Raw genomic sequence first — 55,429 nt, 5'->3', positions numbered from 1 at the left:
CCGTCTCAGGAGGTAAGCAGACGGACTCTGACACGCCTGGGCCGGGAAAGAACAGAAATCAGGGAGCAGAGAGGATGTGCAATATGGAGACACATGTGATAGGCCAAAGGGATGGCTATACCATCCGCCTGGCAAAGGCTGAAGATGCAGCAGATTATTACGAACAGAATTACTGTCCTCTGGACAGGGAAGTCGTCCGGCTGACCGGGTGCAGAAGCTCGTTTTCAAGGGAAGAGGTGATATCCTTTTTCCTGAAATCGCTGGGAGAAGATGACAGATACTTTTTTCTGATCATCGCGCCTGATGGAAGCATTATCGGCGAAAGCGTCGTCAATGAGATCGACTGGGCGCTGCGCCGCGCTAATTTCCGAATCGCCATCTACCGCGCAGCAGAGAGAGGGAAGGGGATTGGAACCTGGGCGACAGAAGCGGCGCGCGATTTCGCGTTTGAAACGCTGAAGCTGCACCGTTTGGAACTGGATGTCTATTCCTTTAATCCGGGCGCGGAGCGGACCTACGCGAAAGCCGGCTTCAGGCGGGAGGGCGTTTTACGGGACGCTGTAATGGACGGAGACAGCTATGCAGACGACATATTGATGTCAATTCTGGAAGAGGAGTGGCGCGCATTGAAGGCGGTGGAGCCGTCAGCCAGATAACCTGAGACGGACGGAAAACACATTCATCCTCCGCGCGGCCACGGCCGCGCAGAGGATGAATGTGTTTTACTGCATGCGCTCAGTAGGCGGCCACAATACCGCCGTCGTTGGCATAAACGGTGCTGATGCCGCCAGTCTCACAGATGATAACATCGTGGAACCGGCAGGATTTGAGGGCCTGCTCCTTAAGGTAAAAGGCCCGCTCCAGACAGTTGCAGTGGGTAATGCAGAGAGTGCGTCCAGCGTGCTTTTCGTCGGCGGCCATAAGGGAGATCATTTTTCCCAGCGCCTGCTTCATGGACAGTGCCTGGCCCCGCTTGCAGATTTCGCCTTCAGGAGTGGCGCCCATGAGCAGCTTGATCTTCAGTGTATCCGTGACAATAGACTGGAGCCTGGTAAGCCGGCCGTTCTTGCGCAGATTATCCAGGTTCTCCAGCACAAAAAGGGTCTCCATCTCGCTGATATAGCGGGAGGTTCGGCTGACTACCGTGTCAAAATCCTTACCGGAAGAAGCCAACTCCTGAATCTTCAGCGCGATAAGCACTTCGCCGGATGAGGCAGAGCAGGAGTTGAAGATATGCACGTGGGCCTCGGGGTGTTCCTCCAGGTACATGGCCCGGGCCTGAGCGGCGCTGTTGTGGGAGCCGGAAAGCAGGGCGGAGAGGGTGACCACATAGATGTCGTCCGCACCGCACTCCATGGCGTCCAGATACTGAGCAGGAGAGGGACAGGCAGATGAGGGGGCCTTTTCACTCTCTTTCATGCGCCACAGCAAGGCGGCCTGGTCAAAGGAGGCGTCGTCAGTCACCACAATGTCTCCTACGCGAATGGTAAGAGGGACGCTGATAAAGGTTCCGCTGCGGAGCATGGCGGGCGTCAGGTCGCAGCAGCTGTCCACAATAATCTTAAAACTCATATCGTCAATCTCCAGATGTAATATTGAAAATAAGATTGCTGCATGTGTTATTGTAACATGGACGCCATGGAATGTAAAGGGGAAAAAGAAAGACAGGCAGAAAATCACGTACAGCCCGCTTTGATGCGACACTAAGCGGCGTAGACGTTGATTTTTCTGCCTGCGTGCGTCTTATGATTCTGCCCGGGACTCCGCTGCGGCCTCTTCCTGGGCGATCTCCCTGAGGAGCTTCTGGTCCTCCTTGGAGGAGAGGTCCAGCTTGGCGTACATGTCGGGGCGCCGGTCCCGGGTACGGATAATGGACTGCTTTCGCCGCCACTTGGCGATGTTCTTGTGATCGCCGGAGCGGAGGATGGGGGGGACCTTCCGCCCGTGCCACTCCTCGGGACGGGAGTACTGGGGGTACTCCAGCATGCCGTTCCAGTGGCTCTCGTCCTCAAAGCACTCCGGGTCGGAGAGCACGCCGGGTACCAGCCGGGCCACCGCGTCGGCCACCACCATGGCGGCCAGCTCGCCGCCGGTGAGTACAAAATCGCCGATGGAGATCTCCTCGTCTACGCACTCCTCAATAAAGCGCTCGTCAATTCCTTCATAGTGGCCGCATACCAGAATCAGGTGGTCATAGTCATCCCGCAGGCGCTTGGCGTCCGCCTCCCGGAAGGTCTTTCCGGCTGGGGACATGTAGATGGTGTGGCCAGGGCCGTAGGTGTCCGTAATATGCTTCCAGCACTGGTAGAGGGGGTCGGCCTGCATCACCGCGCCCCGACCGCCGCCGTAGGGGTAGTCGTCCACCTGTTTCTGTTTGTTGAGGGTGTAGTCCCGGATCTGGTGGGCTTCAATGCGAATAAAATCCCGCTCCTGGGCCCGGCCCAGAATGGACTCGTTCATCACGTCGCCAACAGTTAGATCAAAGAGGGTCATGATATCAATTCTATACATCGGTCTCCATCCCCTCGATGAGATGCACCCGGATATAACCGCCCTCTACATTGGTCTCCTTCAGGAACGCGTCCACGGCGGGGATCAGATAGGAGTGGGCACCGCCCTTCACCACGTAGACCTCGTGGGCAGGGGGAGTGAGGATGTCCTTAATTTCGCCCAGCACCTCGCCGGTGTCGGCGTCCCGCACCTCCAGGCCTATCAGGTCGGCTAAGAAGTGGCGTCCGTCGGGCAGCTCCACACCGGTGCGATCGATGGACACTTTCTTGCCCTTGAGCCGCATGGCGGCATTTACGTCGGACACGCCCTCCAGAGTGGCCAGAACGTTGCCCTTGTAGACCCGGGAAGCACGGACCCGAACTGGCTGGCCGTCGATGTAAAGCGCGTCGAACTGACAGAGGAACTCCGGGCTGTCGCACCAGGGGACAATCTTTACCTCTCCCTGGACTCCGTGGGTATTGACGATCTGTCCGGCTTCGAGAAATTTATTTTTCATGTGAACCTCCGATTGCAGGCGGCAGTCCGCCTGTTTGGGGGACAAAAAACGGCGGGGCATCCCCGCCGTTTTTCAGTCTACAATTTCGACAGAGACCCTGGTCCCGTTCTTCTGGGCAACAGAGCGCATCAGCGTGCGGATCTCCTTGGCAATACGGCCCTGACGACCGATGACCTTGCCCATATCCTCGGGAGCAACCCGGAGCTCCAGGACAGTCTCGTCCGCGCCCGTGTGCTCCGTGACAGACACAGCCTCAGGGTGGTCCACCAGGTTCTGGGCGATATAAGTGAGCAATTCCTTCATGCTGCCCTCCTAGCAGACTGCCGCTCAGATGGCGTTAGCCTTCTTCAGCAGAGCCTTTACGGTCTCGGTGGGCTGAGCGCCGGTCTTGATCCAGGCCTGGGCGCGGTCAGCGTCGACCTTGATCTCGGCGGGAGTCACCAGGGGATTGTAAGTGCCGATCTCCTCAATGAAGCGGCCGTCACGGGGATAACGGGAGTCAGCCACCACGATACGATAGAAAGGAGCCTTCTTGGCGCCCATCCGACGAAGTCTGATTTTAACCATTGTATCTTCACCTCCAAAATTATTTCACATCTATATGGAAGCGCCCCGGGGGACGCTAACCAACCATGTTAAAAGGGAAAACCGCCCTTTTTGCCGAATCCGCCGAAGCGGCCCTTCTTGGCCATTTTCCGCATCCGGCCGCCGGTCATCTGCTTGGTCATCTGCTGCATCAGCTCAAACTGCTTGAGCAGCCGGTTTACATCCACTACCTGGGTGCCGCTGCCGGCGGCAATCCGCTTCTTGCGGCTGTTGTTGAGCAGGGAAGGGTTCTCCCGCTCCTCAGGTGTCATGGAGAGGATAATAGCCTCAGTGCGGCCCAGAGCCCGCTCGTCCACGCTGGCGCCTTCCAGCGCCTTGGCGTTGACGCCGGGGAGCATCCCGGCGATGTCCGCCAGGGAACCCATGTTCTTCACCTGGACCAGCTGGTCATAGAAGTCGGAGAGCGTGAGGCGGTTTTTCCGCATCTTCTGCTCCAGCTCCGCCGCCTTCTGCATGTCAAAAGACTGCTGGGCCTTTTCGATGAGAGAGAGCACATCTCCCATGCCCAGGATACGGGAGGCCATGCGGTCGGGGTGGAATACCTCAATCTGATCCAGCTTCTCGCCGGTGCCGATGAACTTGATGGGCTTACCGGTGACAGCCTTGATGGAGAGGGCCGCGCCGCCGCGGGCGTCGCCGTCCAGCTTGGTGAGCATGACGCCGGTCAGGTCCAGAGTTTGATCAAAGACCTTGGCGGCGTTGACCGCGTCCTGGCCAATCATGGCGTCCACAATGAGGAGAATCTCAGTAGGAGAGACAGCCTCTTTCATACGGGAGAGCTCAGCCATGAGCTCGTCATCCACATGGAGCCGGCCGGCAGTATCCAGAAATACAATGTCGTTGCCGTGGGTTCTGGCGTGTTCAATGCCCGCCTTGGCGATCTCCACCGGGTCGCCAAGTCCCTGCTGGAACACAGGCACACCCAGCTGGCCGCCCACAACCTCCAGCTGCTGGATGGCGGCGGGGCGGAAGGTGTCGCAGGCCACCAGAAGGGGGCGCTTGCCGTTCTGCTTCTTCATATAGCCGGCCAGCTTGGCGCCGTTGGTTGTCTTACCGGCACCGTTGAGGCCCACCAGCATCACCACCGTGGGCGGCTTGGGAGAGATGGTCAGCTTGGCGCTTTCGCCGCCCATCAGGGCGGTGAGCTCCTCATTGACAATCTTGACAATCATCTGTGCGGGGGTGAGGCTTTCCAGCACGTCGGAACCCACAGCCCGCTCGGTGACCTTGGCCACAAAGTCCTTGACGACCTTGTAGTTGACGTCGGCCTCCAGCAGGGCCATGCGGATCTCCTTCATGGCTTCCTTCACGTCAGACTCGGTGAGACGTCCCTTTCCCCGCAGCTTTTTAAATGCGTTGGAGAGCTTTTCAGTTAATCCTTCAAATGCCATGGGGTCACTCCTGCTTCATCTGAGCCACGGTATCCTTGATTTGACGGCAGAGGCCCTCAATGGCGGGGTCGCCGCTGCCGCGCTGATCGTTCATCTCCATGATGCTGTCGGCAAAGCGATCAATGTCAGAGAGCTGGGACTGCATTTTCTGGAAGCGGCGGATGATGCCCGTCTTGTCCTCCAGCTCCTGCATAATGCCCTCTGCCCGGACAATCACGTCCCGGACACCCTGACGGGTGATGTCGTAGTTCTCGGCAATTTCGGCCAGAGAGAGATCCTCGTTATAATAGAGGTCAAAGAATTCCTTCTGACGGTCGGTGAGCATATCGCCATAGAAGTCAAACAGGAGCGCCATGCGGTAAGCCTGGTTTTTCATTCTTCAGCCTCCCTCCAGTTTCGTAAAGCGCATCAGCTTTACAACGTTGGTTATGATACAATATTTTGTGGTTTTTGTCAAGACGAAAATGGAAGATAACCCGGGGAAATTTTCCGACAATCTGAACAACGTCCTATAAGCGCCGTATTTCGCCTGCGGCGGAGACAATCTTTTAGATTTGGGGGTGTCAAACGAAGGAAATCGTTGTATAATAAGACTTGTCAATTTTCCCATGCGTCTCTGGGCAGACCCGCCTGAAACGGCGAACCGCAGAGACGCCAGAAAGGATGAGCGCGGATGACCGAAGTCACCCGAATAGAACTGTTGCCCGGCGTATATCTCACGGCGGTGCACACGATGAAATTCAAATCCTCCTATATGGGGATTCAGCTCCTCACGCCTCTGAGCGAGGAGCATGCCGCCGCCAACGCACTGGTCCCCATGGTGCTGAGGCGGGGCACCGAGCGCTGCCCGGACATGGAGCGGCTGTCCGCCGCGTTGGACGAGCTGTACGGCGGCTCGGTGGAGCCCATTGCCCGCAAAAAAGGGGAGACCCAGTGCGTGGGCTTTGTGGCCAGCTTCCTGGACGACGCGTACGTCCCCGACGGTACGCTTATTCTGGAGCAGGCCGCCGCTCTGCTGGGGGAGCTGCTGCTCACCCCCGCCAGAGAGAACAGCAGATTTGTCTCCGCCTATGTGGAACGGGAGCGGGCCAACCTGGTGGACCGCATCCGGGCCCAGGTCAACGACAAGCGGCAGTACGCCGTGCTCCGGCTGGTGCAGCTGATGTGCCAGGGGGAGCCCTACGGCGTGGATCGGCTGGGCAGCGAGGCCAGTGCCGCCGCTGTCACCAATGAAGAACTGTGGGCGCGCTATCAGGCGCTGCTGTCCGGCGCCCGGGTAGAGCTCTATTTCTCCGGCTCCGCTCCCCTCGAGCGGGTGGAGAGCGCCTTCCGCAGCGCGCTTGCCGGGCTGAAGGGCCGGACGGCTGCCCCTGTCTCCGTCTGCCGAAATACACTCGGCGGGGGAGAAGAGAAACCCCGGAACTTTGAGGACGTGCTGGACGTAACCCAGGGCAAGCTTTCCATAGGCCTGCGCACTGATATTAAGGTGACGGACGAGGAATATCCCGCTCTGATGCTCTTCAACGCCGTGTTCGGCGGCACCACCACGTCCAAGCTCTTCCTTAATGTAAGAGAGAAGCTGTCCCTGTGCTACTATGCCAGCTCCCAGCTGGAGAAGTTCAAGGGTCTGATGCTGGTGTTCTCCGGCGTAGAGTTTGACAAGCGGGAGGCCGCCCAGAGCGAGATTCTTACCCAGTTGGAGAAGTGCCGCCGGGGCGAGATCGAGCCCTGGGAACTGGAGGCCGCGCGCCGCAGTACGGTGAACAGCCTGAAGAGCATGCTGGACAGCCAGGGCCGCATGGAGGACTTCCGCCTGGGTCTGGCCGTGGGCGGAGGAGACGGGCCGGAGGACCTGGCGGCCAAGCTGGAGCAGGTCACCGTGGATCAGGTGGCCGCCGCTGCCCGCCGGGTGCGGCTGGACAGCATCTATTTCCTCAAGGGAAAGGAGAAACACCAGTGAATCGCAAGGAATACCCCCGGATGGGGGAGACCGTATTCTCCGACCGGCTGGACAACGGCCTGACCGTGTATGTGGACGTGAAGCCGGACTTTCAGAAGAGCTATGCCTTTTTTGCCACCGACTACGGCGGAATGGATATGGAGTTCCAGCTGGACGGTCAGTGGTATGATACCCCTGCCGGAGTGGCCCATTTCCTGGAGCACAAGACCTTTGACACCAAGGACGGCAATGCCCTCCAGGATCTGGCTGCCAACGGCGCCAGCCCCAACGCCTTCACCAGCTCGGCCATTACGGGGTACTACTTTGAGAGCACCGAGAAGTTCTATGAGAACCTGAAGATTCTTCTCTCCTTTGTCTCCCAGCCCTACTACACCCAGGAGAGCGTGGACAAGGAGCAGGGCATCATCGGCCAGGAGATTCGGATGATTGAGGACGACCCGGAAAACCAGGCGTACTACGCCATGCTGGAGGGGCTGTACGCCCATCACCCCATCCGTGTCTCGGTGGCCGGAACCATCGAGTCTATCTCCCGCATCACGGCCGACACCCTGAACCTGTGCCACAGCGCTTTCTACAACCCGGGGAATATGGTCCTCTGTGTGGCGGGCAATGTGGACCCGGAGAAGGTGCTGGAACTGGCACGGGAGATTCTGCCCAAGAATGGAAAGGGGTCCATCCTCAGGGATTACGGCCCTGACGAACCTGCAGCTGCGGCAGGAAGCCGGACAGAGCTGAAGATGGAGGTGTCCACCCCCATCTTCCGGCTGGGTTGGAAGATGGACCCGGCGCCCAAGGGGGAGGAGCAGCTGCGTCAGAAGCTGATTGCCGAGCTTGCCTGCGAGGCTCTGCTGGGAAACTCCAGTCCGCTCTATGCCCGTCTGTACCGTGACGGATTAATCAACGGCAGTTTCTCCTATGGTTTTGACGGCTATCTCTCCTGTGCCTATGCCATGGCCGGCGGGGAGAGCGCTGACCCGGACGCCGTGGCTGCCGCCATTGCCGGCGAAGCGGACCGGATTGGCAGAGAGGGCGTGGACGCCGCCCTCTTTGACCGGCTGAAAAAGGGCCGGTACGGCGCCGAGGTCCGCAGCCTCAATTCCTTCGAGAACATCTGCGTAGGTATGGCCCAGGCCCATTTTGCCGGTTACGACATGCTCCGGTTCCCGGAGATCTTTGAGGGTATCAGCCAGGCGGACGTGGAGGCGTGCATCCGCACCTGCTTTACGCCGGAGCGGGCAGCGCTGGCCGTGGTGCAGCCGGGGGAGGACCGGGCATGACCAATACTGTCACCTTTCCCGGCCTGGGGCTGGAGTTCACGCTGAACCGGGTGGCGGTCAGCCTTTTTGGATTCAACATCTACTGGTACGCGGTTATCATTGTCTCGGGGGCCGTCCTGGCCTGGTTCTACTGCAGCCGGAAAGGGCCCAAGCTGGGTATCAGTGACGATGATTTGACTGATCTTCTGATTTTTGCCGTGCCTCTGGCCCTGGTAGGGGCGCGGCTGTACTACATCCTGTTCTACCTGGACCTGTTTAAAAACGAGGACGGCAGTTTGAATTTCAGCAAGATGCTGGACGTGCGGGACGGCGGCTTGGCCATTTACGGCGGCGTTATCGCGGCGGTTATTGTGCTGTTCTTCGTCTGCCGGTATAAGAAAATCCCCTTTCTGGCCTTTGCCGATCTGGGGGGGATGGGCTTGCTCATCGGCCAGTGTATCGGCCGGTGGGGCAATTTCGTCAACGTGGAGGCCTATGGTGGCCTGACCGACCTGCCCTGGCGGATGTGCTCGGAGAAGATCGCCAACGAGCTGTACGCCAAGGGGCTGGTGGATGCCGCCGGATGGCAGCAGGTGATAGACGGCACTCTGGGCGTCCATCCCACCTTTTTTTATGAGTCGGCCTGGAATCTGGTGGGTTTCCTGCTCATCGTGCTCATCTCCCGGAAGTGGCGCAAGTTCGACGGTCAGCTTTTCTTTACCTACCTGGCCTGGTACGGCGTGGGCCGCGGCATCATTGAGGGAATGCGCACCGACAGCCTCTACTTTATGAATACCCCCATCCGGGTATCCCAGGTGCTGGGGTTTGCCTCTGCGCTGGCGGCAATCATTCTCTGGATGTGGTTCTACCTGCACCGGCCCGCGCCGGATCAGCTGTGGGTACACCGCCGGGCCGCCCTGGAGGCTGCCGGAGCAGCCAATGAGAAAAAGGAGGACGAGGACAATGGCAGCGACCATCATTGACGGAAAGGCCCTGGCCGCCAAATGTAAGGCCGGAATTAAGGAAGCGGTGGCGTGCCTCTCCAAGCGGCCCGGTCTGGCCGTCATCATTGTGGGGGACAATCCCGCCTCCCGCATCTACGTCAACCACAAGAAGAAGGACTGTGCCGAGTGCGGCATTTACAGCGAGGAGTACGCCCTGCCCGAGTGCGCCCGGCAGGAGGAGCTGCTGGAGCTCATCGACCTGCTCAACGGCAGGGAGGACATCGACGGCATTCTGGTCCAGCTGCCGCTGCCCGTCCAATTTGACGAAAAGGCAGTGCTTAACGCCATCGACCCGGGCAAGGACGTGGACTGTTTCCACCCTTACAATGTGGGACAGCTGATGATTGGGGAGCACACCTTTCTGCCCTGCACCCCCGCCGGTGTGATGGCCATGCTGGACGAATACGGCATCGATCCTGCGGGGAAGCATGCGGTGGTAGTGGGCCGCTCGAACATCGTGGGCAAACCCCAGGCTATGCTGCTGCTCCAGCGCCACGCCACGGTGACCATCTGCCACTCCCGCACTCCCAACCTGGCGGAAATCACCCGTCAGGCCGACATCCTGGTGGCTGCAGTGGGGAAGGCCGGCCTCATTACCGCCGACATGGTGAAGGAGGGAGCCGCCGTCATCGACGTGGCCATGAACCGGAACGAGGGAGGAAAGCTCTGCGGCGACGTGGACTTTGAGGCTGTAAAGGAGAAGGCTTCTTTCATCACGCCGGTGCCCGGCGGCGTGGGCCCCATGACCCGGGTCATGCTGCTGGAAAACACGCTGACCGCGGCGAAGGTCCACGGAAAATAAAAAACAGACTGGAGCACATTTCTCGTGCTCCAGTCTGTTTTTGTAGTGGGAAGAAGGGGTGCAAAAAGGCTCCTGCGTGTAAGCGCAGGAGCCTTTTCTCAGTTCAGAGAGAATCACACGGCGCGGGTGACCTTACCCGAACGGAGGCATCTGGTGCACACATAGACGTGCTTGGGCGCACCGTCCACGATCGCCTTAACACGCTTCACGTTGGGCTTCCAGGGACGGTTGGTGCGGCGGTGAGAGTGGGACACCTGAATGCCGAACACAACGCCCTTGTCGCAAAATTCACACTTGGCCATTCGCTAAACCTCCTCGCTCGTCAGGTTTTGCTTACAAAGCATCGACTGATATAATAACAGAAACTGCGGGAAAATGCAAGCATTTTTTCTAAGAAAGATAAATAGGGCAAAAAGCAGGGCGCATCATGGAGAAAAGAGGGGAACGACCACACTTTTCAGCCGCAAAAGCGGCAGACAAAAGGAGAGAAACTTAGTTTAGCCCTGCGGCCGCCACCAGATCAGCCATGGAATAGAGGCCGGGCTTCTCCACGCCGGCCAGGAAACGGGCCGCCTTGACCGCGCCGGCGGCAAAGACCTCCCGAGACTGGGCGGAGTGGTGCAGCTCAATCACTTCGTCCCGTCCGGCGAAGATGATCTCGTGCTCCCCCACAATGGTGCCGCCCCGGACGGAGGAGATACCGATTTCGTGGGGATCTCTGGGCCTGCGGACAGACTGCCTCTCATAGACGTACTGAGGCTGGTAGGGAAGGGCAGAAGCAGCGGCATCGGCAATCATCAGGGCGGTGCCGCTGGGGGCGTCCACCTTCCGGTGATGGTGCCGCTCCACGATCTCCACATCGTAGTCGCTGCCCAGGATGGAGGCCGCACGGCGGACCAGGTCCAGAAGCACATTGATGCCCAGGGACATGTTCCCGGATCGGAAGATGGGTACCAGTTTGGCCGCCTCGTCAATGGCGGTCAGCTGCTCCTGGGAGTAGCCGGTGGTGGCCAGAACCAGGGGTACCTTGCGGGTAGTGCCAAAGTCCAACAGGCCCTGAAGGGCGGCAGGGCTGGAGAAGTCGATAACCGCGTCCACCTGGCCGTCAAACTCGGCGGGGGAGGTGCACACCTTAAAGTCCCGGTCGCTGCTGCCCAGAATATCGAAGCCCACAGCGATTTCAATGTCCGGCGCAGAGCGGCAGATGTCCTCTACCACCCGGCCCATGTGGCCGTTACAGCCGGAAATACCAATTCGGAGCATATTCAACGTCCTTTCCGTGGCGCGGGCGACGCCCACGCAGATGAGCCGCGGGCTGCGGCTTTTTGAAAATCAGGCCTTGAGCAAGCCCATCCGCTGCATGGAGGCCCGCAGAATCTCCAGATGGGCGGGGGAGATGTCGCACAGAGGCAGACGGAGGCCGCCGGCCTTCATGCCCATCAGGTCCATGGCGGCCTTGATGGGGATGGGATTAACCTCAATGAAGAGAGCGTCGATAAGGTCCATATACTCCACCTGGAGCTTGGAAGCGGCGGCGAAGTCATTGGCCAGGCACAGGTGGCTCATCTTTACCATGACCTGGGGGACGATGTTGGCGGCAACAGAGACGACACCCTTGGCGCCCAAGCTCATCATGGGCACCACCTGGTCGTCGTTGCCGGACCAGATGTAGAAATCCTCGCCGCAGAGGAAACGGGTGTGAGCCAGCAGGGAGAAGTTTCCGCTGGCCTCCTTGACGCCGTTGAACTGGGGATTCTGGGAGAGTACCTTGTAGGTTTCAGCGGTAAAGGACACACCGGTACGGGAGGGCACATTGTAAAGGATGATGGGCAGCTCCACCCGGTCGGCGATATACTCATAGTGCTTGATCAGGCCGGTCTGGGAGCATTTGTTATAGTAGGGAGTGACCAGAAGCAGGGCGTCGGCGCCGGAGTCCTGGGCGTGCTGGCTCAGGTAGACGGCGGCGGAAGTATCGTTGCTGCCGGCGCCGGCAATAACCTTAACCCGGTGGTTGACATGCTTGACACAGAACTCCACAGCAGCGATATGCTCCCGGATGCTCATAGTGGCACTCTCGCCGGTGGTGCCGCAGACGCACAGGGCGTCGATACCGCTGTCAATCTGAGCGTCAATCTGGGCGGCAAAGGCGTCGTAGTTGATGGCACCGCTGGCGTCGAAGGGAGTAATCAGCGCGGTGCAGGCGCCGGTAAAGACGGGCTCTCTCATAAATGTACCTCCTCAAATTGAGATGGATGGGATAAAGGTTCAGGCGCGGGGCTCAATATAACCCTCAGCACACAGCAGCTCTGCCAGCAGCACACCACCGCCAGCCGCGCCCCGGAGGGTGTTGTGAGACAAACATACAAACTTGTAGTCGTACTGGGTGTCGGGGCGGAGGCGGCCTACGGAGATGGCCATACCGCCCTCCAGATCCCGGTCCAGGCGCGCCTGGGGCCGGTCGGGCTCCTCGAAGTAGTGGATGAACTGCTTGGGGGCGGTGGGCAGAGCCAGCTCCTGAGCACGGCCCTTGTAACTGGCCCACAGCGCCTTGATCTCGTCCTCAGTGGGCTTGCGCTCAAAGTCCACGAACACGGCGGCGGTGTGGCCGTTGGACACGGGCACCCGCAGGCACTGAGAGGTGATGGCGGGGGAGTCAGCGGTGACAATGACGCCGTTTTCCACCTTGCCCCATACCTTCAGGGGCTCCTTCTCGCTCTTCTCCTCCTCGCCGCCGATATAGGGGATCAGGTTATCCACCATCTCGGGCCAGGTTTTGAAGGTCTTGCCTGCGCCGGAGATGGCCTGATAGGTGCAGGCGAGCACCCGCCTGAGACCGAATGCCTCCTTCAGGGGGTGCAGGGCAGGGACGTAGCTCTGGATGGAGCAGTTGGACTTGACGGCGATAAAGCCCCGGGCAGTGCCCAGACGGCGGCGCTGGGACTCAATGACCTGGAGGTGGTCGGGGTTAATCTCAGGCACCACCATGGGCACGTCAGGAGTCCAGCGGTTGGCGGAGTTGTTGGACACCACAGGGCACTCGTGGCGGGCGTAGTGCTCTTCCAAAGCCAGGATCTCGTCCTTCTTCATGTCCACCGCGCAGAAGACAAAATCCACCATGGCGGCGATCTTGTCTACGTCCTCCTGGGCGTTCATGACGATAAGCTGCCTGGCGGCCTCGGGTATGGGGGTGTCCATGGCCCAGCGGTCTCCGATAGCCTCCTCATAGGTCTTGCCGGCGCTGCGGCCGCTGGCCGCCACAACGGTGAGATGGAACCAGGGGTGATGCTCCATCAGGGTGACAAAACGCTGGCCCACCATACCGGTGGCGCCGATTACGCCTACTTTGTACTGCTTCATGTTCAGGACCTCCATCGCTCTCTTTTAAGTTATGCTATTCCGGCGCCGACCGGTTTAAGACCCGTACCGGGAGGAAAACCAAAATGAATGACTGCAATTCCGAAAGACGTCAGAATAAAAAAAGAAATCAGCGGGTTTACATACCGGCTGATTTTGTACTATAATGTCAGAGACGGTCATCCACCCCCTGGCACTACAAAAGCAGACAGCACTCCGCCGGAGGACCGGCGACAGTCGCAGGGCTGATGTGCCCGGCGCCCAGGAAAGGCGGTTCCGTACCCGCGTTTCCTTCGGCGGCTTTCCCTTTGGCGCAGGTCGCCGGGCCAGCGGAGCCCTCACTGCGCTACTTTTGAAAACCGCAACCTCTATCTTGCAGTAATTCAGTTGATTTTTGAAAATAGTATCACAACCGCTTTGCTGTGTCAATACAGGGAATGGCGGCAATCCCAAAGATTTGGAGTTTCCTATGAAAAAAAACCTGATGCAATTTGCTGCGCTGGCCCTTGCAGCCGCGCTGACCTTCCCTGCGTTTCCGGCAGCCGCCCAGGCGGCCGGCATTCCTATGAGCGCCAGTATCCGCATCGGTCTGACCTACGGTGCCGATGCCGTCCCCGGAGCCAACCTGCTCAACAGCACCGGCAGCGGTTACCGGCTGGGCTACTACGACGACAGCCTCAACTTTGTCCAGTTGGGCTATACTGCGGAGACGGGCATCTCGGTGGTTAAGACGCAGAACGTCTGGTACGGTCCGCTCTCCACAGGGCTGAGCGGTTATACGGATGCCCAGACTTCGGATATTGCGGTAGGCTGTTATCACATCCAGCTGCCCGGCACCTACACTACCTTTGAAGAGGCCTCCGCCGCCGCTGCGGCCGTGTCCGGCGGATTCCCCGCCTGGACCAACGGGACCTATACTGTGCGGATGGGGTCCTACCTTACCTCAGAGGAGGCCAACACGGCTCTCGCCGCACTGGGCGTCCCGGACGCCACGGTCACCGGAACCAGCAGCTACGGCGTGTCCGTAGTCAAGACGGGCACAAGCACCATTCTCTTTCAGTTTGACGGCGGCTCGTCCCTGTCTCTGGGCGTGATGCCCGGACTGGATAACTCGGTCAAGACCCTGACCTGGTACGCCAAGCGGAAGTATTACGGCGGGTTCCGCTATCAGCGCATCAACGGCGGCAACCTGACGGTGGTCAATGTGGTGGACCGTGAGGACTACATCAACTGCGTCATCTCCCAGGAGATGAGCCCCTCCTGGCCGGTGGAGGCACTGAAGGCCCAGGCGGTCACCGCCCGGAGCTACGCCGCCTCCTGCACAGGACGCCACACCTCCAGCGGTTTTGACCTGTGCGCCACCACCCACTGCCAGGCCTATCCCGGCGCAGGCTCTGTCAACGACAATACATACCGGGCGGCCCAGGAGACGTCGGGGCAGTATGTGTGGTACAACGGCTCCATTGCGGAGACCTACTATTCCTCCTCGGACGGCGGCGCCACCGAGAGCGCCAAGAACGTCTGGGGCGGCGACCTGCCCTACTTAGTTGGTGTCACGGACCCCTGGGAGGCTGCGGTGGTCGGCAAGATCTCCAACTACAACTGGAGCTATACCTTTACTGCCGGTGAGCTGGCGGCTAAGCTGCGGGCATCCGGCCGCAACTGCGGCACACTGGCCAGCGTGCGGGTGTCGGAATACACATCCACAGGGAACGTGAGAGCGTTGACCTTTACGGATACCAGCGGCAGCAGCTGGACCATTACCGGCTGCGACAACTGCCGGATCTTTCTGGGGGTTAACTCGCCCCGGTTCACCGTCACTGGCGGAAGCGGCGGGAGCTACTACGTCAACGAGGACGGCGGAACGCTGTCCTCTGTCTCGGGGGCTTACGCCATTGACGGCAGCGGAAATGTGTCCGCCATCAGCGGCACGCCCTATGTCATCACCGGAAGCGGCACGGAGGTGCTGACCTCCTCCGGCTCCACGAGCGGCAGCTTTACCTTCACCGGTACCGGAAACGGGCACAATGTAGGCATGAGTCAGTGGGGCGCCTACGCCATGGCCCAGGCAGGAAAGACCTACATTGATATTCTGAAGTTCTACTACACCGGCGTGGAAATCCGATAAGGAAGCCGGCGTGTTATTTTCAATCTGAAAGCAGGGAACAACAAGAGCATGGAACTGAAAACATCTGATTTTTACTATGACCTTCCCCAGGAGCTGATCGCCCAGACGCCGCTGGACCGGCGGGACGGCTCCCGGCTGATGGTGCTCAATAAGGAGACGGGGGAGATCTCCCACCACCACTTCTATGAGCTGCCGAACTTTCTCCGTCCCGGCGACTGCCTGGTGCTCAATGACTCCCGGGTGCTGCCCGCCCGCCTGTTGGGCCACCGGGAGCCCACGGGCGGCGCGGTGGAGGTGCTGCTGCTCATCGACCGGGGCAACAAGGTCTGGGAGTGCCTGGTGCGGCCCGGACGAAAGGTAAAGCCGGGCACCAAGCTCTCCTTTGGCGGCGGCCTGCTGACCGCGGACGTGCTGGAGGAGGTGGAGGGTGGAAACCGGCTGATTGAGTTCCACTATGAGGGAATTTTCCTCGAAATTCTGGAGCAGTTGGGCAAGATGCCTCTGCCGCCCTATATTAAGGAGGAGCTCAACGACCCGGAGCGGTACCAGACCGTGTACTCCCGGGAGGTTGGCTCTGCCGCCGTCCCTACTGCCGGCCTCCACTTTACCAAGGAACTGCTGGCGCAGATTGAGGCCATGGGTGTGCGCCTGGCCTATGTGACCCTCCATGTTGGCCTGGGTACCTTCCGGCCTGTCAAGGAAGAGAACATTACAGACCATGAGATGCACGCCGAGTACTGCATGATCTCCCAGAAGACGGCGGACGTCATCAATGAGACCAAGGCCAACGGCGGCCGGGTCATCTGTGTGGGCACCACCTCCTGCCGGACCATTGAGAGCTGGGCTGCTGAGGACGGCACCCTGAAGGAGAGCGCCGGCTGGACCAGCATCTATATCTATCCCGGCTACCGCTTTAAGACGCTGGACTGCCTGATCACCAACTTCCATCTGCCTGAATCTACGCTGATTATGCTGGTCTCTGCTCTGGCGGGCCGGGAGCACATCCTGAATGCCTATGCAGAGGCGGTGCGGGAGAAGTACCGGTTCTTCTCCTTCGGCGACGCCATGTTTATCTGCTGAGGCACAAAAAGAAAAGATTAAGATAGGAGTTTTTGCGTGTTTGAAGTAGTCAAGACCCAGGGCAGGGCCCGGCGGGGCGTGTTTACCTGTGCCCATGGAACGGTTCAGACCCCTGTTTTTATGAACGTCGGTACCCAGGGCGCCATCAAGGGCGCGGTGTCGGCCCACGACCTGAAGGAGGTGGGCTGCCAGATCGAACTGTCCAATACCTACCACCTCCACCTCCGGCCCGGTGACGGCGTTGTAAAGGCGATGGGCGGCCTCCATAAGTTTATGGACTGGAGCGGCCCCATTCTCACAGACTCCGGCGGGTTCCAGGTGTTCTCTCTGTCCGGCCTGCGGAAAATCACGGAGGAAGGCGTCACCTTCGCCTCCCACATTGACGGCCGCCGGGTCTTCATGGGCCCGGAGGAGAGTATGCGCATCCAGTCCAACCTGGGCAGCGACATCGCTATGGCCTTTGACGAATGTGTGGCCAACCCCTCCACCCGGGAGTATGTAAAACCCTCCTGCGAGCGCACGCTGCGGTGGCTGGAGCGGTGCAAGGCGGAGCACGACCGGCTCAACAGCCTGACTGACACGGTCAATCCCCGGCAGATGCTATTCGGCATCAACCAGGGCGGCATTTATCCCGACTTGCGGGTGTGGCACATGCAGGAGACGGCCAAGGTCGATTGCGACGGCTACGCCATCGGCGGCCTGGCGGTTGGGGAACCCACCCAGACCATGTACGACATCATCGACGCCGTGGAGCCCCACATGCCCAAGGATAAGCCCCGGTATCTGATGGGAGTGGGCACACCCTCCAACATCATTGAGGCGGTGGCACGGGGCGTGGACTTTTTCGACTGCGTCATGCCCGCACGCAACGCCCGCCATGGGAAACTCTATACCTGGGAGGGCACGCTGAACATCAAGAACGAGAAGTACAAGACCGACCCCAGTCCCATTGACCCCGCCTGTACCTGCCCGGCATGCCGGTCCTTCTCCCGGGCCTATCTGCGCCACCTGTTCGCGGCAGGGGAGATGCTGGCCATGCGCCTGGCGGTACTCCACAACCTTCACTTCTACAATGAACTGATGGTCCGCATCCGTGCTGCCCTGGATGAGGGCGCCTTTGAGGAATTCCGCCGGACATACAGCGGAAAATTGGATGCACCCATCGGAAATTCTTAAAGAGGACTTGCCAAGCGGAGCGAATACCGCTATAATGTATAAAGTTGCCACAGGGCATTAGGGCAGAAATACTGTATTTGGAGGAATTGACCTTGGATATCGTTTCCATCGTAATGATCGTCGCAATGCTGGCCATCTTCTACTTCCTGCTCATTCGACCGGAGAACAAGAAGAAAAAGGCCATGGCCGAGATGCGCAACAGCCTGGCGGTGGGTGATCTGATCACTACCATCGGCGGCATTGTGGGAACCATCTGCGCCGTGAAGGAGGACACCATTGTCATTGAGACCGGTGCCGACCGGGTGCGCATTGAGTTCACCAAGTGGGCTGTGTCCACCAAGGGTACCCAGACCTCTGAGGACTCCGCTCCCGCCAAGGACGAGAAGAAATAACTCTGCAGGCAAACAGCCGGCCGCCATTGCGGCTGGCTGTTTTTGCGCTTTTTGAAGAAAGAAAAACAGACATGCCGGGCGACAGCGCGGCATATGATCCACCAGACAAGCACGATGTCTGGGAGGGAATGAAATGAAACATATGGAGGAGGACCAGGGGGCCAGGTTGGTTCGCTGTGTGCTGGGCGTGCTTCTGGGCGGCGGCGTGGCGCTGCTGGCCTGCTTTCTCTTTCTGCTGCTGGCCTCTGCAGGAATTTCCAAAGGATGGATCGGGGAGCAGCTGATGTATCAAATGACCGTTGTGGGCTGCGTTATCGGCGGCTTTTCCGGCGGTACCGCTGCCATCCGCCGCTGCCAATCCAGGGCGCTGATTGTAGGGCTGCTGACCGGCTGTGTGTTTTTTCTGATCTTACTTACAATAGGTGTGCTCTTCTTCGGTCCGGCTGCGCCGGAGGAGGGATTATCCCTGCTGTGTGGGGCTCTGTGCGGCGGCGCGGCGGCCGGTCTGCTGAGCAGACCGCGGCCGGCCAGGAAAAAGCGGAAGGGACGCCGCTAAAAATGGATTGAAATGGGCCGCTTCCTATGCTATAATGAAGCGAAGCTCCAAAAAACGACAGTGGAGGAGGGGAAACAGATGAAGCATGTGAAGACGCTTAACGGCGCTACTCTGAAGAACAGCGCTGCTCACGGCGGCTGCGGCGAGTGCCAGACTTCTTGCCAGTCCGCTTGTAAGACCTCTTGCACGGTTGCCAACCAGAAGTGCGAGAACAACAAGTAAGTCAAACAACAAGACTGGAAACGGGGTGGGTTTTGCCCACCCCGTTTCCGTGCCTGTAACCTGTAATATGATTAGGAGAGAAAAGAATGGTACATACCTTTACTGCCCTCGGCGTATCTGTTGCCGTGGATGTAAACAGCGGCGCTGTCCATGTGCTGGACAGAACCGCATATGACCTGCTGGAGGCGCTGAACCGGGAAAACGCCAATCCCGGCCGTCTGGCTGAGAACTGCCCGGCAGACCTGGCCGCTCAACTGCCTCAGTACAGCGCTGAGGCGCTGGAGGAGGCCTGGCAGGATCTGCGGGCGCTCCAGGAGGAGGGACTCCTCTTTGTAGAGGATGACTACATTGACCCGGCTGCGGCTGTGGCCATGCAGCGGGAGGCGCCTATCAAGGCTCTGTGCCTCCACGTGTCCCACGACTGCAACCTCCGCTGCAAGTACTGCTTTGCCTCCACCGGTGACTTCGGCACCGGCCACCGGATGACCATGGACTTTGAGACTGCCAAACGGGCCATTGACTTTGTGATTGAGCGCTCCGGCAAGCGGCGGAACATCGAGGTGGACTTCTTTGGCGGCGAGCCTCTGATGGCCATGGATACCGTGAAGAAAACGGTGGAGTACGCCCGCTCTATTGAGAAAGAGCATGGCAAGTGCTTCCGCTTTACCATCACAACCAACGGCGTCCTGCTCAACGACGAGAACATCGAGTACATCAACCGTGAGATGTCCAATGCGGTCCTGTCTATCGATGGCCGCAAGGAGGTCAACGACCGGATGCGCCCCACCATCAACGGCAAGGGCAGCTACGACGTGATCGTCCCCAAGTTCCAGAAGCTCATTGCCGGCAGGGGAGATAAGGACTACTATCTCCGGGGCACCTTCGCCCGGGACAACCTGGACTTTGCCGCTGATGTGATGCATATGGCGTCCCTGGGCGCCAAGAACATCTCCGTGGAACCGGTGGTAGGCGGGCCCGAGGATCCCTACGCCCTTCGTGAGGAGGATGTGCCTGCCATCCTGGCCGAGTATGAGAAGCTGGCAGAGGAGCTGCGCAAGCACCCCGAGGTAAACTTCTTCCACTTCAATGTGGACCTGGCCCAGGGCCCCTGCGTCATTAAGCGGCTGCGCGGCTGCGGCGCCGGCTGCGAGTATGTGGCCATCACCCCGGAAGGGGATATCTACCCCTGCCACCAGTTTGTGGGCAACGAGGAGTACAAGCTGGGCAACCTCTATGAGGGGACCTTCAACATGGAGATCTCTAAGGCGTTCTCCAACCTGAATATCTATACCAGAGAGGACTGCAAGAACTGCTGGGCCCGCTTCTACTGCTCCGGCGGATGCAGCGCCTCCAACCTGCTTGTCAATGGAGACATAAAAAAGCCTCACCACGTGGGGTGCGAGCTGGAGCGCAAGCGTCTTGAATGCGCTATCGCCCTGCGGGCCATTGCGGCGGGCATGGCAGACTGATATACAGAATGTAATTATACAAATAGTAATCTTTTGCTTGCGGCGCAAAAAATGCTGTAATAGCCTGAACGGCAGAAGAAAAATGGAACATTTTCCGGTGGAATGGGCGTCTCGTAACGAGGCCGCCCATTCCTTATGTAGATGAAGTTTACATAAGGAGATTTACATAATATTTTGTCATAATATACAAAAATAAAAATTCTGCTTTGTATTTCTTGCGTTAATTCTTCGGAAGGGATATATTATAATCCATAAACTAGGTTAATGAAGAAGGTCTGTCACTTGAAGTTGGGATTTATCGGTGCCGGCAATATGTCGGGAGCTATTTTGGATGGAGTTCTAAAGGGCGGCCTTCTGCAGGCGGATCAAATCTGGATTTCCAATCGCCATGAGGATAAGCTGGAGCGCTTTGCCCGCCTGGGTGTTCACACCACTACGGACAACTGTCAAGCGGCCCGGGAGACAGATTTGGTCATTCTGGGCGTCAAACCTCAGATGTTTGGCGAGGTGCTGCCGGAGATTGCAGAGCAGGTAAAGGGCAAGGGCGTGCTCTCGATTTCTCCGGGATACTCTCTGGCCTGGCTGCGGGAGCAGCTGCCTGGGTGCCATGTGATGCGGGCCATGCCCAATACGCCTCTGCTGGTTGGGAAGGGCTGTACCGCTCTCGCTGAGCGGGGTGATGCGCCGGAGACGCTCTTTGATGCGGTGAAGGCGGTGTTTTCCTCTGCAGGTGAAGTGTTTGTGGTGCCCGAGAATTTGATAGATGCGGTGATTGCCATCGCCGGTTCCTCGCCGGCATACTTCTTCCGTATGGCTGATGCTATGGTGCGGGCCGGACAGGCCCAGGGGCTGGAGCCGGAACAGGCGCTGCGTATGGCGGCCCTCACCATGGAGGGGTCTGCCAGGATGCTGCTGGAGAGCGGGAAGACCGCAGGGGAGCTGGAACGGCAGGTGTGCTCGCCCGGCGGAACCACTCTGGCGGCCCTGACCGCCTTTGACGACTACCGCTTTGGAGAGATGGTAAGCGAGGCCATGGAGCGCTGTGTCCGCCGTTCCCGGGAGCTTGGCAAGTAAGGCTGTCCTTCTAATTCCTCTCCGGCGCGCATAGGCTGTTGTGGAGGTGACGGCCGATGCGCAGAGCTGTGGCAGGGGTGTGGGATGTCCCTGGAGAGGGGGGCGGCCCCGCCCTGGCAGCGGTAGGGATCTGCTTTTTCCTGGGCAGTGCGGCAGGATGCCTGTTGGCCGCCGCAGCCGGAGGCAGCGGAGCGGAAAGTTTGACAGCCTATGTTCAGGGCTTTCTGTCGGCTGCAGGGGAGGGGGACGTACAGCCGCCCGCCTTGCTTCCGCTCATGTGGGAAGTGCTCCGCTGGCCTGTTTTGACCGTGGCCCTGGGGTTTACCGCCTTGGGAGTGCTCGGCATTCCGATCTTATTTTCTGTCCGGGGATTTCTGTTGTCCTTTGCAGTGTCCTCCTTTGTTCGAATGTTCGGCAGCGAGGGTTGCTTTGCGGCTGCGCTGATTTTTGGTGTATCCGGTGCAGTCAGCATTCCGGCGCTTTTTGTTCTAGGCGTCCAGGGACTGACGGCTTCGGTCCGCCTGGCCGGGCGTACCATAGGGGAGAGCAGGAGAGGCTCCCCATTCGGCCGGGCCTACTTTGTGCGCTGCGGTATGTGTGCCGGGGCGTTCTGTGTGTGTATACTGCTGGAATATCTGGCCGTTCCTACCCTTGTGGGATGGGCGGCTAGAATGCTGGCGGCATAGGCGTGTACCTGCTGAAGGGCGGAAGCGCCGAATTCTACATAGGATGGAGACGCGCAGGGGATGGATTATTTAAAAGAGTATGAGTCATACCTGAAGACAGAGAAAAAGGCGTCCCTCAATACACTCAGTTCCTACCTGCGGGATATCCACCAGTACGCAGGCTGGCTGGAGGGAGAGAACCTGACGGCAGAACAGGCCGGACAGGCGGATGTGGAGCGGTATGTAAAGTATCTGTCCGCAAAAGGAAAGTCTGTGGCTACGGTGACCAGAAGTCTGGCCTCCATGAAGTCCTTTTATAACTTTTTGATTGGCGCTGGCATCGTGGCCGTCAATCCTGTGCGGGGGATTACGCCTGCCAAGGTTGAGCGCAAGCTGCCGCAGATTCTCACCAGCAAAGAGGTGGACCTGTTTCTGGAACAGCCCGACCCCTCTGACGCCAAAGGCTGCCGGGACAAGGCTATGCTGGAACTGTTGTACGCCACCGGCATCCGGGTATCCGAGCTGATTGGCCTGAATCTGGAGCACATTAACCTGTCAGCGGGCTTTGTTCGCTGCGTCGGGCGGAACAAGGAGCGGATTATCCCCCTCTATCCCGCCGCCGTGCGGGCCCTTGCAAACTATGTGACCCAGGTTCGTCCTCAGATGATTGAGCACCCTGATGAGAAAGCGCTGTTTGTCAATATGAACGGGGAGCGCATGAGCCGTCAGGGTTTTTGGAAGATCATCAAGCACTACCAGGAGAAGGCGGGCATCCGCAAGGATATCACGCCCCACACTCTGCGTCACTCCTTTGCAGCGCATCTGCTGGAGAATGGCGCGGACCTGCGGTCCATCCAGGAGATGCTGGGACACGCTGATATCTCGTCCACCCAGATATACGCCCAGCTGGTAAATCAGAAACTGAAAGATGTATACAACAAAGCCCACCCCCGCGCATAAGCTGAGGGTGGATACGGGACTTCCGCTTACAATTCTCCTTCTAAAACAGCAGACGCCGCGGCAGATTCTGCCGCGGCGTCTGCTGTTTTGCATGCAAATTCTTTGTTGCGCCGCCCTCTTTGCCGTGTTAGAATAAATCCGTATGTATGCCCAGGAGGTTACCATGATCATTTTGGGAATAGACCCTGGCTTCGCCATTGTAGGCTTCGGGGTGCTGGAGGCAGTGCCGGGGCGGCAGAGGCTCATCCGGTGCGGCGCTATTACCACTCCGGCCGGGCTGCCGCTGCCCGCCAGGCTGCTTCAGATCTCTGACGACATGGCCACCCTGCTCCGCCAGTTTAAGCCGGAGGCTATGGCGGTAGAGGAGCTGTTCTTCAACCAGAACGTGACCACTGGTATTGGGGTGGCTCAGGCCAGAGGAGTCATTCTGACAGAGGCGGAACGGGCAGGCGTCCCCATCTTTGAGTACAGCCCGTCCCAGGTCAAACAGGCGGTGGTAGGGTACGGGAAGGCGGAGAAGCGGCAGGTGATGGACATGACCAAGCGGCTGCTGGGATTGAAGGATGTGCCAAAGCCGGACGATGCAGCGGACGCTGTGGCCATTGCCCTGTGTCATGCCCGCTCGTCCTCTTCCCGGCTGTCTCTGCTGGATTCCGCCCGGCCGGGCAGCGGCCGGTATGCCGCCCGGGACGACCGCCGCTGACAATTGAGAAACACAGTGAGGAACCGATATGTTTTACTATGTGAAAGGCCCTGTGGTCCATATGGCGCCCTATCTGGCGGTTGTGGACTGCGGCGGCGTGGGCTATGCCTGCCGTACCACCAACAGCACGCTTGCCCGGCTGAAAAAAGGGGAGACTGCTACCCTATATACCCACCTCAACGTTCGGGAGGACGCTATGGAGCTCTACGGTTTTGCCACTGAGAATGAGCTCAGCTGTTTCCAGCTGCTCATTGGCATATCCGGCGTGGGTCCCAAGGCGGCGCTGTCCATTCTGTCCTCCACCACTCCGGAAGGGTTGGCCACATCCATTATCACGGGAGACGAGAAGTCTCTCACTGTGGCTCCCGGTATTGGCAAGAAAATCGCCCAGCGCATTATTCTGGAGCTGAAGGATAAGCTGGCCAAGGGACAGCTCTCCACTTCCGGCGGTGAGAGCTACGGCGGCACCGGCGTCACGGTCATCCCTCAGAACAAGGCCAGCGAGGCGGCTGCGGCTCTGGCTGTGCTTGGGTACAGTCAGGCTGAGGCTGCGGCTGCTCTGAAGAATATCGACATGGAGGCGCTTGCCCTGGAGGAGATTATCAAACAGGCGCTGAAGAAGATGGTAAAGTGACCGTGAACACAAGCGGGCCCAGGGTCCGCCTGGAAGAGGAAGTGAGCATTTGAGCATCGATTTTTCGGAGAGCGGCTTTGAGACAGAAGAGCCCCTGGTGACCACATCCCTGACCCGGGATGATGAGAATGAGGGGTCTCTCCGGCCAAAGACGCTTGCGGAGTACATTGGTCAGAAGAAAGCCAAGAGCAACCTGGAGATCTTTATCCAGGCGGCCAAGATGCGGGGGGAGCCTTTGGACCATGTGCTGCTCCACGGCCCTCCGGGCCTGGGCAAGACCACGCTGTCCGGCATTATCGCCAACGAGATGGGGGTCAACATCCGAATCACCTCCGGTCCCGCCATTGAGAAACCGGGAGATCTGGCGGCACTGCTGACCAATTTGCAGGAGAATGACATTCTCTTTGTAGATGAGATCCACCGTCTCAATCGATCGGTGGAGGAGATCCTCTATCCCGCCATGGAGGACTTTGCCATCGACATCATTATTGGCAAGGGTCCCTCCGCAAACTCCATCCGGCTGGACCTGCCGAGATTTACCTTGATTGGCGCTACCACCAGAGCAGGGCAGCTGTCTGCTCCTCTGCGGGACCGTTTTGGCGTTACGCTGCGGCTGGAACTGTATACGCCCGAAGAGCTGGCTCTGATTGTTACCCGCTCAGCGGGCATTCTGGGGGTGCCCATTGAGGCGGACGGCGCCATGGAGATTGCACGGCGGAGCCGGGGAACGCCCCGTATCGCCAACCGGATGCTACGCCGGGTGAGGGACTTTGCCCAGGTACGAGCGGGCGGCGTCATCACCCGGGACGTGGCCGATCAGGCTCTCAGCGCTCTGGAGGTGGATTATCTGGGCTTGGACGCTGTGGACCGCCGGATGCTTACCAGCATCATTGAGCACTACGGCGGCGGCCCTGTGGGACTGGAGACTTTGGCAGCCACTATCAACGAGGAAGCGGTCACGCTGGAGGATGTGTATGAGCCCTACCTGATGCAGATGGGGTTCCTCACCCGCACGCCCAGAGGGCGCTGCGTTACCCGCCGGGCCTATGAGCATCTGGGGCTGCCTGTGCCCAGAGGTGACGGACTGGACCAGCTGTCGTTCTGACAAAAGCAATACCGGGGCCATGTCCCTGAAAAATAAGCATTACAGAAAGGGTTGTTTCTGAATATGGGAAAATTGTTCGGTACTGATGGAATCCGCGGCGTGGTCAACGCCGGACTGGATGCCGACCTGGCCTATAAAGTGGGCCTGGCCGCCGCACAGGTACTCACGAAAGAGGGAAACCACAAGCCGCTGGTGGCCATCGGCAAGGACACCCGCATCTCCTCTGACCTGCTGGAGGGCGCACTGATCGCCGGACTGTGCTCTGCTGGCGCGGATGTGCTCCATTTGGGCGTCATTCCCACCCCGGCTGTGGCTTGGATCACGGTGGACAACAACGCTGATGCAGGCATCGTCATCTCCGCCTCCCACAATCCCTTTGAACACAATGGCATTAAGATCTTCAATGGCCAGGGCTTCAAGCTCTCCGACGCCCTGGAAGGCGAGATTGAGGACATCATTCTGTCCGGCAGGGAAGTGCCTCTGAAGACCCACGGCGACATCGGCCGGGTCATCTATGCCGACCAGAAAGAGCGGGAGGACTATATTGACCACCTGGCCTCCACTGTGACCAGCGACCTGGGTGGGATGCGTATTCTGGTAGACTGCGCCAACGGCGCCTCCTCCGCCACCGCTGCCCGTCTGTTTGACCGTTTCCCTGATCTGCACACCGATGTCATCAACGCCGACCCTGACGGCGTGAACATCAACAGCGGCTGCGGTTCCACCCACCTGGATAAGCTGTGCACCATGGTCAAGGCCGGGGGCTACGACCTGGGCATTGCCTTTGACGGCGACGCCGACCGCTGCCTGGCCTGCGACGAGCTTGGCAATGAGATTGACGGCGACCAGATCATGGCTGTCTGCGGCCAGGATCTGATGAGCCGGGGAGAACTGCCCGGCAACGCCGTGGTTGCCACTGTCATGAGCAATTTGGGCCTGCATGCGTTCTGCCGTGAACACGGGATGCAGCTGCTTTGCACCGACGTGGGAGACCGCAACGTGCTGGAGAAGATGGAGGAGTGCGGCTATGTGCTGGGCGGTGAGCAGTCCGGACACATGATTTTCCGCCGCTATGCCACCACAGGTGACGGACAGTTGACTGCCCTTCAGCTCCTTGCTCTGCTGCACGCCTCTGGAAAGAAAGCCTCTGAACTTGTGTCCGGCTGCAAGCGATATCCCCAGCTGCTGGTGAATGTGGCTGTGGCCGACAAAGACAAGAAGGCGGAGATTATGGCCAATGCAGAACTGAAGGCTGCTATCGCTCAGCAGGAGGCTCGTCTGGCGGGAGATGGCCGCATTTTGGTGCGCCCCTCCGGCACTGAGGCGCTGATTCGGGTCATGGTGGAGGCAAGGGACGAGGAGACCGCCAAGTCCTGTGCGCATGAATTGGCAGATCTGATTAAAACTATCTGATATTTTTGGGGTCTTTAAAATATTTTGCATAAAACTATTGACAAATACCGGTTCTTCTGCTTTAATAGGTAAGGAGATTTGGAATGAAGCCACAGGATCAGGACTACCAAAAGCTGTCAGATGAGGCGCTTTGTATGCAGGCTGCATCAGGAGATCGCCTGGCGGAAGAGACGCTGGTCATCCGGTATAACCGCCTGGTACGTATGTGCTCCCGGCCGCTTTTCCTGGCAGGAGGAGACAGCGAAGACCTGATTCAGGAGGGAATGGTGGGCCTGTTGGCTGCTATTCGCGTTTACGATCCATCCAAAGGCGCTTCGTTTCATACTTATGCGGAGACATGCATAAGGAACCGTCTCCTGTCTGCGGTGAAGGCGGCATCACGCGATAAACATACGCCGCTGAACAACTATATCTCATTCGAAACCCCTTTCTTTGATGGAAAGACCGACCACTATGCTTATGGTACAGACCAGGAACGCCTGGAGAACCCTGAGACCATCATGATCGGCAGGGAAGAGCTCCGGGAGCGCCTGGGTGTGCTGAAGGGCCAGCTGTCCGGTTTCGAAGCGAAAGTCCTCGGACTGTATCTAAACGGACTGTCCTATGATGAGATTGCAGCCGAGGTAAAACGGTCCCCGAAATCGGTGGACAACGCTGTCCAGCGCATCAGGCGCAAGGTGGCGAAGCATTTCCAGTCTGGCGATATCAGCGCAAGCTGAACGCAAATATTACATGTCCCAGCAAAGTAGGTTTATCCTGACCTGGGCAAAGAGTCAAAGAGAGGGTATCATCATGTTTGAAGACAAGACACTCGTATGCAAGGAATGTGGCAAGGAGTTCGTGTTCACTGCCGGTGAGCAGGAGTTCTACGCCGAGCGCGGCTTCCAGAACGAGCCCCAGCGCTGCAAGCCCTGCCGTGACGCCCGCAAGAATGCCGCCCGTGGCCCCCGTGAGTACTTCACTGCCACCTGCGCTGCCTGCGGCGGCGAGGCTCGGGTTCCCTTTGAGCCCAAGTCCGATCGGCCTGTCTACTGCAGCGAGTGCTTTGCTCGTATGCGTGAGCAGCAGCAGTAATTTGCACGATAAAAACGCCCGGTGCATTTGCACCGGGCGTTTTTCGTTGCTCAGTCATGAGGAAAAATTGAAGATGGGAGAAAAAACAGAATCTCCATCTTGCATTATGGGGAGAATTAGGATATACTACCCATATCCTAGAGATTTATGGAGGTAACCACCTATGGTTCAGATTACGAAGGATACCATTATCGGCGACATCCTGGACATCGCCCCCGAGACCGCACCCCTGTTCCTCTCCATCGGCATGCACTGCCTGGGCTGCCCCTCCTCCCGCGGAGAGACCGTGGAGCAGGCCTGCATGGTTCACGGCGTGGACGTGGACGCGCTGCTGGCTGAGCTGAACAAGATGACTGCCGGCGCTGCCCAGTAATCAATACCGCAAAAGAGAGCGGCTCTGGCCGCTCTCTTTTTTTAAACAGAGAGGTGAACAGATTGCGCGTTTATGAGCTTTCGCCACGGCTTCAGTCGGTGGCTGATCTGGTACAGGAGGGGGCACGTTTTGCTGATGTGGGTACAGACCACGCCTATCTGCCGGTCTGGCTGGTGTTGCAGGGAAAGATTGAGCGGGCAGTGGTGTCCGATCTGCGGGAGGGGCCGCTGAACCGGGCCCGGCAGACAGCGGCCCACTACAATGTGGAGGAGAAGCTGTCCTTCCGGCTTTGCAATGGCTTGACTGGTATTTCGCCTGATGAGGCGGACACCATCTCCATTGCCGGAATGGGCGGGGAGACCATTGCGGAGATTCTGGCGGCAGCCCCATGGACAGGGCAGGAGGGGCGCCGCCTGATTCTTCAGCCCATGACGGCTCAGGAGCAGCTCCGGGCCTGGCTATGGAATCATGGCTTCCGCATTCAGCAGGAAGTCCTGACCAAGGAGGGCCGGACGGTCTATGTCACAATCCTGGCTATGATGGGGGAGGAGGAACCATATACCCCCGCTGAGGCGTGGGCCGGGCGTCAGCATCCGGGCATGGAGGCGCCGCTGAGAGGGCAATACCTGGAGAAGCTGATCCACCGGGCGGAAGCTGCAACTGCCGGCGTGGCCCGGTCCAGCAAGCCTGGGGATGCTGCACGGGCAAAGGAACTGGAAGAAGTGGCCGCAGGCCTGCGGCAGATGAGAGAGGAGTGGAACGCATGGCAACAGTAATGGATATCTACCGTTTTCTGGACGCAAAAGCGCCGTTCAGCACCCAAATGAGCTTTGACAACGCCGGTTTTCTGGTGGGACGCGGAGATAAGAAGGTGCGCACAATCCTGGTGGCGCTGGACATCACTGAAGCGGTGGCGGAAGAGGCTGCCCAGATGGGCGCAGAGCTGATTGTGTCCCACCATCCGGTTATCTTTTTCCCCGTTAAGCATGTCACCGACCAGGACCCTGTCGGCCGAAAGCTGCTGTCCCTCCTGGAGCACAATATTGCCGCCATCTGCGCCCACACCAATCTGGACCTTGCCCCTGGCGGCGTTAATGACGCGCTGGCCCAGGCCCTGGGGCTGGAGCAGATCGGGCCTTTCAGCGAGGATGGCTTGGGCCGTACCGGCATGATCTCCGGAGGGCCCAGCGCAGAGAGCTTCGCTGTCCAGGTGAAGAAACGGTTGAGCGCCAACGGCGTCCGCTTTGTGGATGGAGGGCGTCCGGTTCATAAAGTGGCTGTGGGTGGAGGTGCCTGCGGGGACATGATTTCTGCTGCCGTGGCCTGCGGATGTGATACCTTTGTTACTTCTGATGTCAAGTACCATGAGTTCCAGGACGCGGAAGCGCTGGGGCTGAACCTGATTGATGCCGGACATTATCCCACGGAGAACGTGGTGTGTCCTGTGTTGGCGGAGTGGCTTCAGAAGGGCTTCCCTGATCTGCGGGTATACCTGTCCTGCCGTCATCATGAGGTGTTTTCCTACTGCTGACGGCCCACAAGGGGTTGAAAAGCGCACTTTTTTGTGATATACTGTCATACGCGAATTTTCAAGAGAGGAAGTATTCCGATGTCTGGACATTCCAAATGGCACAATATACAGAAAACCAAGGGCGCTGCTGACGCCAAGCGTTCTCAGATTTTTACCAAGATCGCCCGTGAAATGATCGTGGCGGTCAAGACCGGCGGCAGCGGAGATCCTGCCAACAACTCCCGCCTGGCTACCGTTATCGCGAAGGCAAAGGCCGCCAACATGCCCAACGACAATATTAAGCGTACCATCGATAAGGCGCTGGGGTCCGGCAACACTGACAGCTACGAAAACGTGGTCTATGAGGGCTATGGCCCCTGCGGTGTGGCCGTCATTGTGGAGGCCCTCACCGACAACCGCAACCGCACTGCCCCCTTTGTCCGCCATATTTTTGATAAGTACGGCGGAAATCTGGGCGCCACCGGCTGCGTGTCCTGGTCTTTTGATCAGAAGGGTGTGATCGTCATCGAGCGGGAGGACCTGGACGAGGACACTGTGATGATGGATGCTTTGGATGCCGGCGCCGACGACATGACTGCTGACGAGGACTGTTTTGAGATCACCACCTCTCCCGACGCATTTGGCGATGTGCTGGCCAAGCTGGAGGAGAAGGGATATGTATTCGCCTCTGCCGAGGTGGAGATGGTCCCGCAGAATTACGTCAAGCTGGAAAACGAGGACGACATCAAGAACATGGAGAAGCTCATCGACTTCCTGGAGGAGAACGATGACGTCCAGAATGTGTACCATAACTGGGAGCAGGACTAACCTGCCTGACAGCATCTGAAAAGCGTGCTCTGCGCGAAATGCGCGGAGCACGCTTTTTGTCTATCTCGCCGACAGCCTGCCGGAGCATCTGGCGGGCTATTTTTGTGTGGGACAAGGATTCATATTCTGACATATCCGCTCATAGGATTGTTCCAGTGATACAAGCCGCAAAAGAGGAGGGTTCCTATGAACAGAGGTATGACGGAGGGAGCGGATGTTCGGTTCCGCCAAGCGGCGGCTCTGCTGCCGTCACGGCTGCGTCAGGCTGCGGAACGGCTGAGCAGGGAACAGCAGAGACAGGTGGAGGAGCTGCGCCTGAGGAACGGCTATCCCATTACAGTGTCTGGACCAGAGGGGGAGCAGGTGATTCCGGGCTGCGAACAGCAGCCCCTGACAGAGCGGGATTTAGCTCAGGTGCTGGAGATTGCCACCCAGGCCTCTGCCCATACAGTGCTGGAGCAAGTGCGCAACGGATTTGTCACTGTTAAGGGTGGGCACCGCATTGGAATTTGCGGCAGCGGCGTGGTGCGGGACGGCGAGGTGTGCAACCTGAGGCGTCTGTCTTCGCTCTCGATTCGTGTGGCTCGTTCGCTGCCGGGCATAGCTGCCAGAATTTTGGACGGGCTTACAGTGAACGGTGTGCTCCAGAGTACCCTGATCCTCTCTCCGCCCGGCGGGGGCAAGACCACTCTGCTCCGGGACATAATCCGGGCGGTCTCCGACGGGGACGGAGTTACGCCTATGCGGGTGGGCATAGCCGACGAGCGGGGTGAGCTGGCCGCTATGTACGACGGTATCCCCCAATTGAACGTAGGCCGCCGCACTGATGTGCTGGACGGATGCCCCAAGGGCACAGCACTGCTGATGCTTCTGCGTGGGATGAATCCACAGGTTCTGGCGGCGGATGAGATTACCGCTCCGGCGGACTGTGCGGCGCTGGAGGCTGCGGCCAATTGCGGCGTCACCCTGCTGGCTACGGCTCACGCCTCCTCCGGAGGGGATCTGTGTGCCCGACCGCTTTACCGCCATCTGCTGGAGGCAGGGATATTCCGTCGGGCTGTTCTTATCCAGGGCGGAGGGAAGGAGCGTACCTATCAGGTGAAGCGGCTGGAGGGGGGAGCAGTGTGCTGAGGCTTTTGGGCGCAGTGCTGCTCACCGGCGGCGCGGGAATGATGGGGTTTGGCGCAGCGGCCAGGCTGAACCGGAGAGTGCGTACCCTCCGCCTGCTGACCGAGGCTTTGGAGCGGATGGAGCGGGAACTCTCCTTCCGTCTGACCTCCCTTCCGGAGCTGTTCACACTTCTTGCCGGCCACATTGCCCCGCCGGTGGGGAAGTTTTTTGCCTGCTGCCGGGACAGCATGTCCCATCTGGGGGAGGAGCGGCTGGAAGACCTGTGGAGGAATGCATTGGCGGCGTCCGATCTGGACCTGGGTGAGGAGGAACATCAGATTCTGGAGACGCTGGGCGGCATTTTGGGCCGGTACGACGGAGAAGGGCAGACTCAGGCCCTGGCCCTGGCCCGGACGCAGCTGGAGCGATGTCTGGAGGCGGCGACAGTGGAACGGGACAGAATGGGAAAGGTATACGGCGCGCTGGGCCTGGCCGCCGGTATATTTCTGGTCATTGTGTTCCTGTGAGGCGCAATACTCTGCCGCAGGGCGGAGGAAAGGGGAAGTTAAACCACAATGGACGTAGATCTGATTTTTAAGATTGCCGCCATCGGCATTCTGGTCTCAGTACTCAACCAGGTGCTCACTCGCTCGGGGCGGGATGAACAGGCCACAATGACTACGCTGACCGGACTGGTGGTGGTGCTGATGATAGTGGTACAGGAGATCAGCGATCTGTTCAATCTGGTAAAGAACCTGTTTGGCCTATGACAGATATCCTGAAAATTGCTGCCGTGGCCATCGCGGCGGCTCTGTGCGCAGCGGTGGTAAAAAAGCAGGTTAAGGAACTGGCCCTGGTGCTGGCACTAGCCGCTGGCGCAGTCATCCTTACCGCCGCGCTGGAGGCGCTGGAGAGCCTGCGGGCGCTGCTGGACGAGCTGGCCCAGCTGGCAGGGCTGGAGCCTGCCGTCCTGGCTCCAGTGGTCAAGACAGTAGGGGTAGCCATTATCACCAGAGTGACAGTGGAGATCTGCAGGGATGCCGGAGAGGGAGGTATTGCCTCCTTTGTCGAGATTGCCGGTTCAGCAGTGGCACTGTACCTGGCCCTCCCGCTGGTGAGAGCGGTACTGTCCGCCATTACCGGATTGTTGTAAGGGGGCGCCAATGAGAGCATACAGGATATGGGCCGTCGTGCTTCTGCTGTTGATACTGTTCTCTGGCGGAGCACGGGCGGCGGATATAGAGGATGAGGTGCTGACAGCCCAATCGGAGGTGCTGGATCTCCACGGTCTGGAGCAGGCTGCGGAGGAATATGGCGGTGGACAGGCCATCACGCCGGACACTGGTTTGGAGGAGGGGCTCCAGTCAATTCTGGACACTGGAAGTGATGAGGTATTTGGCGTGGTGCGTAAGGCGGTGCGCAGCGGTGTGGTGCTGCTCGCGGTGGTGCTGCTCTGCGCTCTGGCCGATGGGATGAAGGCAGCGGGACAGCAGAGCGGCGGGATTGATGTGGTATCGGTGACTGGGGCCCTGGCTGTTACCGCGGTGGCGGCAGCGGATGTGAATACCCTTGTAGGCCTGGGGCGGGAGGCATTGGACAAAATGAACATGTTCTCCAAGGTACTTCTTCCTGCCATCACCGCTGCGGCTGCTGCCAGCGGAGCGCCCAGCGGCGCCGCCGCCCGTCAGTTGGCTACTGTGCTCTTCTCTGATGTGCTCATGACGCTTATCACCCAGCTCCTCATCCCGCTGGTTTACGCTTACATTGCTGCCTCTGCCGCCTATGCGGCTCTGGGAAACGATGGACTTAAGCGCATCGGCGGCGTGCTGAAGTGGGTGGTGACCACTGTGCTCACTTCGGTACTTATCATCTTTGTGGGGTATTTGACTGTCTCCGGCGTCATTGCCGGCACGGCCGACGCCGCCACGGTAAAGGCGGCCAAGTTTGCGGTGTCCAGTGTGGTTCCCGTGGTGGGTGGTATACTTTCTGACGCAGCAGAGACTGTTCTGGTGGGGGCTTCCGTGCTGCGGAATACAGTGGGGGTGTTCGGCATGCTCACCGTGCTGGGTATCTGTCTTGTGCCTTTTCTCCAGCTGGGCATCCACTATCTGGCCTACAAGCTGACGGCTGCGCTGACAGGCACCGTGTCGGCCGGTCGGGTTACCGGGCTAATTGACAGTATCGGCGGAGCGTTTGGGCTGGTGCTGGGTATGACGGGCGCCTGTGTCCTTTTGATGTTGGTATCCATTATTTCGGCAATTTCGGTGGTGACAGTATGATAGAACTAATCCGGGACTGGCTGGTAGGTATTACCTGCGGCGCCGTCATTGTGGCCCTGGCAGACAGTCTGTCTCCCAATGGAACTGTGCGGAAGATCGGACGCCTTACCGGCTCTCTTGTGCTGGTGCTGGCCATGATCCAGCCGGTGCTCCGTATCGACAGCCGGACCTTTGCAGGAATTCTGACAGAGTACCGGCTTGAGGCGATGGGGGCGGTGGATACACTGGAGGAGGAGAATGGCAGATTGATGAAAGATATCATAGCTGAAGAGACCAGCGCATATATTTTGGACAAGGCGGAGGAGCTTGGCGTTATCTGCCGGGTTCGGGTGACCGCCTGGACAGAGTCGGGGGACTATCCGGTGCCTGACGGGGTCGAGATTGCAGGCGAGCTGACTCAGGGAGAACGGGCAGCTCTTACCAGAGTAATCGCGGCAGATCTGGCCATCCCTGCTGAGCGGCAACACTATGTGGAGGATGTGAAATGAAAGGGACGTTTCATTGGGAACGGCTGACGCAGAGGGCAGCGGCACTCTTTCAAAAATACAAGTATGTGCTTGTGGTCATTGCGGCCGGCATCATATTGCTGCTTCTGCCTTTTAGAAGTGAGGACAATCCGGCGGCCGGAGATGCGGAGACACGGACAGAGAGAGGCGAAACAGTATTTCAGGTGGAGGAGATGGAGCGTAGGTTGGAGCAGGCGCTCTCCAGGGTGGACGGAGCGGGGGAGGTGACAGTAGTTCTTACAGTAAAAAGCGGCGCTCGTCAAATCCTGGCTCAAGACTCCAGCCGATCCGCAGAGGAGAGCGCTACCAGCACGGTGGTAGTGTCCACCGGCTCGGGTACAGAGAATGCGGTAGTAGTTCAACAGATCTACCCACAATACCAGGGGGCACTGGTGGTATGTCCGGGTGGCGGCGATCCGGCGGTCTGTCTCAAACTGATGGACGCGGTATCCGCTCTCACCGGCCTGGGCGCTGATAAAATATCCATATGCAAATCAAAATAACGATAAACGGTGAAAGGATTGGTTCAAGATGAAGCTCTGGAAACGAAACGCGGTGGTGGCGGCCATTGTCCTCTTTGTGTGCGTAGCAGTCTACCTCAACTGGTCCTACCACAAGGATAATGACGCGGATGCAGGAAAGACCCTGGGGGAGGCAGCGCTGGTGGATAACCAGACTGGAGATCCCCTCCTGACTGGAAGCACGGTCTCCGCCTCGCCTTCGCCCTCGCCCAGTACTGGAGGAAGCGGAGAAGCAGCCGAACCGCAGGCGCAGGATAACACGTCGAAGACGGGAAACAGCAGTTATTTTGACTCCGCTCGGCTCAATCGGCAGCAGGCCAGGGACAGCGCCCTTTCTCTGCTCCAGGAGGCGGCTGGAGACGAGAACGCAGATCAGGCGATGAAAGATGAGGCCAACGCCTCCATCCAGACCATGGCCAGCGTTACAATTAGTGAGGCTCAGATTGAAAATCTGGTCACAGCCAAGGGCTATGCCGACTGCGTGGCCTTTATCGGAGACAACAGCGTATCTGTTGTAGTATCCAATAACGGCCTGGGTCTTACCGATGCCGACGTAGCCAAGATTACCGAGATTGTCACGAATGAGACTGGCATGGAGGCAAGTCAAATCAAAATTATTGAGGCCACAGAGGAATAGCGCCTGAATACCGGACGGACAGCCCGCGGAGGAAAAAACACGGGCTGTCCGTCCGGCTGTACGCGTTGGGAAAGGTTTTCGGACAACGGGTAAAAATATGTTTGTTATTTTCTGCAGTTTGTGGTACAATGCTTAAAGATATCGGACCCTATACTGTACGACATAAGGAGTGTGACCTTTATGGGCGAAGGCAAAGAGTATGTTTCCCGCCCCGATGAGATGGGAAACATCCATATATCTGAGGATGTTATGGCGGTTATTGCCGCCGCCGCCGCGCTAGAGGTAGAAGGTGTCGGCAGCCTGGCGGCCAATCTGGGCAACGATTTGGTGGAGATGCTGGGCGGTAAGAAGAACCTGGCGAAGGGCGTCCGTGTCTCCAGCAATGAGGACGGCAGCCTGACTGTTGATGTGGGCATCTTGGTGAAGTACGGCTATACTATCCCCGAGGTGGCTTCCAAGGTACAGGACGCTGTGTTCTCCAGCCTTGAGAATACCAGCGGTCTGACTCCTGCATGTGTCAATGTGAATGTCACCGGCATTACCTTTGACCGGGACGCCAAGCGGCCCCAGTAATACCTGCTATAAAAGAGCATTGGGCGCGGCCCCCGCGCTCAATGCTTTTTTGCGTACAGGTGCAAAACTGGGGGTTTATCTTTGGCCGGACATTGTATATAATAGGGTTATATTCATTGGACTATCCATTTATGAGAGAAATAGCAGGGCCGGCAGACCGGCCCGCGACGGAGGAAGAGACATGACCAGGACCAACGCCAGAGAAATTGCCGTGCACCTCACCTTTGAGCTTAGCTTTACCGACCAGACCGCTGATGAGCTTCTGAGTACGGCCCTGACGCGCGCGACTTTTGCACTCATCGGGGAGGAGGAGCCTCTTTACGCCGAATATCCCAACGCCAAGCAGCGAGAGTACATAAGCGAGCTTGTACGTGGGGTTTACCTCCACTGCCCCGAGCTGGACGATTATATCTCCCGCTACGCCATCGGCTGGACCTTCTCCCGAATCCCCCGGCTGGCAGTGGCTGTAATGCGGGTAGCCATGTATGAGATTCTCTACATGCAGGATGTGCCCAATGCCGCGGCCATCAATGAGGCGTTGGAGATTGCGAAGGGGTATGAGACTCCCGAGGTAGTCTCCTTCATTAACGGCATCCTGGGCTCCTTTGTCCGCCAGGAGTCCATTCCCGAGCGGGCGTCTGCCTTCCAGGCGGAGGATATTTTTGACGCCGAGCCCACTGAAGGAGAGAGCGAGGCGGCTCCCAAAGTATGACCGAACTGCGCTGTCTGGGCCTTGATACCAGCAACTACACCACTTCTGTGGCTGTATTTGATGGAACCTCAGGGGAGAACATCGGACGTCTGCTGGACGTGCCCTCTGGCACCCTTGGGCTGCGCCAGAGCGACGCCTTGTTCCAGCATGTAAAACGGCTGCCTGAACTCTTTGAGCAGCTTCACGAGAAACATTTGCTCCATGAACTGGCTGCTGTGGGTGCCAGCACCCGCCCCCGGGCAGTGGACGGTTCCTACATGCCCTGCTTCTTGGCGGGAGAGGGGCAGGGGCGCGCTCTGGCTGCTGCTTTGAATGTGCCTTTTTTCCCGGTGTCACACCAGCAGGGCCATATTGCTGCCGCGGCCTGGTCTGCCGGTCAGTTGGATCTGCTGGATGAGCCCATTCTGGCGTGGCACCTCTCCGGCGGCACTACGGAGCTGCTGTATGTAGAGCCGGAAGGGGTCAATGTTCACGCGCAGGCCATCGGCGGTACCAGCGACATCTCTGCCGGGCAGCTCATCGACCGGACCGGGAAGCTGCTGGGCCTGGATTTCCCCAGTGGAAAGGCCCTGGATGTCCTGGCCCGGGAGTCCCAGAGCGAGAAACGCTTTAAGGTGAAGCTTAACGGCTGCGCCTTCTCCCTCTCCGGCGTGGAAAACCAGGTGAAGGCCATGGCGGAGCGGGGGGAAGCCCCTGCCGACATTGCCCGTTTTACGCTAAATACCATTGCTGACGCAGTTGTCAGGGCCACAGTAGCAGCTCTGGAGGAGCGGCCTGGACTGCGTGTGCTCTGCTCCGGCGGTGTGGCTTCCAATACGCTTCTGCGTGAGAAGCTGAAGGGAGCGGTCTTTGCTGAGCCCAGGTATTCTACGGATAACGCCATGGGTGTGGCTATTCTGACTTGGCGGAGCGTACAGGCGGAGGGAGGACACCCGTGAGAAATGATACGGTCTATACCGTCGCCCAGGTCAATCAGTATATCAAGGATCTGCTGGATGGGAATGACATGCTCTCCGGCATCTATATCCGGGGTGAGATCTCCAACTATAAGATGTATCCATCCGGACATCACTATTTCTCTCTGAAGGACGAAGGAGGGGCTATTCGCTGCGTCATGTTCCGCAGGGAGGCGTCTGCTCTCCGGTTCCGGCCGGAGAACGGCATGAAGGTAGTTGCCTTCGGCCGGGTGACGGTGTTCCCCCGGGATGGGCAGTACCAGCTCTACGTCAGCGCTCTGACGCCTGATGGCGTGGGTGACCTCTATGTGGCCTTTGAACAGCTCAAGGCCAGGCTGTACGCCGAGGGCTTGTTTGACCCAGCTCATAAAAAAACAATTCCTCACTATCCCCGGCGCATTGCTCTGGTGACCTCGGCCGCCGGTGCAGCGGTGCGGGATATGCTGCGGATTCTGAAAGCACGATGGCCCATGGCCCAGGTAGCCGTGGTACCAGTACGGGTCCAGGGAGCGGAGGCCCCTGGCGAGATTGCCGCGGCGCTGGGCTGGGTCAACCGACTAGGTTTGGCCGACCTCATTATTACCGGCCGGGGCGGCGGTTCCATGGAGGATCTGTGGGCGTTTAATGAGGAGATTGTAGCCCGGGCCATCTATGCCTCCCAGATTCCGGTGATCTCTGCTGTGGGGCATGAGCCGGACGTGACCATTGCGGATTTTGTGGCAGACCTGCGCGCGGCCACACCTTCCAATGCGGCGGAGCTGGCAGTTCCGGATCAGAATGATGTGATGGGACAATTGGCGCACCTGTCGGCTCGAATGAATCAAGCTATGTCCCGCCGCCTGGAAGAGCTGTCTTCCAGGCTGGAACATCTGTCAGGCAGCCGGGCTTTACAAAATCCCATGAATTACATTGAGGACCGGCGTGTTCTGCTGGATTATCAGCGTACGCGGCTGGCCCATGGCCTCTCAGGCGCTCTGAATTGGGAGCGTCAGCGTTTTGCCCGGCTGGCGGCGGCCCTGGACGCTATGAGTCCTTTGAAGGTACTGGCAAGAGGCTATGCCATTCCAAGGCGGGAAGATGGTACCGTAGTGCGTTCTAAAGATGACGTGACAGCGGGTGATACTGTGAATTTGCGGGTGTCAGACGGAGAAATTCCCTGTATTGTAAAGGAGCATTGATTAACAGATGGCAGAGAAAAAGCTGACCTTTGAACAGGCTATGGCCCGTTTAGAGGAGATTGTATCTAAGCTAGAGCAGGGAGACGCACCGCTGGAGGATGCTCTGGCGCTTTTTGAGGAAGGAACAAGCCTGATGAAGAAGTGCTCTACTATGCTGGACAAGGCGGAGCAGAAGGTCATCAAGCTGACGGCTGCTCCGGATGGAACACCGGTGGAGCAGCCTATGGACCAGAATATTTAGCGGTTCTCCCGGCAGAGATGTGTGTGGTGTCTCTGCGTGTTTTTTGGCGCAAGACAACCTGATTTAGGTTAGGAGCGCTGAAGTTTTGCAGGACAAAGGAGTTTCCAGGATGATGTATGAAGAAGTGCTCCGTGCGGACCGAGCTTTAGTTGAAGATTATTTACGGCACTGTTTCGCGGGGCGGGAGTCCCGCGCCGATCTCTATGACGCCATGTTGTATAGCCTGCTGGCGGGAGGAAAGCGCCTTCGGCCTGTGCTGACGCTGGAGACCTGCCGTATGTGCGGGGGAGACGTGAATACTGCGCTGCCTTTTGCATGTGCAGTGGAAATGGTTCACACCTATTCCCTGATCCACGACGATCTGCCTTGCATGGATGACGACGATTTGCGCCGTGGGCGTCCGACAAACCATAAAGTCTACGGTGAGGCCACTGCAGTCCTGGCTGGGGATGCTCTGCTAACCGCTGCTTTTGAGACCATCGCTGAGCACGGTACAGCACTCAGTGCGAAACGGGCGCTGGAAGCTGCCGCCTGCCTGGGCCGTGCGGCCGGAGCGCGGGGGATGGTTGGAGGTCAGGCGCTAGATATGGCGGGAGAGGGACACTCTCTGGCTCTATCTGAAGTGGAGGAGCTCCAACGGTTGAAAACTGGAGCGCTTATTTCTGCGGCGGCTGAAATTGGCTGCATTGTGGCCGGCGGCGGGGAGCAGGAGCGAAAGGCAGTGCGGCAGTATGCTCAACTGCTGGGACTGGCTTTTCAGATTCGGGATGATATGCTGGATGTAAATGGAGATGAGGCTAAACTGGGCAAGCCTGTTGGGTCGGATGCTGCCAATGAGAAGGTGACGTTTGTCAGCCTCAAGGGGATAGAAGAATCTGAGAAGCTGGTGTGCGAGAAGACCGAAGCGGCCAAAGAGACACTGCGGAATACCTTTGAGGACACCGGATTCCTCTGCTGGCTGGCAGATAAATTGGTGAAACGGGAGAAGTGACCACATATGGAATTGAATGCCGCCAATTACCATCTGGGCAATCTGATTCTGATTTTAGCTGCTGTTTCCTGGGCTGCTGCCCAAGTATTGAAGGTAGTAATTCAGCTTTTGATCAAACGCCGGCTTGATTGGCGCCAAATTTGGGCCAGCGGCGGTATGCCCAGTTCTCACTCTGCCTTTGTCTGTGCCTGTGCCGCGTCTACAGGTATGCTGTATGGCTTTTCTTCGCCGCTGTTTGCCATTGCGACAGTGGTGGCCATTGTGGTGATGTACGACGCCGCCAATGTCCGGAAAGCCGCCGGAGAGCAGGCCAAAATCCTCAATTACATGATGGACCACTGGAGTGAGATGAAGCCAGAGCTCTTCGGAAAAGAGCTGAAAGAGTTGCTGGGCCATACGCCCATGCAGGTGGTCATGGGTGCACTGCTGGGCATTGCTATTGGCTTGGTGGGGGCCTTTCTGATTCGATAAGTTATTTATATAGAGGTGCCTATGATTCAGCAAGCGGATATTCCGGATATCAAGCATATAACGGACTGTGAAGCTGAGACGCTTTGCACCCGTATTCGTGCCGGACTGATTGACTCCGTATCCAAGACCGGAGGGCATCTGGCCTCCAACTTGGGTGCGGTTGAGATTACGGTAGCCCTTCACAGGGTGTTTGATTTTACGCGGGACAGATTGGTCTTTGATGTAGGACACCAGTGCTATACCCATAAAGTTCTTACGGGTAGGGCAGATGAGATGGCCAACCTACGTATGTTTGGCGGACTGGCTGGCTTTCCGAAGCCTGCAGAGAGTATTTGCGATGCCTTTATCGCTGGACATGCGTCCAATTCCGTATCCGTAGCGACTGGAATGGCAAGAGGGCGGACGATCCTTGGTGAGAATTACTATGTAATTGCGCTTATTGGCGATGGTGCACTCACTGGCGGTCTGGCATATGAGGGACTCTCTGATGCCGGAAATAGCGGAGAGCGGATGCTTGTTATCCTCAATGACAATGGCATGTCAATTACGAAGAATGTGGGCGGCATTGCAGAGCATTTGGCCCGACAGCGCCTTAAACCCCAGTATTTGCGGTTTAAAAAAGGATATCGGAAGATAACCAGTACGCTGCCGGGGGGAAAGACCCTCTATCGGATTACTCACAGAATAAAAAAAGCAGTTAAGGAGACATTGCTGCCTTGCTCTTTCTTTGAAGACATGGGTTTTACTTATTTGGGTCCAGTAGACGGCCATGATGTAAAGAGATTGACCAGCCTGCTCCGGTATGCCAAGGATATTGAAGGCCCTGTCCTGCTCCATATAAGGACTGTAAAGGGAAATGGGTATGCACCTGCTGAACAGAATCCAGATCGTTTTCATGGTGTAGGGCGCTTTTGCGTGCAGACAGGTGAGCCCCTGTCTGCAGGAAGTCCCAACTTCTCCTCCGCATTTGGCGAGGCGCTCTGTGAGCTCGCTGAAGATGATCGAAGAATTTGTGCTATTACGGCAGCAATGCGGGACGGTACAGGTTTAGGTGAGTTTTCCAAGCGGTTTCCAACGCGCTATTTTGATGTGGGCATCGCAGAAGGGCATGCTACGGCTATGTCAGCCGGAATGGCTAAGCAGGGCCTAGTACCGGTTTTTGCAGTTTATTCTACCTTCCTTCAACGCAGCTATGATATGCTGATCCACGACGTTGCGATTCAAGGACTCCATGTGGTTTTTGCAGTGGATCGGGCCGGACTGGTGGGGGAGGATGGAGAGACCCATCACGGTGTTTTTGATACGGCTTTTCTGGATACAGTTCCAGGTATGACGGTTTTATGTCCGGCCAGCTTTGCCGAACTGAGAACTATGCTGGCCTATGCTATAAAAGAAGTGTGTGGTCCTGTGGCGCTGCGTTATCCCCGCGGAGGAGAGGGCACATACACGGCAGACGCTGGGACAGCGCCTGCCGTCCTGCTGCAGAAGGGCAATGACATTACTTTGGTTGGATACGGGGTCATGATAAATGAGGTGCTCCGTTGCGCCAAACTGCTTGAGCAGCGCGGCATATCTGCTGAAGTTATAAAGCTAAATATAATTACACCAATTGATATTCAAATAATTCAACGCTCTGTTTCTAAAACGGGCAGGCTTCTCGTAGCAGAGGATGTGATGGATGCCAACTGTGTGGGACGCCGAGTTGCCGCTGAATTGGCGCTGACGGGCATACCAGCGCCCAAAATGGCACTTTGCAACCTTGGGCGTGCTTTTGTGTCCCACGGGTCAGTAGCTGAACTGAGGAAGCTCTGCGGATTGGATGGAGAAAGTCTCTGCCAGAAGGCACTGGAGGTCTGTACACATGTCTAAGAAACGATTGGATGTCCTGCTCTGCGAGCGTGGATTGATGGAAAGCCGTCAAAAAGCGCAGGCTGTGATTATGGCAGGGCAGGTCTATGTGGCCGGCCAGAAGGTAGATAAAGCTGGGGCTCAGATTGAGGAAAGCGCCGAAATTGAGGTGCGCGGTAAGACCTTGTCCTATGTCAGCCGGGGCGGGCTGAAGCTGGAGAAGGCCATGCAGACCTTCCCCATTGTGCTCACTGGTGCAATCTGCGGAGATATTGGAGCCTCAACTGGGGGATTTACGGACTGTATGCTGCAGAATGGTGCAGCTAAGGTCTATGCTGTGGACGTGGGGTATGGACAGCTGGCATGGAGCTTGCGGAGTGATGAGCGCGTTATCTGTATGGAACGAACCAATGCCCGGTATCTCACTCATGAACAAATTCCGGATGAGCTGGACTTTGCAAGTATTGACGTCTCTTTTATTTCACTGCGACTGATTCTGCCTGCAGTGCGAGGACTGCTGAAGCCGGATGGGCATGTAGTATGCCTGGTCAAGCCTCAGTTTGAAGCAGGGAAAGAGAAGGTGGGAAAGAAAGGGGTGGTCCGGGATCCAAAGGTACATCTGGAGGTTCTGGAGCAGTTTCTCATAAACGCCCGAGATGCAGGCTTTGCTATAAAGGATATGACCTATTCACCCGTTCGGGGACCTGAAGGAAATATAGAATACCTCGGTTTTTTGTCTGCCGGTATCTCGGAAGATACTTGGCGAGGAGATTTGGAGGCTCTGGTATTGGCCTCTCATAACGCATTAGAGAGGGAATGAGTTTATGAAAGTTGTGCTGAGCCCCAATCCATACCGGGACAAAGGACTGCGTGCGGCCCAGGCTGCAGAGCGGATTTTAAAAGCGGCTGGGGTTGAAACTGTCATTTGCCTGCCATTTACACCGGAAAAGAGCAGCCGGGTCGAACTGCCGAAAAATTTGCATTTTTCCGAGATGCAGCGTGAACTGTCTGGGGCAGATGTTCTGATATGTTTTGGCGGCGACGGTACGATTTTACACGCCGCAAAGGATGCAAATGCCCATAATGTCCCGATTTTAGGGGTTAACCTTGGCAGTGTCGGCTTTATGGCTGAGCTGGAGCAGGGGGAACTGCAGCAACTGACAAAACTGGCATCCGGGAAATACAGTGTTGAGTCCCGAATGATGTTGGATGTAAAGGTGTTCCACGACGGTAAGGTAATCTACGAGGATATTGCGTTGAATGACGCTGTAATTACCAAAGGCGCGGTGGCCCGGATCATTGATTTCTCTGTGTACGGGGATCGGAAGCTGATCTCTGACTTTGCAGGCGACGGTGTTGTGGTCTGCACACCTACCGGTTCCACAGCCTACTCTATGTCAGCCGGCGGACCGATTGTAGAGCCTACGGCGGAGAACCTGATTGTGACACCTATTTGTGCCCATGTACTCCATTCCCGTTCCATGGTGCTCAGTCGTGAGCGTACAGTGGCCATTCGTATGGGGCGACTAGCCAGAAAGATGGCCTATCTGTCCGTTGATGGAGGAAAGGCGCACAAACTCTCAGGAGGAGATATCGTCGAAGTACGAAAATCTGAGTCTAAGACTAGACTGGTGTGTCTCACTGGACGCAGTTTTTATGAAATTCTCCATCAAAAACTTGGAAACGGGTGAAAAATATGAAAAGTAAACGACAGGAGGAGATCCTCCGTATCATTGAAGAGGTAGATGTGGAGACTCAGGATCAGCTCTTGGAACAGCTGCGCCTGCGGGGCGTCACTTCAACCCAGGCCACGATCTCCCGAGATATCAAGGAACTCCATCTGATCAAAGAGCTGACTGGATACGGCACCTATAAATACGTGGTGTCTGAGCGCAAAACTTCCCTCAACTTTGCCGGACGCCTGCGCACTATCTTCAAGGAAGGCGTTACATCCTTCGATGTGGCGCAGAATATTGTGGTGGTCAAGACTATGCCTGGCCTGGCCTCAGCTGCCTGTGCCGCGGTGGACGGCATGGAAATTCCGGATTTGGTGGGTAGTCTGGCGGGGGATGATACTGCCCTGCTGATCATGCGTACCAATGAATCCGCAGCTGAGTTCTGCAATGAAATTCATAAGATGCTGAAGTAAGTTCCACCAGATGGACGGTGATTGCTGTGCTCTCTCTGCTGCACATTGAAAATATTGCGGTAATTGAATCGGCAGATATCCAGTTTGACGCCGGCTTCAACGCCCTTACCGGCGAGACTGGTGCGGGAAAATCCATTGTAATCGATGCTATCGGCGCGGTCATTGGCGAGCGCACCAGCCGTGACCTCATCCGCACTGGAGCCAAATCAGCCTTGGTGGAGGCGGTATTTACCGACCTTCCCAAGCTGCCCTGGTTTGAGGAGAATGGAGAAGGGCCGGATGAGGAGGGCAATCTGATTCTCCGCCGGGAAATTCACCCGGATGGGAAGAACACCTGCCGTCTGGGAGGTCGGCTGATTACGGTTTCCCAGCTGAAGGCCCTGGGCAGCCAGTTGGTCAACATCCATGGACAGCATGACGGCCAGCAGCTGCTGGATGAGCGGTGTCATCTGAGCTATCTGGATTCCTTTGGTGGAACCAATGGAGCGCTTGCGGACTATCAGACTGCCTATGGCGCGCTGATATCGATTCGCCGGGAGATGGAGGCCCTGCGGATGGATGAGGCGGAGCGTGCCAGGCGGATTGACAGCCTCAATTATCAGATTTCCGAGTTGGAGCGGGCTCAGCTCAAGGCAGGAGAGGAGGCTGCGCTGACAGAGCGCCGTACTCTGCTGCGCAATGCCGGCAAGCTTATTGAGGCAGTGGAGCGGGCCTGTTTTGCTCTGTCCGGCGATGAGGACAGGGATGGCGCGGCATCCCTCCTGGCCGCTGCGGAGGATGCTCTGGGCCCGGCGGCGGGCATGAGCACGGAGGCGGCCGGAATTTTGGAGCAGGTGTCTGAGCTGCGCTGTACGGCGGACGATGTGGCGGAGACGTTGCGTGACTTGCGGGAGAGCTTTGACTTTGAACCGGGTGAGCTGGACGAGTTGGAGAGCAGGTTGGACATCATCTACCGCCTGAAAAAGAAATACGGCAGCTCTGAGGAGGAGATGCTGGCCTATCTGGATCGGTGCAAAAAAGAGCTGGATGAAATCCAGTATGCTGACGACACGATTGTCCGTCTGGAGAAGAAATATGCCGCCGTACTGAAGGAAGCGAACTGTAAGGCAAAATTACTTTCTGATGCGCGCCATAAGGCGGCTGAGGCTCTCCAGATTCGGATTCAGAGAGAACTGGCACAGCTGGATATGCCAAAGGTTCAGTTCAGAGTGGAGTTTGGTGGCAAGGCCTGTGAAGAGGGACTGGACAGTACTGGAATGGATGAGGTGCAGTTCCTTATGTCCGCCAATGTGGGCGAGGCACTGAAGCCCATTCAGAAGATTGCCTCCGGCGGTGAGTTGGCCCGTATCATGCTGGCACTGAAAAACGTACTGGCTGAAAATGATGATGTAACCACCTTGATTTTTGATGAGGTGGACACCGGCGTCTCTGGCCGGGCGGCGCAGAAGGTGGCTGAAAAGATGGCGGATGTGGCCCGGCATAAGCAGGTTCTGTGTGTCACTCATCTGCCTCAGATCGCCGCCATGGCAGACGTTCATTTCTCGGTTCAGAAGGTGGAGAGAAAGGGAAGGACCTTTACAGAAGTTGCCCGACTGGACCGAGATGCCAGAAAGGCGGAATTGGCCCGTCTGACTTCCGGCGAGGCCATTACCGCTGCATCTCTGGCCAGTGCTGGGGAGCTATTGGACGGCGCCGCCCGGTATAAGAGCCGCAGCCATGTGCGTGGATAAACTTATTTATGCCTGCATTGTCCATGCGGGGTTGACAAGCTGGCAACGCTGTGGTATAGTTCAGATAATTTCAGATTGCCATCGCGATGAAGAGGATAAGTATCCGGTTTGCCGCCGTTCAGAGAGCCCCTGTTTTGGTGCGAGGGGGAGGGCGGATCTGGTGAAATACACCTTGGAGCAGCCGCCTGAACGCAAAATGCTATTAGGGCTGTGTCGGGTGCGCCCGTTACCGCGCCGGGGTGTGTTGGCACTCCATGAGGCCGTCTCTGTGAGGAGGCGGCGAACCAGAGGTGGTACCGCGTAATACTACGCCCTCTGTCCGCAATGGACAGGGGGCGTTTTCTATGCCTGAGTCCCTGCTGCGACCGGCTCCATGAGATGGATAACGCCAGATGTCCACACTGCGGAAAACAACTGTATTGATGAAACAGAAGAAGGAGAACGGACAATGACTATTTATGACGAACTGAAGGCCCGCGGCCTGGTGGCTCAGGTTACGGATGAAGAGGAAATCAAGGAGCTCATCAATAACGGAAAGGCTACCTTCTATATCGGCTTTGATCCTACTGCTGATTCCCTCCACGTGGGCCACTTTATGGCGCTGATGCTGATGCGCCGCCTTCAGAAGGCGGGCAACCGGCCCATCGCCCTCATCGGCGGTGGCACTGGCATGGTGGGCGACCCCTCTGGCCGCTCTGATATGCGCTCTATGATGACCGTGGAGACCATCCAGCACAACTGTGAGTGCTTCAGGAAGCAGATGAGCAAGTTTATCGACTTTTCCGAGGGGAAAGCCCTGATGCTCAACAACGCTGACTGGCTGATGAAGCTCAACTACGTGGAGCTGCTGCGGGAAGTGGGCGCCTGCTTCTCCGTCAACAACATGCTGCGGGCCGAGTGCTACAAGCAGCGTATGGAGAAGGGTCTCAGCTTCTTGGAGTTCAACTACATGATCATGCAGTCCTATGACTTTTACCACATGTTCCAGACTGTGGGCTGCAATCTCCAGTGCGGCGGCGACGACCAGTGGTCCAACATGCTGGGCGGCACCGAGCTCATTCGCCGCAAACTGGGTAAGGACGCCTATGCCATGACTATCACGCTGCTGCTGACTTCTGAGGGCAAGAAGATGGGTAAGACCCAGAAGGGGGCCGTCTGGCTGGACCCGGCTAAGACTACTCCTTACGAGTTCTATCAGTACTGGCGGAACATCGGCGATGCCGATGTGCTCAAGTGCCTGCGGATGCTCACCGACCTGCCGCTGGAGCAGATCGACGAGATGGACAAATGGGAAGGCGCCCAGCTCAATACTGCCAAGGAGATTCTGGCCTATGAGCTGACCAAGCTGGTCCACAGCGAGGAGGAGGCCATGAAGGCTCAGGATGCGGCCCGCGCCCTCTTCTCCCAGGGAGGAGACAAGGCTAATATGCCCACTACTACCCTGACTGCTGATGACTTGGCCGACGGTTCTGTGACTGTGCTGGACCTGATGCTTAAGTGCGGCCTGGCTCCTTCCAAGAAGGAGGCCCGCCGTCTGGTGGAGCAGGGCGGCGTGGAGGCCGATGGCGTGAAGGTGACTGATATCACCCGCACGTTTGCCGCCGATGAGCTGTCTGGCGAGGGTATTATCCTGAAGAAGGGCAAAAAGGTCTATCACCGTGCTCTGCTGAGCTAATGAAAACCGGGCATCCCATCATTGGGATGCCCGGTTTTCATTGCGTCCTTACACAGGGCATGATACAATAAGGCCAAGCGGAAGGGGGAAGTGAAGTATGGAGGAACGAGTGCCGAAGAGAAAGTGGTATATTTTAGATGGCAGAGCAGTATCAAATCTGCTGGTAGTGCTGATAGGAATACTTTTTTACATGGCATTGCATAATTTTGGAGCACTACAGAAGAAAGCAGATGAATTCTTGGGTGTGCTCTCGCCTTTTATCGCCGGCTTCGCCATTGCATATCTGCTCAATACACCCATGGACTTTTTTGAGCGCCGGGTCTATTGCAATCTGAAGCGTAAACGGGGTCTCTCTGTACTGACAGTATATCTTTTGGCGCTGGTTGTGGTGGTAATTCTGCTCAACCTGATTCTCCCACAGGTTGTTGAGAGCGTTGTAGCTCTGGTGAGCAATATGTCCACCTATATCAGCAATCTGAATATCTTCGTACAGGACCTGATTGACCAGTATCATTTAAAGGGAGAGGGGATCACGGATCTGGTAACCCTCTATCAGGATATTTTGAAGCGGGCTGCTGAGTGGGTGTCGCAGAAGATGCCGGAACTGCTGAGTCTGGGTGTAAAAGTGGGCAATGTGGTTATCTCTGCAGTGACGGCGCTGATCTCCTCCGTTTATATGCTGGCGGGGAAGGGCCGTCTGGTTCCACAGCTCAAAAAGATGATTTATGCCTTCCTGCCCACATCTAAGGCAAATCAGTTCCTCAGTATCTGTCGCCATGCAAACGGAGTTTTTGTAGGCTTCATCAACGGAAAGCTTATTGACAGCGCTATTATTGGCGTACTCTGCTTTATTCTAAATCTGATTTTCCGTATTCCGTTCCCTATGCTGGTAGCCGTGGTCGTGGGTGTGACGAATGTCATCCCCTTTTTTGGCCCTATCGTCGGGGCGGTACCCTGTGTGATGATTCTCCTGATTGTGGATCCGTGGGCTGCGGTACGATTTGGTGTGCTGGTGATTGCCCTCCAGCAGTTTGACGGCAATATTCTGGGCCCTAAAATTCTGGGCGACAGCACTGGCCTCAACGCCATCTGGGTCCTGGTGGCTATTGTAGTAGGCGGTGGGCTGTTTGGTTTCCCCGGCATGCTGCTGGGCGTGCCTACCTTTGCGGTTATCTATGCTCTGGTGCGGGAGTGGACTAATAACCGCCTCAAGGCTAAGGGGATTGACGGCAATGGAAAACCGGCCCATGATTCCGGTAAAGATGAAGGCGGTTCCCAGGAATAGCGTGCAAAAAGCTCCGATTCCATATGGAATCGGAGCTTTTCATGCTAAAGTGGCAAGCAAGCCTGTAAGCCGGGTTCTGTCTTTTAAGACAGCCATCTATCTAGCCGTACCGTTGCCGGTACGATCAAGCCGCCTCCTGAGAACGGCCGGGCCGGCCATATGTTCTCCCACGGCGTTGCTCCGGATAGAGGTTACAGCGACGAGCAGTTCCCAGTCGTCGGGCGGGCTCTTACCTCCGCCTTTCCACCCTTACCACGCAGCGCGTGGCGGTATATCTCTGTTGCCCTTTTCCTAGGGTCGCCCCCGGCGGGTGTTACCCGTTATCCTTGCCCTGTGGAGCCCGGACTTTCCTCACATCGGGCCTTTCGGCCTCGATCCGCGGCTGTCCAGCTTACTTGCAACGGGTTATATTGTATCGTATGAGGAGGGAAATGTCAAATAAAACTGGGACGGACTGCGCAGGAACGTATAGTTACGATTGAAATTTATCGATATGGGTTATATAATATAAAAGTTAACGACTGATTTTTCCGAAGGGGGGAATTCCTATGAATTCCACAATACAGGAATATTTAGATTCCCTGAGGGGAAAGCGCATTGCGGTCATCGGTATTGGCGTTTCCAATACGCCGTTGATCAAAATGTTGCTGCGGGCCGGACTGTCCGTGACGGCCTGTGACAAAAAGGAGCGCAAGGACTTCGACGGTCTTATTGAAGAGCTGGAGAGTCTGGGAGCGGAGGTGCGTCTTGGACCTGACTACATGGACGGTCTGGACCAGGATATCATCTTCCGGACACCTGGCCTCAGGCCCGACGCGACGCCTCTGCTGGCCGCCCGGGAGCGGGGGAGCGTTATAACCTCGGAGATGGAGGTATTCTTTCAGGTCTGTCCCTGTGAGATTATTGCCGTCACTGGAAGCGATGGAAAGACCACAACCACAACTATTATCTCGGAGCTATTGAAAAAGGCTGGATACAACGTCTATGTGGGCGGAAACATCGGTAAACCGCTGCTGTCTGAGACCCCCAACATGGACCCGGATGATATGGTGGTACTGGAGCTGTCCTCCTTTCAGCTGATGACCATGGATATGAGCCCTGATATCGCCGTTGTCACCAATGTTGCTCCCAACCATCTGGACGTACATAAGTCCATGGAGGAGTATGTGGCGGCCAAGGAGAATATCTTCATCCACCAGTGCCCGGATAACCTGGCGGTATTTAACTGGGACAACGAGATCACCCGCGGCTTTGCGGAGAAGGCTCCCGGCAATGTGATGTGCTTCAGCCGCCAGGAGATCTTAGACCGGGGCGTTTACGTGAAGGACGAGGCTATCTGGTGCTCTGACCGGGATGGACACCGGAAGGTTCTGTCCCTGTCTGATATTCTGCTGCCCGGCAGCCACAATGTGGAAAACTACATGGCCGCCATTGCCGCAGTCAACGGACTGGTATCCGATGAGACCATCCGGCTCTTTGCCCGGAGCTTCGGCGGCGTGGAACACCGTATTGAGCTGGTGCGGACCGTGGACGGTGTCCGGTACTACAATGATTCCATTGCCTCCAGCCCCACCCGAACCATTGCCGGCCTGCGTTCCTTTGAGGGGAAAGTCATCCTCATTGCAGGCGGATATGATAAGCACATTCCCTTTGATGTGCTGGGGCCAGAAATCGTAGAACATGTAAAGGAACTTATACTGACAGGCGATACGGCGGAGAAAATCCGTACGGCAGTGGAAAACGCACCAGGCTACAACGGCAGTAACCCGCCTATCCGTATGTATCAGGACTTTGAACAGGCGGTTCTGGCTGCCCACAGCATGGCTCAGCCAGGAGACGTGGTTCTTTTGTCCCCGGCCTGTGCCTCCTTTGACAGGTTTAAAAACTTTATGGAACGGGGAAACACTTTCAAGCGGATTGTGCGGGAGCTGTAACCCCTGTGAAAGAGGAAGTGAATCACTTGGATATTCGAAATGCACTGGAGCGGCTGTGCAGCCAATGCGCTCCCTCCGGTTTTGAGCGCCCTGCAGCCGAAGTGGCTGCGGAGCTGTTACGGCCCTTTGTGGACGAAGTGTCCATCGATCGGATGGGCAACGTGATTGGTGTGCGCCGTTGCGGCCGGAAAGATGCGCCCCGTCTGCTGCTGGACGCCCATTTGGACGAAATTGGTCTGATTGTCACTGGCGTGGAGGACGGCTTCCTCCGTTTCCGCAGTATTGGCGGCGTAGATCCCCGGATGCTGCCTGACCGGGAGCTGACCATTCTCACTAATCCGCCTATCTTTGGCGTGGTAGCCTGTATGCCGCCTCATGTGCTTAAAAAAGGAGACTCCGATAAGGCTCTCCCTCTGGATAAGCTCTTTATTGATGTGGGCATGAGCCAAGACGAGGCTGCGAAGGCTGTGCCTGTAGGAACGCCAATCGTCTACCGTGGCAGCTGCTTCCCGTTGGGAGAGGAGCAGATGTGCGGCAAGTCCATGGATGACCGGGCCTGCTTTGTGACACTGCTCCGGGCAGCCGAGCTGCTGAAGGACAAGGAGTTGGACGTGGACCTCTACATTATGGGCAGCACCCGGGAGGAAGTCTCCGGCGCAGGCGCTAAGGCTGGCACCTTTGCCATTGACCCGGACTACTGCGTGGCAGTGGATGTGACTCATGGCCGGACGCCGGACGGCCCCAAGGACCGCTCCTGTGAGCTGTTCGGCGGAGCAGCCATTGGCATTGGACCCAACATGACCAGCTGGATGACCCGCCGCATGAAGGCCAAGGCGGAGGAAAATCAGATCCCCTGGCAGCCCGAGGTCATGGCCGGTCATACCGGTACCAACGGCTGGCATATGCAGATCAGCCGGGAAGGCGTGGCCACTTCTGTTATCTCTCTGCCGCTGAAGTATATGCATACCCCTATTGAAGTGCTGGCCCTGGAGGACATGGAGTCAGTGGCAAAGCTGCTGGCCGCCTTTGCGGAGGGGCTGGGAGAGGAGGCGGAAGTCCTATGCTGAAGGATACCATTCGTGAGCTGTGTCTGCTGGACGGCGTATCCAGCTTCGAAGAGGACGTGCGGGCCTACATCAAGGCCGCGGCGGCCCCTTACGCCGACGAGATGCGGGTGGACCCCATGGGCACCCTCATTGTATTCAAAAAGGGGAAAAAGTCTACCGGTTCCAAACTGCTGCTGGCCGCCCACATGGATGAGGTAGGGCTGATTATCCGCAGCATCACCGATGAGGGCTATCTGAAGTTTGCCTGCGTAGGCGGGATTGACCGCCGCGTGCTTATGGGCAAGATTGTCCGGGTGGGAAAAAAACGCGTTCCCGGAGTCATTGGCCTGAAAGCCTACCATCTGGTCAGCGAGGAGGAGGAGCGGAAAGTTCCGAAGGTGGAGGACCTCTATCTGGACATTGGTGCCAGAAGCAGGGAAGAGGCGGAGAAGCTGGTGGAAATCGGCGACTTTGCTGCGTTTGACAGCGACTGGACTGAATTCGGCAGCGGTTTTGTGAAAGCCAAGGCTCTGGATGACCGTGCAGGCTGTGCCATTATGCTGGAACTGCTGAAAGAGGACCTGCCCATGGACTGTACCTTCGCTTTTACCGTGCAGGAGGAGGTGGGCTGCCGGGGTGCCTTCGGCGCGGCATTCTCTGTCAATCCGGAAATCGCCCTGGTGCTGGAAACCACCACTGCCGCCGATCTGGCCACCACACCTGCCCATAAAAAGGTCTGTACCCTGGGCAAAGGTCCGGTTGTCCCCTTTATGGACGGAGGCTCCGTGGCCGACAGGGGACTCTTTGAGCTGATGAGAAACCTGGCTGAGCAAAACCAGATTCCCTGGCAGACGAAGAGTTACATCTCTGGAGGCAATGATGCTTCCGCCATTCAGCGCAGCCGCGAGGGTGTACGTACCATTGTGGTGAGCGCAGCAGTCCGCTATCTCCACGCCCCCGCCAGTGTGGCCTGCTTGGGGGACTTTGACCATATCTTAAATCTGGCGCGGCTTTTTATTGGAGCCATTGCCGGACAGGAGGAGTAAATCAAAATGGATATTCTCAAGACACTCCAGGCGCTCAACGCCTGTCACGGCCCTGCCGGCGATGAATCCGGCATCGCTGACGCCATTGAGGCCCTGGCTGCCCCCTATGCTGACAAAATTAAACGGGATACCATGGGGAACTTGATTGTTCGCAGGAAGGGCAAGGGACCCAAGATCATGTTCGCCGCCCATATGGACTCCATTGGCTTCATTGTCACCCACATTGATGAGCACGGTTTTCTCCGATTTGGCAAACTGGGCGGGCTCCATGCCTTCGATCTGCTGGGCACCCCTGTTCGCTTCAAGAGCGGTGTCCGGGGTGTAGTCTGCCTTGACAACAGTGTGGCGCCCAAAGACATGACTCTGGAGGACCTGTATCTGGATATCGGAGCCAAGGACGCAGAAGAGGCCAGGCATATGGTCCGTGTGGGGGATACCGCTGTCTATGACACGGCTGTCTTTGCCGCCGGCGACCGCATTGTCTCACCCTATATGGATAACCGTATCTCCTGCGTGGTGCTGCTGATGGCCCTGGAGCAGCTGAAGGACAGTGACAACGACTTGTACTTTGTCTTTACTGTTCAGGAGGAGCTGGGCCTCCGCGGAGCCCGTACCGCCGCGTTCGGCATTGACCCCGACTTCGGCGTGGCGGTGGATGTGACCCCTGCTGATGACGAGATGAACCCCAAACATACCTGCAGCAGCGTGACTGGCGGGGGAGCGGCCATCAAGGTAATGGACGGCTCAGTTATCTGCCATCCTCAGGTCGTCCGTACCATGGAGAAGCTGGCAGAGGAGAAGGGAATCAACTTCCAGATGGATGTAATTCGAGCCGGCGGCACCGACGCGGGTGCCATCCATCAGACCCGCTCGGGCGTACCCAGCGGCGGAATCTCCATCCCCTGCCGCTATGTACACTCGCCCGCTGAGATGGTAGACCGCCGGGACGTGGAAGCCTGTGCCGCCCTGGCAGCTGCCTTTGCCCAGGCGGAGCACAAGGATTGATTTTTGCCTTCGCAGCCGAAAAACTTAGATAGAATGGAATGTGTAAAAGATAATGCCTTTACAGTTAAGTGACAAGGTTCTCTCTCTGGCGGCCCAGGCCCAGGCTGAGCTGCGGTCCCAGTTTGACCGTATTGACGCCATTGCTGAGGAGAATACCCGCAAGGTACTTGCCGCCTTTCAGAAGCACCGGGTAGCCGAGGGCTACTTTGCCGGCACCACCGGCTACGGTTATGACGACCAGGGCCGGGATAAACTGGACGAAATCTATGCCGATATTTTCGGCACGGAGGACGCACTGGTCCGGATTCAATTTGTCAATGGCACGCATGCCATCACCTGTGCGCTCTTCGGCGCGCTGAAGCCGGGCGATATTCTGGTCTCTGCCGTGGGAGCGCCCTATGACACCCTTCTGGGTGTTATAGGCGTAGTGCCCAAGGGACACGGTTCCCTGATGGAGTACGGCGTGGAGTACCGTCAAGTTGAATTGCTTGACAATGCCCCTGATAAGGCCGGCTTGGCCGCTGCAGTGCGGGATCCCAGAGTGAAAGCTGTGTTGATCCAACGGTCCAAGGGATACTCTACTCGCTCCTCTCTGTCAGTGGCGGAGATTGGTGAACTGTGTGCGGTGGTGCGGCAGAACAACCCTGACGCTGCTATTCTGGTAGACAACTGCTATGGTGAGTTTGTGGAGACCACAGAACCCACTCAGGCCGGCGCTGACCTGGTGGTGGGCTCCCTCATCAAGAATCCGGGCGGAGGCCTGGCCCCTGCGGGCGGGTACATCGCTGGGCGGC

At 57.6% G+C, this 55,429-nt stretch carries 63 protein-coding genes, 1 other RNA gene, 1 riboswitch and 1 other annotated feature (1 of these 66 running past the window's edge); of the genes, 52 read left to right on the top strand and 12 right to left on the bottom strand.

From position 1 onward, the window contains the following. Window positions 1–83: 83 nt before the first annotated feature. Window positions 84–656 carry a GNAT family protein gene (locus Q0K06_RS01315; protein ID WP_294547519.1) on the top strand — a complete coding sequence of 191 codons (573 nt, stop codon included), beginning with the start codon at window positions 84–86 and terminating at the stop codon, window positions 654–656. A 79-nt stretch (window positions 657–735) separates the two neighbouring features. Here the strand turns inward: Q0K06_RS01315 and Q0K06_RS01310 are convergent, their stop codons facing one another. From Q0K06_RS01310 to ylxM, 7 genes are all read right to left on the bottom strand, one after another. Then, window positions 736–1,572, bottom strand: coding sequence for a DegV family protein (locus tag Q0K06_RS01310; RefSeq protein WP_294547517.1), 837 nt, complete (start codon window positions 1,570–1,572; stop codon window positions 736–738). Between the two features lie 171 nt (window positions 1,573–1,743). Next, on the bottom strand, window positions 1,744–2,511 hold the full coding sequence (trmD, locus tag Q0K06_RS01305; protein ID WP_294547515.1) for a tRNA (guanosine(37)-N1)-methyltransferase TrmD: 768 nt from the start codon (window positions 2,509–2,511) through the stop codon (window positions 1,744–1,746). Next, a complete protein-coding gene (rimM, locus tag Q0K06_RS01300) occupies window positions 2,504–3,007 on the bottom strand; it encodes a ribosome maturation factor RimM (RefSeq protein WP_294547513.1) in 504 nt (167 codons plus the stop codon). Before rimM ends, trmD begins: the two co-directional genes overlap by 8 nt. Window positions 3,008–3,079: 72 nt before the next feature. Beyond that, entirely contained in the window at window positions 3,080–3,310 is a 231-nt protein-coding gene (locus tag Q0K06_RS01295) for a KH domain-containing protein (RefSeq protein ID WP_294547511.1), read from the bottom strand. Between the two features lie 24 nt (window positions 3,311–3,334). Beyond that, window positions 3,335–3,574: a 30S ribosomal protein S16 gene (gene rpsP / locus Q0K06_RS01290; protein WP_040646762.1), complete on the bottom strand. Its 240-nt coding sequence runs from the start codon at window positions 3,572–3,574 to the stop codon at window positions 3,335–3,337. Between the two features lie 68 nt (window positions 3,575–3,642). Then, window positions 3,643–5,004, bottom strand: a complete 1,362-nt coding sequence (ffh, locus tag Q0K06_RS01285; protein ID WP_294547509.1) for a signal recognition particle protein — start codon at window positions 5,002–5,004, stop codon at window positions 3,643–3,645. 4 nt (window positions 5,005–5,008) lie between these two features. Beyond that, entirely contained in the window at window positions 5,009–5,380 is a 372-nt protein-coding gene (ylxM, locus tag Q0K06_RS01280) for a YlxM family DNA-binding protein (protein WP_294520685.1), read from the bottom strand. Between the two features lie 297 nt (window positions 5,381–5,677). Between ylxM and Q0K06_RS01275 the strand changes: the two genes are divergently transcribed. From Q0K06_RS01275 to folD, 4 genes are read left to right on the top strand one after another with little or no spacing between them, the layout of a single operon-like run. Beyond that, the gene (locus Q0K06_RS01275) at window positions 5,678–6,964 is read left to right on the top strand and encodes a pitrilysin family protein (RefSeq protein ID WP_294547507.1); all 1,287 of its coding nucleotides are present in this window, start codon (window positions 5,678–5,680) and stop codon (window positions 6,962–6,964) included. Then, the gene (locus Q0K06_RS01270) at window positions 6,961–8,241 is read left to right on the top strand and encodes a pitrilysin family protein (protein WP_294547504.1); all 1,281 of its coding nucleotides are present in this window, start codon (window positions 6,961–6,963) and stop codon (window positions 8,239–8,241) included. The genes Q0K06_RS01275 and Q0K06_RS01270 overlap by 4 nt, the downstream gene beginning before the upstream one ends. After that, window positions 8,238–9,203: a prolipoprotein diacylglyceryl transferase gene (gene lgt / locus Q0K06_RS01265; protein WP_294547502.1), complete on the top strand. Its 966-nt coding sequence runs from the start codon at window positions 8,238–8,240 to the stop codon at window positions 9,201–9,203. The genes Q0K06_RS01270 and lgt overlap by 4 nt, the downstream gene beginning before the upstream one ends. Then, a complete protein-coding gene (folD, locus tag Q0K06_RS01260) occupies window positions 9,184–10,026 on the top strand; it encodes a bifunctional methylenetetrahydrofolate dehydrogenase/methenyltetrahydrofolate cyclohydrolase FolD (RefSeq protein WP_294547500.1) in 843 nt (280 codons plus the stop codon). Before lgt ends, folD begins: the two co-directional genes overlap by 20 nt. A gap of 113 nt (window positions 10,027–10,139) precedes the next feature. Here the strand turns inward: folD and rpmB are convergent, their stop codons facing one another. The 4 genes from rpmB to asd all read right to left on the bottom strand — a co-directional run bounded on the left by rpmB (window position 10,140) and on the right by asd (window position 13,383). Continuing rightward, window positions 10,140–10,328 (bottom strand): 50S ribosomal protein L28, encoded by a 189-nt coding sequence (rpmB, locus tag Q0K06_RS01255; RefSeq protein ID WP_006572618.1) that lies wholly within the window; start codon window positions 10,326–10,328, stop codon window positions 10,140–10,142. Between the two features lie 190 nt (window positions 10,329–10,518). Further along, window positions 10,519–11,289, bottom strand: coding sequence for a 4-hydroxy-tetrahydrodipicolinate reductase (dapB, locus tag Q0K06_RS01250; protein ID WP_294547498.1), 771 nt, complete (start codon window positions 11,287–11,289; stop codon window positions 10,519–10,521). Between the two features lie 69 nt (window positions 11,290–11,358). Then, on the bottom strand, window positions 11,359–12,252 hold the full coding sequence (gene dapA, locus Q0K06_RS01245; RefSeq protein WP_294547496.1) for a 4-hydroxy-tetrahydrodipicolinate synthase: 894 nt from the start codon (window positions 12,250–12,252) through the stop codon (window positions 11,359–11,361). A 39-nt stretch (window positions 12,253–12,291) separates the two neighbouring features. Then, on the bottom strand, window positions 12,292–13,383 hold the full coding sequence (gene asd, locus Q0K06_RS01240; RefSeq protein WP_294547494.1) for an aspartate-semialdehyde dehydrogenase: 1,092 nt from the start codon (window positions 13,381–13,383) through the stop codon (window positions 12,292–12,294). 198 nt (window positions 13,384–13,581) lie between these two features. Next, window positions 13,582–13,759: riboswitch (Lysine riboswitch) on the bottom strand. Between the two features lie 90 nt (window positions 13,760–13,849). Between asd and Q0K06_RS01235 the strand changes: the two genes are divergently transcribed. From Q0K06_RS01235 to Q0K06_RS01030, 42 genes are all read left to right on the top strand, one after another. Next, window positions 13,850–15,508: a SpoIID/LytB domain-containing protein gene (locus tag Q0K06_RS01235; protein ID WP_294547492.1), complete on the top strand. Its 1,659-nt coding sequence runs from the start codon at window positions 13,850–13,852 to the stop codon at window positions 15,506–15,508. Window positions 15,509–15,562: 54 nt separating this feature from the next. Then, complete coding sequence (gene queA, locus Q0K06_RS01230) at window positions 15,563–16,588, top strand: tRNA preQ1(34) S-adenosylmethionine ribosyltransferase-isomerase QueA (RefSeq protein ID WP_294547536.1); 1,026 nt, start codon at window positions 15,563–15,565, stop codon at window positions 16,586–16,588. A gap of 36 nt (window positions 16,589–16,624) precedes the next feature. Then, window positions 16,625–17,764 (top strand): tRNA guanosine(34) transglycosylase Tgt, encoded by a 1,140-nt coding sequence (tgt, locus tag Q0K06_RS01225; protein ID WP_294547490.1) that lies wholly within the window; start codon window positions 16,625–16,627, stop codon window positions 17,762–17,764. Between the two features lie 92 nt (window positions 17,765–17,856). After that, a complete protein-coding gene (yajC, locus tag Q0K06_RS01220; protein WP_294547488.1) occupies window positions 17,857–18,156 on the top strand; it encodes a preprotein translocase subunit YajC in 300 nt (99 codons plus the stop codon). 133 nt (window positions 18,157–18,289) lie between these two features. Further along, on the top strand, window positions 18,290–18,712 hold the full coding sequence (locus tag Q0K06_RS01215) for a TIGR04086 family membrane protein (RefSeq protein ID WP_294547486.1): 423 nt from the start codon (window positions 18,290–18,292) through the stop codon (window positions 18,710–18,712). A 78-nt stretch (window positions 18,713–18,790) separates the two neighbouring features. After that, the gene (gene scfA / locus Q0K06_RS01210) at window positions 18,791–18,934 is read left to right on the top strand and encodes a six-cysteine ranthipeptide SCIFF (protein ID WP_294520725.1); all 144 of its coding nucleotides are present in this window, start codon (window positions 18,791–18,793) and stop codon (window positions 18,932–18,934) included. Between the two features lie 86 nt (window positions 18,935–19,020). After that, window positions 19,021–20,403 (top strand): thioether cross-link-forming SCIFF peptide maturase, encoded by a 1,383-nt coding sequence (scfB, locus tag Q0K06_RS01205; protein WP_294547484.1) that lies wholly within the window; start codon window positions 19,021–19,023, stop codon window positions 20,401–20,403. A 282-nt stretch (window positions 20,404–20,685) separates the two neighbouring features. Next, entirely contained in the window at window positions 20,686–21,477 is a 792-nt protein-coding gene (gene proC / locus Q0K06_RS01200; protein ID WP_294547482.1) for a pyrroline-5-carboxylate reductase, read from the top strand. A gap of 56 nt (window positions 21,478–21,533) precedes the next feature. After that, complete coding sequence (locus Q0K06_RS01195) at window positions 21,534–22,163, top strand: stage II sporulation protein M (RefSeq protein ID WP_294547481.1); 630 nt, start codon at window positions 21,534–21,536, stop codon at window positions 22,161–22,163. 60 nt (window positions 22,164–22,223) lie between these two features. Then, window positions 22,224–23,102, top strand: coding sequence for a site-specific tyrosine recombinase XerD (gene xerD, locus Q0K06_RS01190; protein WP_294547479.1), 879 nt, complete (start codon window positions 22,224–22,226; stop codon window positions 23,100–23,102). A gap of 163 nt (window positions 23,103–23,265) precedes the next feature. Further along, a complete protein-coding gene (gene ruvC, locus Q0K06_RS01185; protein WP_294547477.1) occupies window positions 23,266–23,805 on the top strand; it encodes a crossover junction endodeoxyribonuclease RuvC in 540 nt (179 codons plus the stop codon). A gap of 28 nt (window positions 23,806–23,833) precedes the next feature. Beyond that, window positions 23,834–24,439, top strand: coding sequence for a Holliday junction branch migration protein RuvA (gene ruvA, locus Q0K06_RS01180; protein ID WP_294547476.1), 606 nt, complete (start codon window positions 23,834–23,836; stop codon window positions 24,437–24,439). Window positions 24,440–24,488: 49 nt separating this feature from the next. Next, window positions 24,489–25,544 carry a Holliday junction branch migration DNA helicase RuvB gene (gene ruvB / locus Q0K06_RS01175; RefSeq protein WP_294547474.1) on the top strand — a complete coding sequence of 352 codons (1,056 nt, stop codon included), beginning with the start codon at window positions 24,489–24,491 and terminating at the stop codon, window positions 25,542–25,544. Window positions 25,545–25,607: 63 nt separating this feature from the next. Next, complete coding sequence (glmM, locus tag Q0K06_RS01170) at window positions 25,608–26,957, top strand: phosphoglucosamine mutase (protein WP_294547472.1); 1,350 nt, start codon at window positions 25,608–25,610, stop codon at window positions 26,955–26,957. Between the two features lie 83 nt (window positions 26,958–27,040). After that, a complete protein-coding gene (locus Q0K06_RS01165) occupies window positions 27,041–27,676 on the top strand; it encodes a sigma-70 family RNA polymerase sigma factor (protein WP_294547470.1) in 636 nt (211 codons plus the stop codon). A 73-nt stretch (window positions 27,677–27,749) separates the two neighbouring features. Further along, window positions 27,750–28,031 (top strand): zinc-ribbon domain containing protein, encoded by a 282-nt coding sequence (locus Q0K06_RS01160; protein WP_294547468.1) that lies wholly within the window; start codon window positions 27,750–27,752, stop codon window positions 28,029–28,031. Window positions 28,032–28,194: 163 nt separating this feature from the next. Further along, on the top strand, window positions 28,195–28,404 hold the full coding sequence (locus Q0K06_RS01155) for a DUF1858 domain-containing protein (RefSeq protein ID WP_006572582.1): 210 nt from the start codon (window positions 28,195–28,197) through the stop codon (window positions 28,402–28,404). 53 nt (window positions 28,405–28,457) lie between these two features. Beyond that, window positions 28,458–29,180, top strand: coding sequence for a class I SAM-dependent methyltransferase (locus tag Q0K06_RS01150; RefSeq protein WP_294547465.1), 723 nt, complete (start codon window positions 28,458–28,460; stop codon window positions 29,178–29,180). Next, a complete protein-coding gene (locus Q0K06_RS01145) occupies window positions 29,168–29,935 on the top strand; it encodes a Nif3-like dinuclear metal center hexameric protein (RefSeq protein WP_294547463.1) in 768 nt (255 codons plus the stop codon). The genes Q0K06_RS01150 and Q0K06_RS01145 overlap by 13 nt, the downstream gene beginning before the upstream one ends. Before the next feature lie 78 nt (window positions 29,936–30,013). Beyond that, on the top strand, window positions 30,014–30,742 hold the full coding sequence (locus Q0K06_RS01140; protein ID WP_294547461.1) for a YebC/PmpR family DNA-binding transcriptional regulator: 729 nt from the start codon (window positions 30,014–30,016) through the stop codon (window positions 30,740–30,742). A gap of 186 nt (window positions 30,743–30,928) precedes the next feature. After that, complete coding sequence (locus tag Q0K06_RS01135) at window positions 30,929–31,873, top strand: stage III sporulation protein AB (RefSeq protein ID WP_294547459.1); 945 nt, start codon at window positions 30,929–30,931, stop codon at window positions 31,871–31,873. Continuing rightward, entirely contained in the window at window positions 31,867–32,379 is a 513-nt protein-coding gene (locus tag Q0K06_RS01130; protein WP_294547457.1) for a stage III sporulation protein AB, read from the top strand. Before Q0K06_RS01135 ends, Q0K06_RS01130 begins: the two co-directional genes overlap by 7 nt. Window positions 32,380–32,427: 48 nt before the next feature. Further along, window positions 32,428–32,622, top strand: a complete 195-nt coding sequence (gene spoIIIAC, locus Q0K06_RS01125) for a stage III sporulation protein AC (RefSeq protein ID WP_294547455.1) — start codon at window positions 32,428–32,430, stop codon at window positions 32,620–32,622. After that, entirely contained in the window at window positions 32,619–33,005 is a 387-nt protein-coding gene (locus Q0K06_RS01120) for a SpoIIIAC/SpoIIIAD family protein (RefSeq protein WP_294547453.1), read from the top strand. The genes spoIIIAC and Q0K06_RS01120 overlap by 4 nt, the downstream gene beginning before the upstream one ends. Window positions 33,006–33,042: 37 nt before the next feature. Further along, window positions 33,043–34,131 carry a stage III sporulation protein AE gene (locus Q0K06_RS01115; protein WP_294547451.1) on the top strand — a complete coding sequence of 363 codons (1,089 nt, stop codon included), beginning with the start codon at window positions 33,043–33,045 and terminating at the stop codon, window positions 34,129–34,131. After that, entirely contained in the window at window positions 34,128–34,619 is a 492-nt protein-coding gene (locus Q0K06_RS01110) for a stage III sporulation protein AF (protein WP_294547448.1), read from the top strand. Before Q0K06_RS01115 ends, Q0K06_RS01110 begins: the two co-directional genes overlap by 4 nt. Further along, entirely contained in the window at window positions 34,616–35,140 is a 525-nt protein-coding gene (locus Q0K06_RS01105) for a stage III sporulation protein AG (RefSeq protein WP_294547446.1), read from the top strand. Before Q0K06_RS01110 ends, Q0K06_RS01105 begins: the two co-directional genes overlap by 4 nt. Window positions 35,141–35,168: 28 nt before the next feature. After that, window positions 35,169–35,795, top strand: coding sequence for a SpoIIIAH-like family protein (locus tag Q0K06_RS01100; RefSeq protein ID WP_294547445.1), 627 nt, complete (start codon window positions 35,169–35,171; stop codon window positions 35,793–35,795). 180 nt (window positions 35,796–35,975) lie between these two features. After that, on the top strand, window positions 35,976–36,368 hold the full coding sequence (locus Q0K06_RS01095; protein WP_294547443.1) for an Asp23/Gls24 family envelope stress response protein: 393 nt from the start codon (window positions 35,976–35,978) through the stop codon (window positions 36,366–36,368). Between the two features lie 181 nt (window positions 36,369–36,549). Beyond that, window positions 36,550–37,080, top strand: a complete 531-nt coding sequence (gene nusB, locus Q0K06_RS01090) for a transcription antitermination factor NusB (protein WP_294547441.1) — start codon at window positions 36,550–36,552, stop codon at window positions 37,078–37,080. Beyond that, entirely contained in the window at window positions 37,077–38,018 is a 942-nt protein-coding gene (locus Q0K06_RS01085; protein ID WP_294547439.1) for a DNA-binding protein, read from the top strand. The genes nusB and Q0K06_RS01085 overlap by 4 nt, the downstream gene beginning before the upstream one ends. After that, window positions 38,015–39,214: an exodeoxyribonuclease VII large subunit gene (xseA, locus tag Q0K06_RS01080; RefSeq protein ID WP_294547437.1), complete on the top strand. Its 1,200-nt coding sequence runs from the start codon at window positions 38,015–38,017 to the stop codon at window positions 39,212–39,214. Before Q0K06_RS01085 ends, xseA begins: the two co-directional genes overlap by 4 nt. A 7-nt stretch (window positions 39,215–39,221) precedes the next feature. Further along, on the top strand, window positions 39,222–39,455 hold the full coding sequence (gene xseB / locus Q0K06_RS01075; RefSeq protein ID WP_294547435.1) for an exodeoxyribonuclease VII small subunit: 234 nt from the start codon (window positions 39,222–39,224) through the stop codon (window positions 39,453–39,455). 109 nt (window positions 39,456–39,564) lie between these two features. Next, window positions 39,565–40,446 (top strand): polyprenyl synthetase family protein, encoded by an 882-nt coding sequence (locus Q0K06_RS01070; protein WP_294547433.1) that lies wholly within the window; start codon window positions 39,565–39,567, stop codon window positions 40,444–40,446. Between the two features lie 6 nt (window positions 40,447–40,452). Next, on the top strand, window positions 40,453–40,917 hold the full coding sequence (locus tag Q0K06_RS01065; protein WP_294547431.1) for a divergent PAP2 family protein: 465 nt from the start codon (window positions 40,453–40,455) through the stop codon (window positions 40,915–40,917). A 21-nt stretch (window positions 40,918–40,938) separates the two neighbouring features. Continuing rightward, complete coding sequence (gene dxs, locus Q0K06_RS01060; protein WP_294547429.1) at window positions 40,939–42,786, top strand: 1-deoxy-D-xylulose-5-phosphate synthase; 1,848 nt, start codon at window positions 40,939–40,941, stop codon at window positions 42,784–42,786. Next, the gene (locus Q0K06_RS01055) at window positions 42,779–43,585 is read left to right on the top strand and encodes a TlyA family RNA methyltransferase (protein ID WP_294547427.1); all 807 of its coding nucleotides are present in this window, start codon (window positions 42,779–42,781) and stop codon (window positions 43,583–43,585) included. The genes dxs and Q0K06_RS01055 overlap by 8 nt, the downstream gene beginning before the upstream one ends. Window positions 43,586–43,589: 4 nt before the next feature. Continuing rightward, complete coding sequence (locus Q0K06_RS01050; protein WP_294547425.1) at window positions 43,590–44,456, top strand: NAD(+)/NADH kinase; 867 nt, start codon at window positions 43,590–43,592, stop codon at window positions 44,454–44,456. 5 nt (window positions 44,457–44,461) lie between these two features. After that, the gene (locus Q0K06_RS01045) at window positions 44,462–44,914 is read left to right on the top strand and encodes an arginine repressor (RefSeq protein WP_294547423.1); all 453 of its coding nucleotides are present in this window, start codon (window positions 44,462–44,464) and stop codon (window positions 44,912–44,914) included. 26 nt (window positions 44,915–44,940) lie between these two features. Beyond that, complete coding sequence (gene recN, locus Q0K06_RS01040; protein ID WP_294547420.1) at window positions 44,941–46,644, top strand: DNA repair protein RecN; 1,704 nt, start codon at window positions 44,941–44,943, stop codon at window positions 46,642–46,644. A 77-nt stretch (window positions 46,645–46,721) separates the two neighbouring features. Beyond that, window positions 46,722–46,963, top strand: a binding site (T-box leader). A gap of 129 nt (window positions 46,964–47,092) precedes the next feature. Next, the gene (tyrS, locus tag Q0K06_RS01035) at window positions 47,093–48,319 is read left to right on the top strand and encodes a tyrosine--tRNA ligase (protein WP_294547418.1); all 1,227 of its coding nucleotides are present in this window, start codon (window positions 47,093–47,095) and stop codon (window positions 48,317–48,319) included. Window positions 48,320–48,416: 97 nt separating this feature from the next. Beyond that, window positions 48,417–49,604, top strand: coding sequence for an AI-2E family transporter (locus Q0K06_RS01030; protein WP_294547416.1), 1,188 nt, complete (start codon window positions 48,417–48,419; stop codon window positions 49,602–49,604). A 49-nt stretch (window positions 49,605–49,653) separates the two neighbouring features. Here the strand turns inward: Q0K06_RS01030 and rnpB are convergent. Next, window positions 49,654–50,002, bottom strand: an RNA gene (gene rnpB / locus Q0K06_RS01025) — RNase P RNA component class A. Between the two features lie 150 nt (window positions 50,003–50,152). Between rnpB and murD the strand changes: the two genes are divergently transcribed. The 5 genes in view from murD to Q0K06_RS01000 are tightly spaced (at most 52 nt apart) and all read left to right on the top strand, a layout consistent with a single transcriptional unit that may run on beyond the window. Further along, on the top strand, window positions 50,153–51,538 hold the full coding sequence (murD, locus tag Q0K06_RS01020; RefSeq protein WP_294547414.1) for a UDP-N-acetylmuramoyl-L-alanine--D-glutamate ligase: 1,386 nt from the start codon (window positions 50,153–50,155) through the stop codon (window positions 51,536–51,538). Between the two features lie 26 nt (window positions 51,539–51,564). After that, window positions 51,565–52,605 carry a M42 family peptidase gene (locus Q0K06_RS01015; protein WP_294547411.1) on the top strand — a complete coding sequence of 347 codons (1,041 nt, stop codon included), beginning with the start codon at window positions 51,565–51,567 and terminating at the stop codon, window positions 52,603–52,605. Then, a complete protein-coding gene (locus tag Q0K06_RS01010) occupies window positions 52,599–53,630 on the top strand; it encodes a M42 family metallopeptidase (protein ID WP_294547408.1) in 1,032 nt (343 codons plus the stop codon). The genes Q0K06_RS01015 and Q0K06_RS01010 overlap by 7 nt, the downstream gene beginning before the upstream one ends. 6 nt (window positions 53,631–53,636) lie before the next feature. Next, a complete protein-coding gene (locus tag Q0K06_RS01005; protein WP_294547405.1) occupies window positions 53,637–54,635 on the top strand; it encodes a M42 family metallopeptidase in 999 nt (332 codons plus the stop codon). Between the two features lie 52 nt (window positions 54,636–54,687). Continuing rightward, window positions 54,688–55,429, top strand: the 5' portion of a protein-coding gene (locus Q0K06_RS01000) for a methionine gamma-lyase family protein (protein WP_294547402.1). Its footprint extends 509 nt past the window's final position; the window shows 742 of its 1,251 coding nt (coding positions 1–742); its start codon is at window positions 54,688–54,690; the stop codon falls past the right edge of the window.

Origin of the sequence: uncultured Pseudoflavonifractor sp., assembly GCF_944387805.1 — a bacterium.
Classification (GTDB): domain Bacteria; phylum Bacillota; class Clostridia; order Oscillospirales; family Oscillospiraceae; genus Pseudoflavonifractor.
This window is presented reverse-complemented; position numbering and strand designations above follow the sequence as displayed.

What these genes read in the sequence shown, in the direction of transcription:
- Q0K06_RS01315 (WP_294547519.1), top strand. Translation starts at nt 84, where the DNA reads ATGGAGACACATGTGATAGGCCAAAGGGATGGCTATACCATCCGCCTG.
- Q0K06_RS01310 (WP_294547517.1), bottom strand. Translation starts at nt 1,572, where the DNA reads ATGAGTTTTAAGATTATTGTGGACAGCTGCTGCGACCTGACGCCCGCC.
- trmD (WP_294547515.1), bottom strand. Translation starts at nt 2,511, where the DNA reads ATGTATAGAATTGATATCATGACCCTCTTTGATCTAACTGTTGGCGAC.
- rimM (WP_294547513.1), bottom strand. Translation starts at nt 3,007, where the DNA reads ATGAAAAATAAATTTCTCGAAGCCGGACAGATCGTCAATACCCACGGA.
- Q0K06_RS01295 (WP_294547511.1), bottom strand. Translation starts at nt 3,310, where the DNA reads ATGAAGGAATTGCTCACTTATATCGCCCAGAACCTGGTGGACCACCCT.
- rpsP (WP_040646762.1), bottom strand. Translation starts at nt 3,574, where the DNA reads ATGGTTAAAATCAGACTTCGTCGGATGGGCGCCAAGAAGGCTCCTTTC.
- ffh (WP_294547509.1), bottom strand. Translation starts at nt 5,004, where the DNA reads ATGGCATTTGAAGGATTAACTGAAAAGCTCTCCAACGCATTTAAAAAG.
- ylxM (WP_294520685.1), bottom strand. Translation starts at nt 5,380, where the DNA reads ATGAAAAACCAGGCTTACCGCATGGCGCTCCTGTTTGACTTCTATGGC.
- Q0K06_RS01275 (WP_294547507.1), top strand. Translation starts at nt 5,678, where the DNA reads ATGACCGAAGTCACCCGAATAGAACTGTTGCCCGGCGTATATCTCACG.
- lgt (WP_294547502.1), top strand. Translation starts at nt 8,238, where the DNA reads ATGACCAATACTGTCACCTTTCCCGGCCTGGGGCTGGAGTTCACGCTG.
- folD (WP_294547500.1), top strand. Translation starts at nt 9,184, where the DNA reads ATGGCAGCGACCATCATTGACGGAAAGGCCCTGGCCGCCAAATGTAAG.
- rpmB (WP_006572618.1), bottom strand. Translation starts at nt 10,328, where the DNA reads ATGGCCAAGTGTGAATTTTGCGACAAGGGCGTTGTGTTCGGCATTCAG.
- dapB (WP_294547498.1), bottom strand. Translation starts at nt 11,289, where the DNA reads ATGCTCCGAATTGGTATTTCCGGCTGTAACGGCCACATGGGCCGGGTG.
- dapA (WP_294547496.1), bottom strand. Translation starts at nt 12,252, where the DNA reads ATGAGAGAGCCCGTCTTTACCGGCGCCTGCACCGCGCTGATTACTCCC.
- asd (WP_294547494.1), bottom strand. Translation starts at nt 13,383, where the DNA reads ATGAAGCAGTACAAAGTAGGCGTAATCGGCGCCACCGGTATGGTGGGC.
- Q0K06_RS01235 (WP_294547492.1), top strand. Translation starts at nt 13,850, where the DNA reads ATGAAAAAAAACCTGATGCAATTTGCTGCGCTGGCCCTTGCAGCCGCG.
- Q0K06_RS01215 (WP_294547486.1), top strand. Translation starts at nt 18,290, where the DNA reads ATGAAACATATGGAGGAGGACCAGGGGGCCAGGTTGGTTCGCTGTGTG.
- scfA (WP_294520725.1), top strand. Translation starts at nt 18,791, where the DNA reads ATGAAGCATGTGAAGACGCTTAACGGCGCTACTCTGAAGAACAGCGCT.
- scfB (WP_294547484.1), top strand. Translation starts at nt 19,021, where the DNA reads ATGGTACATACCTTTACTGCCCTCGGCGTATCTGTTGCCGTGGATGTA.
- Q0K06_RS01195 (WP_294547481.1), top strand. Translation starts at nt 21,534, where the DNA reads ATGCGCAGAGCTGTGGCAGGGGTGTGGGATGTCCCTGGAGAGGGGGGC.
- xerD (WP_294547479.1), top strand. Translation starts at nt 22,224, where the DNA reads ATGGATTATTTAAAAGAGTATGAGTCATACCTGAAGACAGAGAAAAAG.
- ruvC (WP_294547477.1), top strand. Translation starts at nt 23,266, where the DNA reads ATGATCATTTTGGGAATAGACCCTGGCTTCGCCATTGTAGGCTTCGGG.
- ruvA (WP_294547476.1), top strand. Translation starts at nt 23,834, where the DNA reads ATGTTTTACTATGTGAAAGGCCCTGTGGTCCATATGGCGCCCTATCTG.
- glmM (WP_294547472.1), top strand. Translation starts at nt 25,608, where the DNA reads ATGGGAAAATTGTTCGGTACTGATGGAATCCGCGGCGTGGTCAACGCC.
- Q0K06_RS01165 (WP_294547470.1), top strand. Translation starts at nt 27,041, where the DNA reads ATGAAGCCACAGGATCAGGACTACCAAAAGCTGTCAGATGAGGCGCTT.
- Q0K06_RS01160 (WP_294547468.1), top strand. Translation starts at nt 27,750, where the DNA reads ATGTTTGAAGACAAGACACTCGTATGCAAGGAATGTGGCAAGGAGTTC.
- Q0K06_RS01155 (WP_006572582.1), top strand. Translation starts at nt 28,195, where the DNA reads ATGGTTCAGATTACGAAGGATACCATTATCGGCGACATCCTGGACATC.
- Q0K06_RS01145 (WP_294547463.1), top strand. Translation starts at nt 29,168, where the DNA reads ATGGCAACAGTAATGGATATCTACCGTTTTCTGGACGCAAAAGCGCCG.
- Q0K06_RS01140 (WP_294547461.1), top strand. Translation starts at nt 30,014, where the DNA reads ATGTCTGGACATTCCAAATGGCACAATATACAGAAAACCAAGGGCGCT.
- Q0K06_RS01135 (WP_294547459.1), top strand. Translation starts at nt 30,929, where the DNA reads ATGAACAGAGGTATGACGGAGGGAGCGGATGTTCGGTTCCGCCAAGCG.
- spoIIIAC (WP_294547455.1), top strand. Translation starts at nt 32,428, where the DNA reads ATGGACGTAGATCTGATTTTTAAGATTGCCGCCATCGGCATTCTGGTC.
- Q0K06_RS01120 (WP_294547453.1), top strand. Translation starts at nt 32,619, where the DNA reads ATGACAGATATCCTGAAAATTGCTGCCGTGGCCATCGCGGCGGCTCTG.
- Q0K06_RS01110 (WP_294547448.1), top strand. Translation starts at nt 34,128, where the DNA reads ATGATAGAACTAATCCGGGACTGGCTGGTAGGTATTACCTGCGGCGCC.
- Q0K06_RS01105 (WP_294547446.1), top strand. Translation starts at nt 34,616, where the DNA reads ATGAAAGGGACGTTTCATTGGGAACGGCTGACGCAGAGGGCAGCGGCA.
- Q0K06_RS01100 (WP_294547445.1), top strand. Translation starts at nt 35,169, where the DNA reads ATGAAGCTCTGGAAACGAAACGCGGTGGTGGCGGCCATTGTCCTCTTT.
- Q0K06_RS01095 (WP_294547443.1), top strand. Translation starts at nt 35,976, where the DNA reads ATGGGCGAAGGCAAAGAGTATGTTTCCCGCCCCGATGAGATGGGAAAC.
- nusB (WP_294547441.1), top strand. Translation starts at nt 36,550, where the DNA reads ATGACCAGGACCAACGCCAGAGAAATTGCCGTGCACCTCACCTTTGAG.
- Q0K06_RS01085 (WP_294547439.1), top strand. Translation starts at nt 37,077, where the DNA reads ATGACCGAACTGCGCTGTCTGGGCCTTGATACCAGCAACTACACCACT.
- xseB (WP_294547435.1), top strand. Translation starts at nt 39,222, where the DNA reads ATGGCAGAGAAAAAGCTGACCTTTGAACAGGCTATGGCCCGTTTAGAG.
- Q0K06_RS01070 (WP_294547433.1), top strand. Translation starts at nt 39,565, where the DNA reads ATGATGTATGAAGAAGTGCTCCGTGCGGACCGAGCTTTAGTTGAAGAT.
- Q0K06_RS01065 (WP_294547431.1), top strand. Translation starts at nt 40,453, where the DNA reads ATGGAATTGAATGCCGCCAATTACCATCTGGGCAATCTGATTCTGATT.
- dxs (WP_294547429.1), top strand. Translation starts at nt 40,939, where the DNA reads ATGATTCAGCAAGCGGATATTCCGGATATCAAGCATATAACGGACTGT.
- Q0K06_RS01055 (WP_294547427.1), top strand. Translation starts at nt 42,779, where the DNA reads ATGTCTAAGAAACGATTGGATGTCCTGCTCTGCGAGCGTGGATTGATG.
- Q0K06_RS01050 (WP_294547425.1), top strand. Translation starts at nt 43,590, where the DNA reads ATGAAAGTTGTGCTGAGCCCCAATCCATACCGGGACAAAGGACTGCGT.
- Q0K06_RS01045 (WP_294547423.1), top strand. Translation starts at nt 44,462, where the DNA reads ATGAAAAGTAAACGACAGGAGGAGATCCTCCGTATCATTGAAGAGGTA.
- tyrS (WP_294547418.1), top strand. Translation starts at nt 47,093, where the DNA reads ATGACTATTTATGACGAACTGAAGGCCCGCGGCCTGGTGGCTCAGGTT.
- Q0K06_RS01030 (WP_294547416.1), top strand. Translation starts at nt 48,417, where the DNA reads ATGGAGGAACGAGTGCCGAAGAGAAAGTGGTATATTTTAGATGGCAGA.
- murD (WP_294547414.1), top strand. Translation starts at nt 50,153, where the DNA reads ATGAATTCCACAATACAGGAATATTTAGATTCCCTGAGGGGAAAGCGC.
- Q0K06_RS01010 (WP_294547408.1), top strand. Translation starts at nt 52,599, where the DNA reads ATGCTGAAGGATACCATTCGTGAGCTGTGTCTGCTGGACGGCGTATCC.
- Q0K06_RS01005 (WP_294547405.1), top strand. Translation starts at nt 53,637, where the DNA reads ATGGATATTCTCAAGACACTCCAGGCGCTCAACGCCTGTCACGGCCCT.